The organism is Exiguobacterium sp. SH0S7, from assembly GCF_004337195.1.
Lineage (GTDB): Bacteria > Bacillota > Bacilli > Exiguobacteriales > Exiguobacteriaceae > Exiguobacterium > Exiguobacterium aurantiacum_A.
This window is the reverse complement of record NZ_SJVA01000015.1, coordinates 1-45,001: the sequence shown is the minus strand read 5'-3', so window position 1 is coordinate 45,001 and position 45,001 is coordinate 1. Positions and strand designations below refer to the sequence as shown.

At 52.7% G+C, this 45,001-nt stretch carries 45 protein-coding genes; 22 read left to right on the top strand and 23 right to left on the bottom strand.

Annotated features, from left to right (window positions below):
• Positions 1 to 163 precede the first annotated feature (163 nt).
• The 6 genes from EVJ22_RS14030 to EVJ22_RS14010 all read right to left on the bottom strand — a co-directional run bounded on the left by EVJ22_RS14030 (position 164) and on the right by EVJ22_RS14010 (position 3,609).
• Positions 164 to 673 (bottom strand): hypothetical protein, encoded by a 510-nt coding sequence (locus EVJ22_RS14030; RefSeq protein WP_071398839.1) that lies wholly within the window; start codon positions 671 to 673, stop codon positions 164 to 166.
• Positions 674 to 794: 121 nt separating this feature from the next.
• Positions 795 to 1,724, bottom strand: coding sequence for a manganese-dependent inorganic pyrophosphatase (locus EVJ22_RS14025; RefSeq protein WP_071398838.1), 930 nt, complete (start codon positions 1,722 to 1,724; stop codon positions 795 to 797).
• Between the two features lie 97 nt (positions 1,725 to 1,821).
• Entirely contained in the window at positions 1,822 to 1,956 is a 135-nt protein-coding gene (locus EVJ22_RS15665) for a hypothetical protein (protein ID WP_016507966.1), read from the bottom strand.
• Between the two features lie 96 nt (positions 1,957 to 2,052).
• Positions 2,053 to 2,337 (bottom strand): HesB/YadR/YfhF family protein, encoded by a 285-nt coding sequence (locus EVJ22_RS14020; RefSeq protein WP_016507928.1) that lies wholly within the window; start codon positions 2,335 to 2,337, stop codon positions 2,053 to 2,055.
• 67 nt (positions 2,338 to 2,404) lie between these two features.
• On the bottom strand, positions 2,405 to 3,364 hold the full coding sequence (locus EVJ22_RS14015; RefSeq protein WP_131444159.1) for a LacI family DNA-binding transcriptional regulator: 960 nt from the start codon (positions 3,362 to 3,364) through the stop codon (positions 2,405 to 2,407).
• An 11-nt stretch (positions 3,365 to 3,375) separates the two neighbouring features.
• Positions 3,376 to 3,609, bottom strand: coding sequence for a hypothetical protein (locus EVJ22_RS14010; protein ID WP_131444158.1), 234 nt, complete (start codon positions 3,607 to 3,609; stop codon positions 3,376 to 3,378).
• A gap of 236 nt (positions 3,610 to 3,845) precedes the next feature.
• Between EVJ22_RS14010 and EVJ22_RS14005 the strand changes: the two genes are divergently transcribed.
• The 4 genes from EVJ22_RS14005 (at position 3,846) to EVJ22_RS13990 (ending at position 8,209) form a co-directional block, all read left to right on the top strand.
• Positions 3,846 to 5,135 (top strand): NCS2 family permease, encoded by a 1,290-nt coding sequence (locus EVJ22_RS14005; protein WP_070328344.1) that lies wholly within the window; start codon positions 3,846 to 3,848, stop codon positions 5,133 to 5,135.
• 238 nt (positions 5,136 to 5,373) lie between these two features.
• Positions 5,374 to 6,111 carry a (Fe-S)-binding protein gene (locus tag EVJ22_RS14000; protein WP_071398869.1) on the top strand — a complete coding sequence of 246 codons (738 nt, stop codon included), beginning with the start codon at positions 5,374 to 5,376 and terminating at the stop codon, positions 6,109 to 6,111.
• 2 nt (positions 6,112 to 6,113) lie between these two features.
• Positions 6,114 to 7,517, top strand: a complete 1,404-nt coding sequence (locus EVJ22_RS13995; protein ID WP_070328570.1) for a LutB/LldF family L-lactate oxidation iron-sulfur protein — start codon at positions 6,114 to 6,116, stop codon at positions 7,515 to 7,517.
• Entirely contained in the window at positions 7,514 to 8,209 is a 696-nt protein-coding gene (locus EVJ22_RS13990) for a LutC/YkgG family protein (protein ID WP_131444157.1), read from the top strand. Before EVJ22_RS13995 ends, EVJ22_RS13990 begins: the two co-directional genes overlap by 4 nt.
• A gap of 41 nt (positions 8,210 to 8,250) precedes the next feature.
• On the opposite strand, the gene EVJ22_RS13985 is transcribed toward EVJ22_RS13990, so the two are convergent.
• Together EVJ22_RS13985 and EVJ22_RS13980 are read right to left on the bottom strand one after the other, a co-directional pair.
• Positions 8,251 to 9,279, bottom strand: a complete 1,029-nt coding sequence (locus tag EVJ22_RS13985) for a DUF4097 family beta strand repeat-containing protein (RefSeq protein WP_131444156.1) — start codon at positions 9,277 to 9,279, stop codon at positions 8,251 to 8,253.
• The gene (locus EVJ22_RS13980) at positions 9,276 to 9,596 is read right to left on the bottom strand and encodes a PadR family transcriptional regulator (protein ID WP_071398833.1); all 321 of its coding nucleotides are present in this window, start codon (positions 9,594 to 9,596) and stop codon (positions 9,276 to 9,278) included. Before EVJ22_RS13980 ends, EVJ22_RS13985 begins: the two co-directional genes overlap by 4 nt.
• A gap of 195 nt (positions 9,597 to 9,791) precedes the next feature.
• Here EVJ22_RS13980 and EVJ22_RS13975 point away from each other — a divergent pair, with 195 nt between their 5' ends.
• The gene (locus EVJ22_RS13975; protein WP_131444155.1) at positions 9,792 to 11,747 is read left to right on the top strand and encodes an ATP-binding protein; all 1,956 of its coding nucleotides are present in this window, start codon (positions 9,792 to 9,794) and stop codon (positions 11,745 to 11,747) included.
• A 41-nt stretch (positions 11,748 to 11,788) separates the two neighbouring features.
• On the opposite strand, the gene EVJ22_RS13970 is transcribed toward EVJ22_RS13975, so the two are convergent.
• On the bottom strand, positions 11,789 to 12,586 hold the full coding sequence (locus EVJ22_RS13970; RefSeq protein ID WP_071398831.1) for a glucose 1-dehydrogenase: 798 nt from the start codon (positions 12,584 to 12,586) through the stop codon (positions 11,789 to 11,791).
• 201 nt (positions 12,587 to 12,787) lie between these two features.
• Between EVJ22_RS13970 and EVJ22_RS13965 the strand changes: the two genes are divergently transcribed.
• On the top strand, positions 12,788 to 14,098 hold the full coding sequence (locus EVJ22_RS13965) for a hemolysin family protein (protein WP_071398830.1): 1,311 nt from the start codon (positions 12,788 to 12,790) through the stop codon (positions 14,096 to 14,098).
• Positions 14,099 to 14,291: 193 nt separating this feature from the next.
• Positions 14,292 to 15,284, top strand: a complete 993-nt coding sequence (locus EVJ22_RS13960) for a 5'-3' exonuclease (RefSeq protein WP_070328350.1) — start codon at positions 14,292 to 14,294, stop codon at positions 15,282 to 15,284.
• Positions 15,285 to 15,296: 12 nt separating this feature from the next.
• Here EVJ22_RS13960 and EVJ22_RS13955 read toward each other — a convergent pair whose 3' ends face one another.
• Entirely contained in the window at positions 15,297 to 16,097 is an 801-nt protein-coding gene (locus tag EVJ22_RS13955; protein WP_131444154.1) for a VOC family protein, read from the bottom strand.
• 106 nt (positions 16,098 to 16,203) lie between these two features.
• Between EVJ22_RS13955 and EVJ22_RS13950 the strand changes: the two genes are divergently transcribed.
• Entirely contained in the window at positions 16,204 to 16,530 is a 327-nt protein-coding gene (locus tag EVJ22_RS13950; protein ID WP_131444153.1) for a winged helix-turn-helix transcriptional regulator, read from the top strand.
• Positions 16,531 to 16,594: 64 nt separating this feature from the next.
• On the top strand, positions 16,595 to 17,602 hold the full coding sequence (locus EVJ22_RS13945; protein ID WP_131444152.1) for a S66 family peptidase: 1,008 nt from the start codon (positions 16,595 to 16,597) through the stop codon (positions 17,600 to 17,602).
• A 4-nt stretch (positions 17,603 to 17,606) separates the two neighbouring features.
• Here EVJ22_RS13945 and EVJ22_RS13940 read toward each other — a convergent pair whose 3' ends face one another.
• A complete protein-coding gene (locus EVJ22_RS13940; RefSeq protein WP_131444151.1) occupies positions 17,607 to 18,797 on the bottom strand; it encodes a helix-turn-helix domain-containing protein in 1,191 nt (396 codons plus the stop codon).
• A gap of 110 nt (positions 18,798 to 18,907) precedes the next feature.
• On the opposite strand from EVJ22_RS13940, the gene EVJ22_RS13935 reads away from it, so the two are divergent.
• The gene (locus tag EVJ22_RS13935) at positions 18,908 to 20,173 is read left to right on the top strand and encodes an MFS transporter (protein ID WP_131441689.1); all 1,266 of its coding nucleotides are present in this window, start codon (positions 18,908 to 18,910) and stop codon (positions 20,171 to 20,173) included.
• Positions 20,174 to 20,198: 25 nt separating this feature from the next.
• Here EVJ22_RS13935 and EVJ22_RS13930 read toward each other — a convergent pair whose 3' ends face one another.
• From EVJ22_RS13930 to EVJ22_RS13915, 4 genes are all read right to left on the bottom strand, one after another.
• Positions 20,199 to 20,495: a DUF3817 domain-containing protein gene (locus EVJ22_RS13930; protein WP_021068057.1), complete on the bottom strand. Its 297-nt coding sequence runs from the start codon at positions 20,493 to 20,495 to the stop codon at positions 20,199 to 20,201.
• An 82-nt stretch (positions 20,496 to 20,577) separates the two neighbouring features.
• Positions 20,578 to 21,081 (bottom strand): DoxX family membrane protein, encoded by a 504-nt coding sequence (locus tag EVJ22_RS13925; protein WP_071398824.1) that lies wholly within the window; start codon positions 21,079 to 21,081, stop codon positions 20,578 to 20,580.
• 194 nt (positions 21,082 to 21,275) lie between these two features.
• Entirely contained in the window at positions 21,276 to 21,689 is a 414-nt protein-coding gene (locus EVJ22_RS13920) for a pyridoxamine 5'-phosphate oxidase family protein (RefSeq protein WP_131444150.1), read from the bottom strand.
• 125 nt (positions 21,690 to 21,814) lie between these two features.
• The gene (locus EVJ22_RS13915) at positions 21,815 to 22,015 is read right to left on the bottom strand and encodes a cold-shock protein (protein ID WP_016507985.1); all 201 of its coding nucleotides are present in this window, start codon (positions 22,013 to 22,015) and stop codon (positions 21,815 to 21,817) included.
• Positions 22,016 to 22,280: 265 nt separating this feature from the next.
• Here EVJ22_RS13915 and EVJ22_RS13910 point away from each other — a divergent pair, with 265 nt between their 5' ends.
• Entirely contained in the window at positions 22,281 to 23,879 is a 1,599-nt protein-coding gene (locus EVJ22_RS13910; RefSeq protein WP_131444149.1) for a glycoside hydrolase family 55 protein, read from the top strand.
• Here EVJ22_RS13910 and EVJ22_RS13905 read toward each other — a convergent pair.
• Positions 23,843 to 24,349 (bottom strand): flavodoxin domain-containing protein, encoded by a 507-nt coding sequence (locus EVJ22_RS13905; RefSeq protein WP_071398822.1) that lies wholly within the window; start codon positions 24,347 to 24,349, stop codon positions 23,843 to 23,845. The two genes, EVJ22_RS13910 and EVJ22_RS13905, sit on opposite strands and share 37 nt — an antisense overlap.
• 103 nt (positions 24,350 to 24,452) lie before the next feature.
• Positions 24,453 to 26,102 carry a glycoside hydrolase family 13 protein gene (locus EVJ22_RS13900; protein WP_131441686.1) on the bottom strand — a complete coding sequence of 550 codons (1,650 nt, stop codon included), beginning with the start codon at positions 26,100 to 26,102 and terminating at the stop codon, positions 24,453 to 24,455.
• Positions 26,103 to 26,225: 123 nt separating this feature from the next.
• Here EVJ22_RS13900 and EVJ22_RS13895 point away from each other — a divergent pair, with 123 nt between their 5' ends.
• The 3 genes from EVJ22_RS13895 (at position 26,226) to EVJ22_RS13885 (ending at position 29,332) form a co-directional block, all read left to right on the top strand.
• Positions 26,226 to 27,005 carry a helix-turn-helix domain-containing protein gene (locus tag EVJ22_RS13895; RefSeq protein ID WP_131441685.1) on the top strand — a complete coding sequence of 260 codons (780 nt, stop codon included), beginning with the start codon at positions 26,226 to 26,228 and terminating at the stop codon, positions 27,003 to 27,005.
• Between the two features lie 98 nt (positions 27,006 to 27,103).
• The gene (locus EVJ22_RS13890; protein WP_233589726.1) at positions 27,104 to 28,426 is read left to right on the top strand and encodes a globin family protein; all 1,323 of its coding nucleotides are present in this window, start codon (positions 27,104 to 27,106) and stop codon (positions 28,424 to 28,426) included.
• An 18-nt stretch (positions 28,427 to 28,444) separates the two neighbouring features.
• Positions 28,445 to 29,332 carry a class F sortase gene (locus EVJ22_RS13885; protein ID WP_131444147.1) on the top strand — a complete coding sequence of 296 codons (888 nt, stop codon included), beginning with the start codon at positions 28,445 to 28,447 and terminating at the stop codon, positions 29,330 to 29,332.
• A gap of 51 nt (positions 29,333 to 29,383) precedes the next feature.
• Here the strand turns inward: EVJ22_RS13885 and EVJ22_RS13880 are convergent, their stop codons facing one another.
• The 3 genes from EVJ22_RS13880 to EVJ22_RS13870 form a co-directional block, all read right to left on the bottom strand.
• Positions 29,384 to 30,091, bottom strand: coding sequence for an ABC transporter ATP-binding protein (locus tag EVJ22_RS13880; protein ID WP_131441682.1), 708 nt, complete (start codon positions 30,089 to 30,091; stop codon positions 29,384 to 29,386).
• Complete coding sequence (locus tag EVJ22_RS13875) at positions 30,091 to 31,728, bottom strand: ABC transporter permease (protein ID WP_131441681.1); 1,638 nt, start codon at positions 31,726 to 31,728, stop codon at positions 30,091 to 30,093. Before EVJ22_RS13875 ends, EVJ22_RS13880 begins: the two co-directional genes overlap by 1 nt.
• A gap of 131 nt (positions 31,729 to 31,859) precedes the next feature.
• Positions 31,860 to 32,930: a Fe(3+) ABC transporter substrate-binding protein gene (locus tag EVJ22_RS13870; protein WP_131444146.1), complete on the bottom strand. Its 1,071-nt coding sequence runs from the start codon at positions 32,928 to 32,930 to the stop codon at positions 31,860 to 31,862.
• A gap of 227 nt (positions 32,931 to 33,157) precedes the next feature.
• Here EVJ22_RS13870 and EVJ22_RS13865 point away from each other — a divergent pair, with 227 nt between their 5' ends.
• On the top strand, positions 33,158 to 33,724 hold the full coding sequence (locus EVJ22_RS13865) for a TetR/AcrR family transcriptional regulator (RefSeq protein WP_131441679.1): 567 nt from the start codon (positions 33,158 to 33,160) through the stop codon (positions 33,722 to 33,724).
• Positions 33,725 to 33,753: 29 nt separating this feature from the next.
• Entirely contained in the window at positions 33,754 to 36,897 is a 3,144-nt protein-coding gene (locus tag EVJ22_RS13860) for an efflux RND transporter permease subunit (RefSeq protein ID WP_131444145.1), read from the top strand.
• A gap of 49 nt (positions 36,898 to 36,946) precedes the next feature.
• On the opposite strand, the gene EVJ22_RS13855 is transcribed toward EVJ22_RS13860, so the two are convergent.
• On the bottom strand, positions 36,947 to 37,684 hold the full coding sequence (locus EVJ22_RS13855; RefSeq protein WP_131444144.1) for a YwqG family protein: 738 nt from the start codon (positions 37,682 to 37,684) through the stop codon (positions 36,947 to 36,949).
• 152 nt (positions 37,685 to 37,836) lie between these two features.
• On the opposite strand from EVJ22_RS13855, the gene EVJ22_RS13850 reads away from it, so the two are divergent.
• From EVJ22_RS13850 to EVJ22_RS13830, 5 genes are all read left to right on the top strand, one after another.
• Entirely contained in the window at positions 37,837 to 38,193 is a 357-nt protein-coding gene (locus EVJ22_RS13850; RefSeq protein ID WP_070328372.1) for a CidA/LrgA family protein, read from the top strand.
• A complete protein-coding gene (locus tag EVJ22_RS13845; protein WP_131444143.1) occupies positions 38,190 to 38,864 on the top strand; it encodes an LrgB family protein in 675 nt (224 codons plus the stop codon). Before EVJ22_RS13850 ends, EVJ22_RS13845 begins: the two co-directional genes overlap by 4 nt.
• A gap of 92 nt (positions 38,865 to 38,956) precedes the next feature.
• Positions 38,957 to 39,694 (top strand): glucose 1-dehydrogenase, encoded by a 738-nt coding sequence (locus EVJ22_RS13840; protein ID WP_131444142.1) that lies wholly within the window; start codon positions 38,957 to 38,959, stop codon positions 39,692 to 39,694.
• 115 nt (positions 39,695 to 39,809) lie between these two features.
• Complete coding sequence (pepT, locus tag EVJ22_RS13835; protein ID WP_131444141.1) at positions 39,810 to 41,048, top strand: peptidase T; 1,239 nt, start codon at positions 39,810 to 39,812, stop codon at positions 41,046 to 41,048.
• Positions 41,049 to 41,102: 54 nt separating this feature from the next.
• Positions 41,103 to 41,567 (top strand): SACOL1771 family peroxiredoxin, encoded by a 465-nt coding sequence (locus tag EVJ22_RS13830; RefSeq protein ID WP_131444140.1) that lies wholly within the window; start codon positions 41,103 to 41,105, stop codon positions 41,565 to 41,567.
• On the opposite strand, the gene EVJ22_RS13825 is transcribed toward EVJ22_RS13830, so the two are convergent.
• On the bottom strand, positions 41,559 to 42,170 hold the full coding sequence (locus EVJ22_RS13825; RefSeq protein WP_158625538.1) for a stage II sporulation protein M: 612 nt from the start codon (positions 42,168 to 42,170) through the stop codon (positions 41,559 to 41,561). The two genes, EVJ22_RS13830 and EVJ22_RS13825, sit on opposite strands and share 9 nt — an antisense overlap.
• Positions 42,171 to 42,302: 132 nt before the next feature.
• Here EVJ22_RS13825 and EVJ22_RS13820 point away from each other — a divergent pair, with 132 nt between their 5' ends.
• On the top strand, positions 42,303 to 43,928 hold the full coding sequence (locus tag EVJ22_RS13820) for an ABC-F family ATP-binding cassette domain-containing protein (RefSeq protein ID WP_070328113.1): 1,626 nt from the start codon (positions 42,303 to 42,305) through the stop codon (positions 43,926 to 43,928).
• Here the strand turns inward: EVJ22_RS13820 and EVJ22_RS13815 are convergent.
• On the bottom strand, positions 43,913 to 44,842 hold the full coding sequence (locus EVJ22_RS13815) for a transposase (protein WP_370246374.1): 930 nt from the start codon (positions 44,840 to 44,842) through the stop codon (positions 43,913 to 43,915). The genes EVJ22_RS13820 and EVJ22_RS13815 overlap by 16 nt on opposite strands.
• Positions 44,843 to 45,001 lie beyond the last annotated feature (159 nt).

Below are 45,001 nucleotides of genomic sequence, written 5' to 3'. Positions count from 1 at the left end.
TCCTGCAGGAAAGCAATCCAACGGAGACCCAGCAGCGACATAAGTCGCGATGCGGCTCCGGGATTGCCTGCGGAAAGCGTGGGCGCCGGAAGGACGAGCGATTCTATTGATGTTAGTCAACAAGCTGCGGCCCGAAGCATTCGCTTCGAGCCTTGTTTTTCATTCAATGATTCAGTTTCGGTGGCATGACGTTCGAACGTTTCAGCAAGATCAGGACGATACCAATCCATAACGTTAAACCGATATACATGAAGAACGTGTTCACATTGAACAGTTGATTATTCATGTATATCGAGAAGACGTTGCTCGTGATACTGTCCACATAATTCCAATCCGCGCTACGCCCTTCTTGATTCATGACGACGTGCTTTACATACGCCCGGTACGTATCAAATTCGTTCGCTTGATAGCGGTACGCCGCATAGAGAAACGCTGGGATGGTGATGACTCCGACCGATAATATACGTGTACTCCAATTCATGACCAATCCCATCCAACCCGTCACGATGAGCAGCATCAAAAATAGAAGAATCGGCAGTGCGAGCAAGGCCGGATTCCCATTCCCTGAAATTTGTAACGGATTGACCGTCATCAGATTACCTAAATAAAAGATACCGGCACATGCGCCGAATCCAATTAGCATCATCCATCCGATTCGCTTGTGCTTATACATCAGAGTTCTCCATTTCTTGTTAGGTTGGCTTAACGTTCATCCTCTTTCAGTATAAGTCTATTATTTCCAAATAAAAACAAAAAATGAACACCCAGTTTAAAACCGAGTGTTCATTCATACCTTAGTTCGTCGCCGCTGCTGTCAACACAGGAACGATTTGTTTTTTACGTGATACGACGCCAGGAAGTGTCGCCAGGCCGTCTAACAGTTCGACGTTGAACGCTTGTTCGAACAAATCATGCTTCGCACCGACAACGAGTGCTTCTGAATCGTTCGTCAAGATGTTCGTGATCGCGAAGACGAACAAGTCGAGCTGTTTGTCAGCAATCGTCTTCGCCATCGCCGCCTCGACTTCACTTTTACGGCTCAACACGTCGTTCGCGTCAACCGTGTTCACTTGGGCGATCTCGATGCGGTAGTCGCCCATCGCGAACTCCTTCGCGTCGAGCGAGATGAGTTCAGGCACCGTCTTCTGGCTCAAGTCGGCTCCTGCTTTCAACATTTCGAGACCGTACGCCTCGACGTCAGTTCCGGCGATGTCTGCAAGCTCTTTCGCTGCTTTGACGTCCTCGTCCGTGCATGTCGGTGACTTGAACAAGAGCGAGTCCGAGATGATCGCCGATAGCATCAATCCGGCCATGTCAGACGCGATTTCGACACCGTGTTCTTTGTACAGCTTGAGCAAGATCGTCGCCGTGCAGCCAACCGGCTCCGCCCGGTAATAAAGTGCGTCTGCCGTTTGGAAGTTAGCGATGCGGTGATGGTCGATGACTTCAAGGATCCGCACGTCAGCAATGTCGGGCGCACTTTGTTGGAATTCATTATGGTCGACCAAGATGACCGAGTTCGTTTCGTCCGATACACGTTCGACGAGGCGCGGCGCCTTGACACGGAAGTGGTCGAGCGCGTATTGCGTCTCCCCGTTCACCTCACCGAGACGGACCGCCTCGGCGTCCATGCCTAATTTCTTTTTCAGTTCAGCGTAAGCGAGCGCCGAACAGATTGTATCCGTATCTGGATTTTTATGTCCGAAGACAAGTACTGTACTCATGATGCATTCTCCTCACTGTTGTAGTTTTCCCTTATCCATTATACCGTCAATCCCCATTCTTTCAATTCCAAAACAAAAAGAGCCTAGACTCGGCTCTTCACGATTGTTCGTCTTCGTCTGTCTCTTCGAGGTCCGAATGATCCCCTTTTGAATCTTCTTCGTGCGAGATATCCGGTTGGTCCCGGTTCAACTTCTCTTGTTCTTCTTGTTCACGTTTGTCTTTGTCTGACATCTGTCTCATCCTTTCGGTACTGAGTCTTGTCGTAGACTGTTCCCCAAGGTTGACACGGTCAAACGGATGTCTCACATCCGTAAACAAACTGTCATGTCAGTCAGCTTGGACGAACACGACTTCATCCCCGCGGATCTCGACGTTGACGTCTTGTCCTTGGAACAACCATTCGTCCTGCTCGGCGACGACGAAACGAATTCCATCTGCGTTCGTCTCGACGACGGCGTTATCAATCTCTTCTGTGATGACACCGACCGAGAACCCGTGCGTCAAATCAGTCGAACCCCCGTATTTAGCGAACAGACGAACCGTCTGTCCCGCCTCGACTTCCATTTCGTCTTTAAAAAATTGGAGTGCTTCTTCCGTCACGTTGATTTTCATGTAACATCCTCCTCTCGACTTCTGTCTTCATTCTAATCGTTTCTCAAAAAGCGAGCGAGGAAGTTGCCTAGAGTGTCGTGCCCGAAAGATACGTGACGGTCAGACTTTGCGCCCTAACCGCACCGCCGTCCATCCCATCGAACGTCACGTCGAACAAGGCGCGACCGATTTCTTCATGCGGCGCGTGCATCGTCGATAAACCGAACGCCTGGCTGATTGGGTGGCCGTCAAACCCGAGGATGGCGACGTCTTCCGGGATACCGACGCCACGCCGGTGCATCTCCCCTAAAAAACCGAGCGCGACGTAATCGGACGACAAAAAGAGCGCGCGGGGACGCTCTTTTCGTTGAAGGAACTCTGCCGCTAAGCGGATCCCGTCTTCACTCGTCAAGTAACCGGTCCATACCCATCGCTCACGCGCGGACGCCACTTCATCGAAGTAGGCCCGCTGACGCGCGATTGAGCTCGGGCTAGACTGCCGCGATAAGACGATACCGATATCCTCATAGCCGGCTTGCGTTAACACATGCAATCCGGCGACGAACGCCGCGTAATGGTCGACATGGACCGAGGAAATCGTCTCAGGCGCACCGACCGTCGCGACCGAGACCGGGCCGAAACTACGGTACGTCTCCAATTCTTCGAACAACATCGCATGCGACAACAGAATTGCCCCATCGACTTCACGATGCTTCAGTAAGTCGAGTGCTTGCCGCTCTTGATCAAGCTTGTACTCGGTCTGCCACATGACGAGACGATACCCTTTCACGAGCGCCGCTTTCGCGAGTCCGTTGACGAACAGTCCGTAGTACGGATGGTCCATATACGGCAACACGACGACGAATCGCTGCGTGCGCCCAGTCGACAGCGTCAGCGCCTGCTGATTCCGTAAATAGCCAAGCTCTGCCATCGCCGCATGGACACGCTGTCGCTTTTCTTTTGAAACGTATGGATGTTCATTAATCACCCGCGAGACCGTCGTCACCGACACGTCCGCTTGTTTCGCGATATCTCGAATGTTCGCCATCCCGCCTCACCTCAATCTGTCAGTCTTTCCATATAGTGTACCCATTCTACTGACCGACTGTCATCTCTTGCCATCACTTGTCGCCGAATCGCTTGGGCGAGACGAAACCGTTCTTCGACGGATAAATGAAGAAACTCATCTTGAAACTGGGCGCACAACATGCGTCCGAACGGTGTGTACAATTGATTGATGACCAGTTCATAGACGATCCCGCTACACCAAGCCTTCCACGTCGTCGGATTCATCAGGCTTCCCTCCTTTGACTCTACCGTACATTCTGAAACGCGTTTCAGAGCAAGCACTTTAGTAATAATCTCTAATTCCGAACATTAAACGCTAAAATGAGAAATTTTTTAGTTTTTTAACTCGAAATCATTGACGATGTCGATTCGATTTCGTATAGTCAACAAGTTGATAACGTGTATTCCACTTTACCGGACAGTTAATGTTCGGAAATTACTACTTATAAGGAGTCTTTCTAATGAACTTATTCCGTTTACAGCAACACGGAACGAACGTTAAACAAGAAGTGATGGCCGGCATCACGACGTTCGTCACGATGGCCTACATCTCGGTCGTCAACCCGGCGATTTTATCCGACGCAGGCATTCCGTTCGCCCAGGCGTTCACGGCGACGATCATCGCCATCTTGATCGGAACAGGATTAATGGCGTTCTATGCCAACCTGCCGATCGCGGTCGCACCTGGGATGGGCTTGAACGCCTTCTTCGCCTATACACTCGTCGCGCAACAACAGATCGCACCAGAAGCCGCGCTCGGCGTCGTCTTCGTCTCGTCGGTCTTCTTCCTGATCTTGTCGCTGTCACCGATCCGGACGAAACTGATTCAAGCGATCCCCGCTTCATTGAAGCACGCCATCACGACCGGTATCGGGTTGTTCATCGCTTCACTCGGCTTGAAGCTGTCCGGACTCATCGTCGCGGATGAGGCGAACCTCGTCCGTCTCGGGGAGTTGTCGTCACCGAGCGTCTTGCTCGTCCTCGGTGGGCTGATCGTCTCGGCGCTTCTGTTCTCACGTAACGTCCCGGGTTCCCTTCTTATCGGGATGGTGCTCACAGGTATCGCGGCCTACTTCATGGGTCTATTGAAAATCGAAGGCGTGACGGCGATGCCGACGCTACCGGAAGGGTTGATGGTCAACCCGCTCACCGCTTTCTCTGACGTCATCCAATATGGCTTATTCGGGGCCGTATTGTCGTTCTTCCTCGTCACGTTGTTCGACACGACGGGAACGCTCGTCGGTGTCGGCAAGCAAGCCGGTTTGTTGAAAGAAGACGGGACGATCGAGAACGGGCACCGGGCCTTGTTCGCTGATTCACTCGCAACGATGGGGGGCTCACTCGTCGGAACGAGTCCATCGACGGCCTACATCGAGTCGGCCGCAGGTGTCGCCCAAGGCGGACGGACCGGACTGACGACAGCCGTCGTCGCGGGCTTGTTCGGTCTCACATTGTTCTTCAGCCCGCTCATCGGTGCGATTTCAGGTGTCGCCGCCATTACGGCGCCGGCCCTCATCATCGTCGGCGCACTCATGCTGACGAACGTCCGCTATATCGATTGGACAGATTTCAGTGAATACTTCCCGGCGTTCATGACGATCCTCATCATGCCACTCTCAGGCAGTATCGAACGCGGGATCGCCTTCGGGTTCATCCTCTACCCGATCTTCAAGGCGATGAACAAAGAGACGGTCCACCCGCTCATCTACTTGTTCGCCGGATTGTTTATTTTGGAAATGTTTTTCCTATAATACTTGACTTTAACCCTCGTCCCCGACGAGGGTTTTTCTGTTATTAATCAGGGAATCACTGTCTTATAGCAGTTTCTTCATGAATATGTATTCATTATCATTTAGTTCTCAATTAGACAGTATTTTACATTTTTTTGAGAAAATGATTCCATTTTTCTGTTTTGTGCTCATTTGTTATGGAATAATAACTGTGAGACCGTTTTCGAATTTGACTAAAATCAGGAAAGAAGGAATGGACATGCCAAACGTGGCGTTGTTCGTCACTTGTCTCTCCGATACGTTATTCCCATCGGTAGGACAAGCGACGGTCGAACTATTAGAACATCTCGGTTGTGACGTCAGCTTCCCGTTCGAGCAGACGTGCTGCGGTCAACCGGCCTATAACAGCGGCTACCATGAAGAGACGAAAAAGATTGCCAAACACATGATTGAGACGTTCGAGAAAGCGGACGCCGACTATATCGTCGGACCGTCCGGCTCGTGTGTCATGATGATGCGCGACTATCCGCACTTGTTCAAAGACGATCCCGTCTGGAAAGAGCGGGCTGAAGCCCATGCGGCAAAGGCGTTCGAACTGACGCAGTTCATCGTCGACGTGCTCGAAGTGACAGACGTCGGGGCGAAATTCCCGGCGAAAGCGACGTATCACGCATCGTGCCATATGACGCGCCTGCTCGGGATCGAGGCGGCACCGGGACAGTTGTTGAAAAACGTTGACGGGTTGACGATGGTCCCACTCGAAAACGTACATAACTGTTGCGGCTTCGGCGGGACGTTCTCGGTCAAGATGCCGGACGTGTCGGTACAGATGGTCGACGAGAAAGTCGAGTCGATTTTAAAATCAGGGGCCGACGTGTTGATCGGCGCTGATGCGTCTTGTTTGATGAACATCGGGGGGCGCCTGCATAAACAAGGGCATCCGATCAAAGTGATGCATATCGCGGAAGTGTTGAACGAAGGGGTGAAACAAGCATGAGCATGGGGATTCGGTTAGATGAGAAGTTTCAAGATCGGCGGAAAGACGGGATCGATAACCCGTTCATGCGCCAAGCCGTCAGCTCGGCGCAAAACCGCCTGCGCGACGGACGTTTGAACGCGGCCGGGGAACTCGGGGATTGGGAAGCGTTCCGCGACCATTCGGAAGAGATTCGCCAGCACGTGCTCGAGCATCTCGATTACTACTTACACCAGTTGAGTGAGAATATCTCGAAGCGGGGCGGCAACGTCTTCTTCGCCGAGACGCCGGAAGAAGCGAACCGCTATATCCGCGAAGTCGTGCGCGCAAAAGACGCCAAACACGTCGTCAAATCGAAGTCGATGGTGACCGAGGAGATCGGGTTGAACGAGGCGCTTCACGAAGAAGGGTGTACGGTCGTCGAGTCGGATCTCGGGGAATGGATCCTTCAGCTCGACAACGACCCACCGTCGCACATCGTCGCACCGGCGCTCCACAAAGACCGGAACGATGTCCACAAGACGTTCACGACCCATGGCTACGACGGAACGAACGACCCGACCGAGCTCGGCCGCTACGCGCGCCGTGAGCTGCGCAAAGACTTCTTGAAAGCAGAGGTCGGCATCACCGGTTGTAACTTCGCCATCGCCGAGAGCGGCGCCGTCGGTCTCGTCACGAACGAAGGTAACGGCCGGATGGTCACGTCACTCCCGAACACCGTCATCTCGGTCATGGGGATGGAGCGGGTCGTCCCGTCTTACGAAGAGTTCGAAGTGCTCGTCAACATGTTGTGCCGGAGCGCGGTCGGTCAACGGCTCACGTCATACATCACGACGTTCGCCGGCACGAAAAGCGTCGGTGAAGTCGACGGCCCGGAAGAATTCCATCTCGTCATCGTCGACAACAAGCGGTCCGGCATTCTCGGGACTCAGTTCCAGTCCGTGCTCCAATGTATCCGTTGCGCGGCATGTATTAACGTCTGCCCGGTGTATCGTCATATCGGCGGCCACGCCTATGGTTCGATTTATCCGGGACCGATCGGCGCCGTGCTCGCCCCGCTGCTCGACGGTTACGAGAACTATAAAGAACTGCCGTATGCGTCAAGTCTTTGTGGTGCCTGTACGGAAGCATGTCCGGTCAAAATCCCGCTCCATGAACTGTTGATCGAGCATCGCCGCGTCATCGTCGAAGACAAGAAAAAATCGCCGTTCGTCGAACGCATCGCCATGAAAGGCTTCGCCGTCACATCATCGAGCCCGTTCTTGTTCGAGGCGGCCGAACAGATCGCGCCGTTCGCATCGTCCCCGTTTGCGACAGCGGGGCAAATCGACAAAGGCTTACCGGCTTGGACCGACTCGAAAGACTTGCCGCAGCCGGCCAAACAGACGGTCCGCGACTGGTTTAAGAAACGGGGGAATGCACAATGAATCCAGGAACGATCACCAACCGTGAAGACTTTTTAAAGCGGATCGCGGGACAACTCGGACGCGACGTCGATTTGACGCCTCCGAAACGAATATACAAGCACCGTCCGCAAGACGAGGTGTTGAAAGACGCTTCAACAGAGGAACTCCTCGAGACGTTCCGTATGGTCGCGACGCGCATTCATACCGACGTCGTCGAATGTGAGTCGACTCATCTCGATGACACGCTCCGTCTTCTCCTCGAACGATACGACGGCAAGACGATTATCGCCGAGGACGATGCACGCATTAAGGAATGGGCACCCGAAACGAGCCTGTCGTTCGACTGGTGGGATGCCGCGCGTCCGGATGACAGCCGCGCCCTTGCCGTGAAAGCTGACGTTGGGATCACGATTGCCGATCAAGCACTCGCTGAAAGTGCGACCATCGTCCAATACGCGGCCCCCGGAAAATCGCGGACGATCAGCTTGTTGCCACAAGATCACATCGCCATCATCCCGAAATCGGTGCTCGTGCCCCGAATGACGCAAGCGGCGAAACAACTGGCCGAACTCGATCGCAACGGCGAGCTCGCCTCACCGCAAGGCGTCAACTTCATCTCGGGCCCGTCAAACTCGGCCGATATTGAGATGAACTTGATCGTCGGTGTCCACGGACCGGTCCGTGTCGCCTACGTTCTCGTACATGATCTCTAACGAAAAAACTCGCCGTCGTGGCGAGTTTTTTCGTTTATTCTTTATTCGACGGTGATGCTTCCGTTCGTGCTCGTCAGTTTGACTTCAAGCGCACCGTCCCCGAACGTCCGCTCGTTCGTCCGCTCCCCAAATATGTCGAGTTGGCCGTTTCTCGTCTTGGCGCGGATGACGGTGTCGCTCGGCTCTTGCTTCAGACGCAGTTCGATTTTTCCGTTCGTCGTCTTCAATCGAAGCGGATGTTCAATCGCATCGATCACACAATCGATACGTCCGTTCGACGATTTCGCCTCGATTGCGCCGTCCACGTCGACGATGTCGAGCCGACCGTTTGACGATTGAAGAGTGAGACGTTCAATGACAGAATCTCTCACTTCGACTCGACCGTTCGATGTTTGAACGTCAAAGTCTTGGCCCGCGCTCATCGTCAGGCAGACGTTCCCGTTTGACGAGCGCAACGTCCCGTGACCGGCCCGGACCTCACTCGCGTTGATGCGACCGTTCTCGCTCTCGACCTCGATCAAAGCAGCTCGCACCTCACGGACGTCACTCGAGCCGTGCCGATTGTTCAGACGGACCGATTCATACGTGTGACGCGGCAACTCGACATGCAACACCGGTGTTTTCGTCCCGAACCACGAGAACAAGTCGGACAGTCCGAAGCGGCGTTCCGACTCGATCCGCACCTCGATCGTGTCGTTGACGATGTCCATCTTGACGCCATGTTCGGTCTCATCTTCTAGTGTCGCGTAGGCATAGCCGTCCGCGGACGGTACAACGTTCACGTGCGCATTTTGAACGCGAATCGAGACGTGTTGAAACGCCACGTTCGGGCTCTGGACGATGGCAGGCGGCGCAATCGGCTCCGCCGCGATCGAATCGACCGACACGAGCAGTTCTGAGGCGAGCACTTCTGGTGTCCCGAGCTCCTCGGCCATCGCTTCGTCACTTTTCCCATCGAGTCGCCCGCTCGCAAAGTATTCCGCAACGTCCCGCAAAATATCGACCCGATCGATGATGCTGATCCCCATGAGCAACCGTTCGAGTTCAGTTAAATACTGTTCTTCTGTCATTTGTCGTCTCCCCTTTTAATCAATTCGTTGACTCCTGTCGTGAATGATTCCCATTCCGCTCGCAATTCGTCTAGATGGATCTTCCCTTGCTCCGTGATGGCGTAGTACTTCCGTGGCGGTCCTTCTGCCGACTCCTTCAAATACGTCGTGAAGTAGCCTTCCGACGTGAGTCGCCGAAGGAGCGGATAGACCGCCCCTTCCGAGATGACGACTCTTGCCGAGATTGCTTGAACGAGCTCATAACCGTAACGATCACTCGTCTCGACGAGTGCAAGTACACACAAGTTTAAGACCCCTTTTTTAAATTGAGGGTTCAATCGATTCGCCTCCTCTACTGTTCATTAAACAATAGCATATCGACCACTACTGTTCAATAAATATTAGCTAGCATGTTTATTACATCTCGATAAGTGGTATATCTCTGCCCAAATCTGTACAATAGGGGAACGACACTCGTAGTAAAATAATTGTCACAGCCGGAATGTATGTAGTTCCAGGAAGGAACGGTCCCTATGAAAGCTTGGATTGACGAGCGGATCGGAAGGCAGTTTTTATTCGTCTTCTATTTATTCATTGGACTGATCCTCCTCACCTCACTCGCCGTATACGTATATACGGAAAATCGAATCGAACAGACGACTTCATCGCTCGAGCACGTCAGCGAACGTCGCACGAATGCGACCGAGCTCTTCGAGACATGGCAGTCCATGCAATATGAGATGCGCGGTTACGTCCTCCTCGGCGACGAGGAATTGCTTGCCCGCGTCAAAGAGAAACAAGACTTGATCGAAACACAGACCGCCTGGTTCGAAACGAACGCGGTCACGGCGAAAGAACAGACGTATGCGGGGGATGCCCGTGCGTTATTCTCCGCCTATCAACAACGCGTCATGCCGAGCCTCGAGCGCTACGTCGTCGCGAAACAGGAAGGCACGGTCACCGAGCCGTTCCTGCAAATGCCGACGCTCGGGAAAGTAACGCCTCAAACCGAACCTCAGGCCGATCGGAAATTCCAAATCAACTCGAAGAGCGCGGCTGACATGAGCGCGAGCATCGTCGACATGGAGACGGTGTTCACCGAATACCGCAACGCATTGAATGCGGAAGAAAACCAACTCCGTGAACAGCTCGCCACCCATACGAAATGGGCGCAAGTACTTTGGCTTCTGTCGCTACTCGGGGTACTATTCGTCCTCTTCATCGCGGCTCGGCCTTACGTAAAACGGTTGACCGATCAACTGCAAGAGTTGATCACGAACAGCGAACGGCTCACCGACGACCGAGTCATACCCGTCCCTGTTTTGGCATCGACCCGAAACGAGGTCGGGCAACTGACCGAATCGTTCCGTCAAATGGCGGCCTCACTGTCGTCGCAGCGTTATCAAGTCGAAGAAGAGCGCGAGAAGACCGCGCGGCTCTTGCACTCGATCCGTGACGCCGTCATTTATGTCGAACATACGACGCATGAGAAACTCGCCAACCAGGCGCTCTTCGTCATGTTCAATCAAGCGATCACGAAGCAAAACGAGACGGACCTTTATCGGCTTGACGTCGACCTTGAAGAACTCGGTCTCCAAGTCGATCAAAAAGATTCCTTCTTCTCGTTCATGCGCCGTGCGTTCGACGGCGAAGCGATGGAAGAGAGCGTGACGTTCTCGATGAATCAAGAAGAACGGTTCATCCGAATGTACGCGGAAAAAATCCATTTGCGCGGCACACGCCACGGCACGATGCTCGTCTTCCGGGACGTGACGCAAGAAACCGAGGTCGACCGCTTGAAGACGGAACTCGTCGCGACGGTGTCTCATGAATTGCGCACTCCTTTAACGAGCATCATCGGGTTTACCGAACTTATGCGCTACCGGAAGATGCCGGCTGAACGGACGGATCAATATTTAGGAATGATTCATAAAGAGACGCTCCGTCTCGAGGATTTGATCTCCAACTTACTCGACGTGCAGCGAATGGAGTCGGGAAAACAGACGTATCAAAACGAGCCCGAAAGCTTGTACGATATTTTGGCAGAAACGATTGCCGTCCACCAAGGCGCGAGTCAACACCACGACTTATCGTTTGAATGTGATAACGACATCCTCGTGTACGGGGACCGAAACCGACTCAACCAGCTGTTCACGAACCTGCTTCATAACGCGATCAAATATTCACCGAACGGCGGAAAAGTTGCGGTGTCCGTCACGAATGACCAGTCGGACGGCGTCGAAATTTCCGTCACGGACTCTGGCATCGGGATCCCGACTTCAGCGCTCCCGAAACTGTTCGACAAGTTTTATCGCGTCGACAATTCGGCCAGCCGGAAGATCGGTGGCACCGGCCTCGGTCTTGCCATCTGTAAAGAGATTGTCGAAGGGCATGACGGGACGATCCGGGTCGACTCACGTGTCGGTCTCGGATCGACGTTCACGATCGTCTTGCCGAAATATATCGAGGAAGATCAAATGAGCGGCTAAACAATAAGGGATGACTCGCCTCGGGCGAGTCATCCCTTATGTTATTGGACTTTATTTTCTGGGCCAAATGCCGGATAGAGCGACAAGCCACCGTCAGCAAAGATGGTCGTGCCCGTGACGTAAGACGACTCGTCTGACGCAAGCCACGCTGCCACCGCAGCGATCTGTTCAGGTCGCCCGATCTTATGAGTCGGAATGAGCGCTTCGAGCCCTTTCTTCTCTTCTGGATCTTGCATCGTCTCTTCGTTGATCGGTGTGTCGATCGCACCAGGAGCGATCGCGTTGACACGAATCTGATTCGGCGCATATTCGAGCGCGACCGACTTCGTGAACATCTTGACCCCGCCTTTACTTGCTGCGTAATGCGTATAGCCCGGGCGTGGGATCACCTCGTGTACCGAGGACATGTTGATGATATTCCCTTTCAAGTCATGCTCGACGAAATACTTGAGTGCGGCCCGTACCCCGAGAAACGTCCCGGTCAGGTTCGTATCGATAATTTTCTTCCAGTTGTCGAGCTCCATCTCGTGCGTTTTCGCTTCGACTTGGACACCGGCGTTGTTGACGAAAATGTCCATCTGTCCAAATTCAGATACTGCTTTTTCGATCATCTTCTCAGCGAGCCCTTCTTCGGCGACGTCACCTTGGACAGCGACGGCTTTACCTCCGGCCGCCTCGATGCCGCGGATGACTTCCATCATCTCGTCTTCACTGCTTCTGTAATTTAAGACGACGTTGACGCCTTCTTTCGCGTAGCGCTCGGCCACCGCTCGCCCGAGTCCTTTTGAACTACCTGTGATTACTGCGACTTTCCCTTGAAGTTCTGGATAGTTTGCCATGTCGTTTCCCCTTTCGTCTTCTCGCTTTGTAGTTCCCGTATTCCCCTCTTCATGAAACCTTTCGGGCTGTCTTTTGAATATTTATGGGAAATCTACTATACTGAAACAAACTATTCGTTTTCAGGACTCGCCTGAAAAACGTACAAACTTATTCTTATGGAGGTGAATCCCCGATTTTTTGGGGAATTTTTGGACAGTCCCATGTTACTCAGTTTATTGATCGTCGCCTTTCTCATCTTCATGACCGCCTTTTTCGTGGCGGCCGAATTTTCAATCGTCAAAGTCCGGAGCGCACGGCTCGACCAACTCGTGCTAGAAGGAAACTCACGAGCGTCCGTCGCTAAAAAAGTGATCGAGAACCTCGATGACTCGCTATCCGCCTCGCAGTTCGGCATCACGCTCGCCGCGCTCGGCCTTGGTTGGATCGGTGCCGATCAAATCGAAGGAATGATTCAACCGCTCGTCGACCGCTTAAGCGTCTCGCCGTCGGTTTCAACATTCCTGTCGTTCTTAATCGCCTTTTTGCTCATCGCCTTTTTACACGTCGTCATCGGCGAACTTGTCCCGAAGACGCTCGCCGTACATGAAGCCGAGAAATTGACGCTGCTCGTCGCCCGGCCGCTCTACTTCTTCACGAAGCTGTTGTATCCGTTCATCCGGGTGCTCAACAGTATGGCCCGGCTCACGCTCCGCTTGTTCGGTGTCAAGACGACGGCACAAGAGACGGCGCACTCGGAAGAAGAACTCAAAATTATCATGACGGAGAGTTTTCGAAGTGGCGAAATCAACGAGAACGAACTCGCTTACGTTCAAAATATCTTCTCGTTTGATGAACGTGTCGCAAAAGATGCGATGGTGCCGCGGATGAATATGGTGACGATCGATGAAGAAGACTCGATCGAGACGATTATCGCGACCGTCCAAGAGCATCAATATACGCGCTATCCGGTCACACGAGACGGTGACCGCGATGACGTGCTCGGTTTTATTAACGCCAAACAGGTGTTCACGGCCCAACTCGTCAAGAGTGACGCCCCGCTTGAATCGTTCATTCATCAGTTACCGCTCGTCACGGAGTTCACACCGCTCCAAGAAGCGATGGTGAAAATGCAGAACGCACGGACGATGATGTGTCTCGTCATCGATGAGTACGGCGGCACCGCCGGCCTGCTCACGATCGAAGACATCCTTGAAGAAATCGTCGGTGAGATTCGCGACGAGTTCGACCGGGACGAACAAGCCGAGATCACTGAAGTCAATCCAGGCCATTATCGCTTGTCTGGTCTCGTGCTCACGCAAGAGATCGAAGAGCGCTTCGGCATTGAGATCGAGGATGACGTCGATACGATTGGTGGTTTCGTCCTCTCGCAAAAAGCGAATGCACGCACCGGCGAACGTTTCGTCCTGCCAGGTGAGCACGAACTGATCGTCCGCGAGATCGACAATCACCGCATCGTCTTCGTCGACTTGATTCTTGCGCATAAAGACCAGCTTCGAGCCGAAATGGACTAAGTGTCTTTGACCGCCCTCCCTTGAACATTAGGGAGGGCTTTTCGATTGACGCTCGAACTGTCGCTATATTTTCAAGGCTTGTCGTGATATACTGCACATATGTTGCTAATTTGAGTGCGTGTCACTCATTGACACAACATCACCGAACAGTTCATTAATGTTCGGTCCAACAACTACAGAAAGAAGGTTACGCATGGAACGTAAACTATTTTTAATTGACGGAAACTCCATGCTGGCCAGTGCCTACTACGGTGCCGCCGCGAGCCGAACGAAAAAAGGACGCGAGGTATCTAAAAACGATCGGAGTGCCGTCATCGGTATGACCGGCCTCATCCGGACGATTCTACGCAGACATCGTCCGTCTCATTTTGTCGTCGTATGGGACGTCTCACGTGAAACATTGTGGCGTCGCGAGCTTTATCCTGGCTATAAACGCCGCCGTCGCCAGACACCACCCGAGTTGAAGGCTCAAATGGAACTCATGCGCCAATTGCTTGAAGAGAGCGGAATCCCGCAATATCAAGTCGAAGGCTATGAGGGAGAAGATTTGATTGCCCACATCGCTCGGAAGTTCAGCTGCAGCGCGCCTGTCGTCATCATGACGAAGGATAAAGACTTGCTTCAGCTCGTGAGCCCACGTATCACAGTATGGCTTCAAACACAGGAGCTTCAGCAAATGCAAGCTCGTTGTGATATCCAAGACAACCGCCCGCTCCCACTCAAGCGACATCTCGAGATTCGTCCTGAGGAGATTGCAGCGTTGTACGAAGGATTGAAGCCGAAACAGCTCTCAGCGGTCAAAGCGTTGACGGGAGACCGTTCAGACGGTATCCCACCTGTAGCCGGCCTTGACGAAAGTCAATCGGTACAGTTGATTAAACGCTTCGGTTCGCTCGATAAGCTTTACACGGCGCTTAGCGTCAAAGGCGATAAACGACAACTGATCAATGAAACGATCGCGGCACTGACGTCAGAGGAAGTGCCCCGTAACTTGAGACGTACACGCAAAAAAGCCGAGCGCAACATGGAGCTCGTCCGTCTCGATGTCACGGTGCCAGAACTTGAACATTTGAAACTGGCTCATCTTGAGCTCAGCATCAATTCAAAACGGGTCGAACAAGCGTATCAAAAGCGCGGCATTCGCCTCTCATTTGATTCGAGTCAAAAGAAAATTTCAGCACGTTAAAAAGCGCGGACATTAGTCCACGCTTTTTATATTGACCGTAATCCCATCGTCGTCGGTGAGCGACCATTCCGACGTCGTCCCTCCAAGTTCGTGGTTCGTCGAAGCGTCGACAAAAAGCGTCCATGCTTCAAGTCCCGCCTCGTCGTTCATCGGTTCAGTCGGACGGGCCCAGACGTTCGCACCGATGTGATGATGATACCCGTCGGCCGCGAGGAACAGTGCACCCGGGTATGAATCGGTCGTGACGGTAAACCCGAGTCGATGTTGATAGAATAATTTCGCCGCTTCGAGGGAACATACCTTAAAGTGAACGTGTCCCATCGTCGTCCCGACAGGAAGACCTGTGAACGGACGGTCCGCTGCCGCCTCGAGCATCGATTCGTACTCAACCGGATCGGTCGACATCTTCACGTGACCGTTCGCTTCATATTCCCACTTCTCACGTGGCCGATCAGCATACAGCTCGATGCCGTTCCCTTCCGGATCGTTCAAATAAAACGCCTCACTGACCAAATGGTCGCCTTGACCGACTTCAATCCGTCGCTCGATCAAATGACGGAGAATGCGTCCGAGTTCGACGCGGTCCGGCAGCAAGATTGCCATGTGGAACAAGCCGGCCGCCTTTCGGTTCGGACGCACACCTTTGACTTCATGCAAGATGACGAGCGGCGTATTCGGCGCACCGAGCGTGACGCGGTCGATACCGACTTCGAGTACGTCCATTCCAATGACTTGTTCGTAAAACTGTTTCATGCTTTCTAATTCACTGACCCGGAGCGTGACCGGTCCGAGTTGGATATTGGTTAATTTCATGTTTTCTCACCTCTCTCTTTACTATACATGCCGTGTCCCGTTTGCAGAAGACGGCACAAAAAGGTGGTATAGTTACCGAAAGGATACTTAGAGAGGAGCGAGACTCATGACGATGATCTCAAGCTGTGAAGTCGATACCGCACTCGAACTAATCACCGGTAAATGGAAACCATCGATTTTACTCGCGCTCATCAACGGGGGGACGCTCCGGTTCAGTGAACTGAAACGCTCGCTCCCGAACATTAGCCAAAAGATTTTGACAGCCCAGTTGCGTGACTTAGAAGAGCACGATATCATCATCCGTACCGTCTATCCGGAAGTCCCGCCGCGCGTCGACTATCAGTTGAGCGAGTACGGCAAGACGCTTATCCCGGTACTCGAGACGATGAACGCTTGGGGCATGAAGCACGCTGCGCGCATGCAACAAAAATAAATTGTCCACATGTGGATAACTCATTTCCGTATTACCGCCCATCACTTATCCACAGGAGGATCTCATGATTCGTTATCCACAGCTCACCGGCCGCCACGTCGGCGTCACCGCCCCTTCGTCCGGCGTACCAGCCGCGCGTCATAGTTTACTTCACGAAGCTGAGACGACGTTCGCACGCCACGGCTTCACGCTTCAATTTGAACCGTCTGTTTGGACACAACATAAAGCAAAATCGGCGCCGGCCGCAGTCCGTGCCGAAGAGCTGACGCGACTGTTCTACGATGAGGACGTCGATTTGATCATCCCGCCATGGGGCGGCGTCTTGTTGCTCGAGCTACTCGATAAAATCGCTTGGGACACGCTCCCAGCGAAGTGGATGCTCGGCTACTCTGACGTCAGCTTATTTTTATTCGTCTACACGCTCAAGACCGGCATCGCCTCGGCTCACGGGACGAACCTTGTCGATCTGCGCGGGGAATCGTGGGATGCGACGAGCTCGCGTTGGCTCGACGTCTTATCGACGAAACACGGCGAGACCGTCATTCAACTGTCTTCAGAGCAATTTCAAAAAGAGTGGCAGCACGGTAACCCGAGTCCATGCGTCTACCATTTGACCGAGCCGACCGAATGGAAATCACTCGGTGGGACGGAAGCGACCGGTCGTCTGCTCGGCGGTTGTATCGACGTCCTCTTGCATACGATTGGGACGCCTTACGGTGACGTCGCTCAGTTCCAACAGACTCATTTGAACGATGAACCGATTCTTTGGTATTTCGAGAATGCCGAGATGGATGTACCGGCACTCAAACGGACCCTGCTTCAAATGAAGTGGGCCGGTTGGTTTGATCACACGACAGGCATCTTGTTCGGCCGCAGCGATGCCCAACCACCGGTACAAGGTTATACGGCAGAAGACGTCTACGCTGAACTAAAGGAACTACTCAACGTTCCCATCATTTATGACATCGACTGCGGGCACGTGCCACCACAACTGACACTCATTAACGGTGCCCATGCCTCGATTCAAGTCGAGGACGGGAAAGGCACGCTCATTCAAACGTTCAAGGGCTGAGGATTCAGCCCTTGATTTTTTGTAGCAATTCGGTCAAATGTGTCCGATAAAATCCTTCGGGAAACCTTTGAACAGATCCTTCGATTGAAGGCACTAATTCGAGCCCACACCCGTAACTCGCACCAATCAGCACCCCTTCAAAATAGACGGCCTGATCGATCAAGCTATGTGTCTTCCAACCGTCCATCCCTTCCCATAGCCGCTTGAAAGCCATATCTCCGAGTTCCATCTCACCTTTCATCGCATAATAGACTCCTTGTGACATCTCGATCGCGGCGATGAACGAGTAATCATCACCCAATAGTCGCTCCATTTCCTTAATCTGTTGCCCGAGCTGCTCGACGCGGCCGTAGTGGATGGCATAAAGTGCCTCTGACAAAGCGAGACGCACTTTGGCCACGTGTTCGTCCGTGAACTGAATGTACTGCCTTGCTTTCACAAACGCCTCATTGATCCGTTGTTCGTCTTTCAGGTAAAGAGCACATAATGCAATCGTCCGATTCACATCGTCGGCTCGATAATACGTTCTCGTCTGATGCATGTGTTTAAGGGCAGAATCTAGATGATGGATGGCCCCAGATAGATTCCCTTCATACGTCATTTCTTTCATGACGAGAAGCATCGCATATTCAATCCGAGTTCGTGACGACATGTTTCGCACGTCTAACAATTCCAATCGATCAAACTGTTCGCTCGCTTCCTCAAACTGATTCCACAAAATGTAGTAGTAAGCTTTCCCGATGAGTGCCATCGCCAGCTCATCTTTTTCATCGAGCCGTTCGAACAAATTGATTGCTCGCTCATAATAAGTTAACAGTTCACTGCGCTTATCGCCATGTTTTAAGTTATCTCCCATAATGACGTATGCCTTCCCTTGCCACACCGAGTTCATCTCTGTCGTCAAATATGGGGATAGCGCCTGCTTGGTAGCTTCCTCGTCCCATGGATTAAGGCTCAATTGGGCGTATTCGATGTCTTCGACGAGCGCTTGCAGCTCCACCTCGCGAGGATCGACAAGTAACGACTGAACCGACACGTCCAACCGCTTGGCAATCTCGCGCAGACTGCGCATCGACGTTTCGGCTTTCCCGTTCTCAATCATACTGAGCATCGATTTCGTGATGATGCCGTCTGCGAGTTGACTTTGCGTCAACTTTTTTTCTTTTCGTAACGTCTTAATCCGCTGTCCAATCATAGAGCACCTCTTAAAAGTTAAATTTAATTGAACTTATTGTTTACAAATCTCTCTTTGTCGTCTATTATAATGTTAAATCACATTGAACTTAATTGCAAAGGAGACTATGTATGACTACTTCTACCTCGAACTTGCACGTGTTGTTGCTCGGGAAATTCATGTCGTTATTCGCTTCCAGTCTATTCACGTTCGTCGCCGGATTGACGGTGCTGACAACTTCCGGTTCCGGGCTCCAGTTCGCCCTCGTCTTACTGGCCGGGACGTTGCCTCGTGTTCTATTATCACCGTTTGCCGGTGCATATGCTGACAAATTGAACCGAAAACGCGTCATCATCACGATGGAATCGGTCAACGGGCTATTGTTCTTCTTGGCCGGGGCCGCGAGCCTCATTTGGACGTTCGGCGTTCCTGCTTTCTTGATTATTACATGTCTGCTTTCTATCGTCTCCACTTTCTTGTCTGTCACGTTGACGAGTTCGATTCCACTCCTGTTCGACGAAGACGGGCTTCAACGCGCCAATTCGCTCATCCAAAGTATCATTTCCGTCTCAAGTATTGGTACGCCACTTTTAGCCGGGGCGCTGTTCAAGCTATTACCGATTTCAGCGTTCTTGTTCAGCTCATCCCTCTTGTTCCTCATTGCCGCCCTGTTCGCCTCACGTCTCACATTCCAAGCGTATGAACATGCTTCCACCGATCAATCGACGTGGGACGACGTCCGCTCCGGTTTCCGCTATTTGAAACGCCAACGCGTGCTATGGACGCTGACGATTCTTGCGGCGTTCCTCAACTTCTTCTTCGTGGCTTCGGAAGTACTGTTCCCGATTGCCGCCTTGCAACAGATCGGGGTCAGCCCGCTCCAGTTCGGCTTTTTAGAAAGTATGTTCGCAGTCGGATTTTTAGTCGCCTCTCTTGCCCACGCGCTGCCGTTCTTTAAGATCAAGTATCGTCTAGCGACGGTCCGCACATCGCTTATCGTCATGAGTTGCCTCTTTATCGGCCCGGCCGTTCCGCTCTATTTTGACTTCTCGGTCACACCCGCCATCGTCTTCCTCACCGGATTCGCTTTGTTGAGCGGTTTCTTCATCATCCGCGTCAATATTCCCATCCAACTGTTTTTGCAGACGAACACGGAACCAAGCTACCTCGGTCGTGTCATGGGTGTCCTCGAATCACTCGCCATGGGGATCACCCCGCTCGGTTTCGTGTCGTTCGGGTTATTGAGCGAATGGATGTCGGTCACGTCACTTTATACAATTTGCATGGTATGCCTGCTTTCGATCACGCTGTTCGCGATGCATCGCATCCGTCACGATATCGCGGTTGAAAAAGCGACGGTACTGGCTGAAGTCGAAAGCGCGCCGACGCGTCAATGAACGAAAAAAAGACATCGAACGTTTTTCAGTTCGATGTCTTCTCTGTTGATGGAAGGACTCGTTTCTCTAACAAGAACGGTCCGAACGGGATGACCGAAGCCATGACCGCGAGGACTAACACTTTGAAGCCCCAGTTGAAGCGCCACGCCATGTAAACCGCTGCCGCCACGTAAGCGACGAACAGGAAACCATGGGCCGCACCGACGATGCTGACGGCTAGCGGCATGCCAGCCAAATACTTGAGCGGCATTGCGATCAACAATAAGAGCAGGAATGACATCCCCTCTGTATAACCGAGCCATTTGAATCGAGTTGCGTTCATATCCGTTCTCCTTTTTAATCGATGCTACGTTCATCGTAGCCGATAGAGGTGAAGTTTGTCACAGGAGAACGTTAGAAAGTCGTTAGGCTATTTGACGATTTGGTGAACGATGCGAAATTTTTGTTTCGACGAAGCGGCGAAGGAACAAACCGTCGACGCCGATTTTGCCTGCGTTGTAGCCCGCGACGAGAATCAAGACCGATACGATCAACATCGTCGGGTTCGTGCTGACCGTTCCTGACAATAAGAATGCCATGTTCATGACGAGTCCGAAGAAAGCCGCACTGCGTGTGAGGGCACCAAGCAAGAGACCGAGACCAACCAAGAATTCACCGTATGGAATTAAGATATCGAAAAGTGCTGCGTTTGGGATCGCGAAGTTTTCAAGGAATGTTGCCCACCAGCCGGCGACCGCCGGGTGATCTCCCGTCGCAAGCGTGAGCGCATTATTCAGAAAGCCTTCTGATCCGAACCCGCCTGTGATTTTACCCCATCCGGCTGTGAGCCATTGATAGCCGAGCCAGATCCGTAACACCGTCAAGATGCCGGTTGCGATATTGTGGTTTTGCCAAAACTTTGTGAACATGATAATTCCTCCTTTTGAATGGGTGAATGATTGCTTATATGTGATTACATTCACAATATATCACCCATGTTCATGTTTTCACATAGCTTGAGACAATAGTTCACGTTTCGTTCATATGTGTGTCACAGGTCAGTCACTTTTTGGAAATTGCACCAAAAAAAGCAACGTCTGCTCGAGACATTGCTTCCACTGATTTAAAGATCAACTTGTTGTGGCGGTTGGCCTTTTTTATTCATCACACGCATCGATTGCGGTGAGATTTTTAAAATGACGAGTTTTGGATCGTCCGGGCCGTCGAACCAGCCCTCAAGTTTTTCGTTCCACACTTTTTCTTTCATCGACTCGTCATCAGACACCGACGTCTCTCCTAAAATCTCTAGATACGTGTCGCCGACCCCGTCCCCGTCGTAGCCGATCAAGACGTGCGTATACGGATTGTTCTTCAACTCATCGACTTTATCCGTATCTTTCGAGGTTGCCGTATAGAGTGTCAGACCGTCATGGAAAAACGTCATGTATCGGCTGTGCGGCTTCCCTTTATATACCGTGGCCATCGTTCCCACGTTGCTTGCATCTAGAATTTGTTGTGCCATTGTTTTAGCATCCATTTAAAAAGCCCCCTTATCATAGTCACTCGTATAATCATTCCCTTGCGGCATTTGATTAAACACGAAGACACGAAAAAACCTGCTCGCCGAAGCGAGCAGGTTATAAAATTCCTTGGAAAGGAAGATTAGATTTTTTCAACGTTAGAAGCTTGTGGGCCACGAGCTCCGTCAGTGATTTCGAAAGTTACTGCTTGGCCTTCTTCAAGTGTCTTGAAGCCGTCGCCTTGGATTGCTGAGAAGTGTACGAATACGTCGTCTCCGCCTTCCATTTCGATGAAGCCGTAACCTTTTTCTGAGTTAAACCATTTTACTTTACCTGTGTTCATAATGAACCCTCCTGAAATAAACGCTGTGCGTTCTAGTAGTGCCTTACTAGAAAAAACTGACCAAAAAAAAGCACAAAACTTGTTGGATTATCTTTCATGAAAAATAATCCCAAGCGATTGTGAATTATGTTTCCAGCTATTCTTAATTAAGCACATATGTAATATACCATGGATAAATGCTTCTGTCTACTAAATACTTCGGTTTGCTAAAAATAATTTCAAAACGGGTACATCACATGTAGTGAACGTTAGGAGGACGACTCATATGATGAATCAAATTGACCGCACGCATATCGCTGCCACCATCGCCCGTCACGCGGCCTGGTCGACAGATGAGCTATTGACGGAGACGCTCGCTTGGCATCAAGCGACGCGACACGACCATTATCCTGACCAATCGAAGTCGTACCGCTCCCACTTGCCGATGACGGAACGAATCACACCGGTGACGAGTGCACTCCCGCTCGAGGTCGTCGACGATCTCATCCGGCCCGTCTGGATGCGTCGTCTCGACGCGGAACATTTGAATTTACTGCAGACGACACGCTATCACGTCGACGTGACCGATTACGGGGCCGTCGGGGACGGCAAGACGGACTGCACGCTCGCATTCCGGCTCGCGCTTCGGTCGAACCGCCACGTCCACGTGCCGGCCGGTGTCTATATCGTCCGTGGCGTCCGGATCCCCTCGAACTGCGTGCTTGAAGGTGCGGGACAACAGGACACGGTATTACGCTTGGCCGACGGTACACCGAAGCATCGCCGTCTGCTGCGAAATGCGACACCGTTTTATGGGAATCATCACATTGAGGTCGCCCATCTGACGCTCGACTGGAACGTCGAGCGCCTTGGCGACGTCGATCGGACGTCGAGTGGAGACACGGCTTCGAGCGCGTTGACGTTCGCCCACGTCAAATTCGCCTGGGTCCATCACGTCACCGCCAAAGGTGCCGGGCTGCACGCGTTCGATATCACCGCCCCTCACTATCATTACCTCGGGGACGGGTTGCGTGCCAAAAAAGGCAGCCGCTACATCTGGCTCGACCGCTGCGAGGCGACGAACTATGGGGACGACGGCATCACGACGCATCATAGCGACGCCATCTACATCACGAACTGCTATTGTCATCACCCGCACGGACGTACGCACGCCCACGGCTTCTCCAATTCAAACGGCATCGAGATCGATGACGGTTCGCGTCACGTCGTGCTCGTCAACAATATGACGGAAGGTTGTTTTGGAGGCGTCGAGGTGAAAGCCCACGGTACGTCCTCGGCCGCCCATGACGTTCATATTTTTGGGCACGTCTCGTATCGTGATAACCGGTCCTTCAACTTTCGCCACATCGGGCACCACTTGGCCGACGATCCCGAGTCGAAGACGGCGCGGTTCATCTCAGGGACGAATTTACTATCGATTGAACCGGTACGCTCGAAGCTATACGCCAAGTCGTCGCCCCGTAGCCTCGTCATATCGGCGTACCAAGACGTATTGATCCATGGCTTTACGGCTATCGGTGACCCGTCCTATGATTATACAGGACATCCAGCGCTCGCCGTCCAGTATAAGTCTCGGAACGTTCAATTAAAACGAATTGCCACAAGCGGGTTCGTTTCTAGCCGTGCCGACATCGAACTTTTCGGCGGCGACAATCGGACCGATCACGTCACAATCGAAGATGTCACGTGCCGGAATTCGGCCCCGATCTCAGTTAAGATCGGCGGACAGCTCGCTAACGTCGTGCTAAAACACATCGAAGGCGAACAAAAAAGTGGAGATGTCCTCATCTCCACGAGTAGCCCGGTCGAAGCGCACGACTTATTCGCTTATGGTTTCTCAAATCGGGTGCGAAGTGACGCTTGAGCCGACTCGACGAGCTCATTCAACCGGGCTTCGTCCAAATTGAGCGAACTGACCGTCTGTTTGGCCATCATCCGGACGATGGCTTTGTCGAGGAAGCCCATCCGCTCAAAGTCATAGCCGCTGCCGACAACTTCGACGAAGTAGGCGTGTGCTCGTAAATGTTCCCCGTACGCGCCTTCGAGCTCACGTTGCCGCTCCGCAACGGTCGGCGTGCCGGCGCACAAGTACAATCCGAGCGGACGTTCGAGCAATTGGACTTCGTTTTGCTTCAACCAGTCGGTCAGCTCGTCTTGAACTTTCCCCATCCGGATCGATCCCCCGACGATGACGTGGTCGACCGTTGCCCAATCGACGTCTGGCTCATCGACCAAGTTTTGAACGTGGACGTTTCCGGACAACCGTGCGGCCAAAAGATGGGCGACTTTCTCGCTCGTACCATATCGTGACGTATACGCAATCAACGTCTTCATCTCGTTTCCCCCTTATTAAGTCAGAGTCTACTCTTCCTATTCCCGAATGGTTTGGAGAATACTATACGCTTGAAAAAAACTCGCCGCTTGGGCGAGTTTTTTGTCATAGTTTGTACACTTGTGCCTCGTACGGACGAAGCGTGAACGGTTCGATCGGCTCCATATTGCCGATGACACGGTCTTTGACGTCATACGGCAACGTCCGTTCTTGTGTTTCAGCAGAGAAGTTGCACATCACGAGCCACGTCTCTCCTTCGAGCGTCCGCGTGAACGCGTAGACGGCTTCGTCTTCCGGGAGCAACAGCTCATACTTCCCGTAGACGACGACCGGATTCTGTTTCCGCAGCGCGATCAACTGACGGTAGTAATGGAAGAGTGAATTCGGATCAAGACGTGCCGCTTCCGCGTTCACGTCGACATAGTTCGGATTGACATCGATCCACGGCGTACCGGTCGTGAACCCACCTTGCGCGTCAGCCGACCACTGGACCGGCGTCCGCGAATTGTCGCGTCCTCGGGCGTGGATGCCGCGGAAGATCTCCTCGTGCGTCAACAAATCGTTCGATGTGTAATCGCGATACGCGTTGAGCGTCTCGATGTCACGGTACTTGTCGATCGAGTCGAACGCGACGTTCGTCATGCCGAACTCTTCGCCTTGATAAATGTACGGCGTCCCTTTCAACATGTGCAGGAGTGTCGCAAGCATCTTGCCAGAGACGACCCGGTACTCGTCCGAATCGTTGCCGAATCGCGAGATCGCCCGCGGTTGGTCGTGGTTGCTCCAATATAGGCTGTTCCAGCCCTCTTCCTCGAGTCCTTCTTGCCAACGCGAGAAGATAGTCTTCAACTCCGTCAGCTTCCAGTCAGTCGGATTCCACTTCCCAAAGCTGCCGTTGCCGACGTCGACGTGCTCGAAATGGAACACCATGTTGAGCTCGTCACGGTCTTCACCGGTGTAAAGCTTCGCCTCGTCGACGCTGACACCCGGCATCTCCCCGACCGTGATCGTATCGTACTTCGACAACACTTCACGATTCATCTCTTGCATGAACTCATGGATGCGCGGCCCGTTGAAGAAGAACGGCGTTCCGTCTCCGTAGCCCGTCCCGCGCGTCTCCCCGTTTGGATAGCTTTGGTCTTTCGAGATCATGTTGATGACGTCCATCCGGAAACCGTCGACGCCTTTGTCGAGCCAGTAGGCCATCAAATCGTACACTTCGCGGCGCAGCGCCTCCGACTCCCAGTTCAAGTCGGGCTGTTTCTTACTGAACAAGTGCAGATAATATTCGTCGCTCGCTTCATCGTACGCCCACGCGCTGCCGCCAAAGAACGCGCCCCAGTTCGTCGGCGGCTGACCGTTCTCGCCTTTTTTCCAAATGTAGTAGTCACGGTACGGGCTGTCTTTCGAAGACCGAGACTCCATGAACCATTGGTGCTCATCGGAAGAATGGTTGACGACGAGGTCCATCATGATCTTGATGCCGTGACGGTGCGCCTCTTCGAGCATCGCATCGAAATCGTCCATCGTCCCGAACTCATCCATAATCGCACGGTAGTCGCGGATGTCATAGCCGTTGTCATCGTTCGGCGAATCGTACACCGGTGACAACCAGATGACGTCGATCCCGAGTTCAGCCAAATAGGACATCTTTTCCGTGATGCCCGGGATGTCCCCGATTCCGTCCCCGTTCGAGTCGTTAAAGCTGCGCGGATAAATCTGATAGACGACCGCTTCTTTCCACCATTGTTTCATAAAAGTCTCCTCCTCATCATCGGTTCAGATCTGACGTCATCATCGTACCTTGTCCCGCCGCCTGTGCCTATCCATGATATGATTAAGATATGCACAATCTTGCTATTATAAAGGAGTAATTCGATGGAAATCGGCTTTTGTGGCTATTCGTATCACACAGCAGCATATACTTTTCCGTTCGCCAACCGGTTGGACACGTACTTGATCCGCTTGCAGACTGAAGGGTCGGCCCGAATCCTCGTCAACGGGGAGACGTACGTCGCGCACCCCGGCGATCTGTTGCTCGTCAAACCGGGTGACTACTATGAGTTGAATATCGATACCCCGGCGAGTGGCGACTATCATTTGTTCTGCACTGGTCCGACGCTCGACGCGTGGTGGTCGGCAGGCAACCGCTCACGGCTCACTACGATCTCGATTGACCCTCGCCTCCTGTCGCTTTGGCAACACGTCACGGAAGAGGCACGACGACCGACCGATGAACAGAGCACTGCGTTGATCGAGAAGTTGATTGAGGCGCTTCTGCTCATGCTCGACCGATCGATGCGAGACGTCCGGACGAATGTACGTCCCCCGGTCGTGTCTCGCATGATGCGTTATATAGAAGGAAACGTCACCGCCGACTTCAAAATTGCCGACGTCGCTGATACTGTCGGTTTGAGCGTATCGCGGACCGTGCACCTCTTTAAGGAAGTGACCGGGATGACGATCATCGAGTACGCGCACACGATCCGACTTCAGCTCGCCGAAGAGCAAATGCGGTATACGCAACATTCGCTCGAACGGATTGCCGAGCTGTCCGGGTTTCGAACGTATCCTTATTTCCACCGGATTTTTAAACGGAAATATGGCGTCGCACCAGGGGTTTACCGCACACTTCAACAAAAAAACGAAAAAAAATAATCAAAAAGTGATCCATTTTTTGAACCGCTCCGTTAGATGGGTGTAAACAACGACAACCATTCACAAAAAAGGAGCGATTGAACATGAAGAAAAAAACAATGAACAAATTTGTAGCACCGGCACTGGCACTGGGGTTACTCGTACCATTGAACGCCCAAGCAGCAGAGGCGCCAACGGTGAGCACGCCAGCTGGAGACCTTCGTGCCACGCTCGACCAATTACTATCTGAGCATTATGTCTTAGCCGTCACATCGATGATGAAAGCTTACGACGGGGCACCGGATGCCGAAGTCGCAATGAAAGCACTCGATCAAAATGCGCTCGACATGACGCCAGCCATCGCCTCAATCTACGGTGACGAAGGCGCGGCTCAGTTCGAAGACATCTTCGCCGGCCATAACAGCTACTCGGCTGACTTCGTCGAAGCTGCCAAGTCAGACGACAAAGAACTTCGTGCCGAGGCTGAAGCCGAAGTCGATGAGTTCGTCGAAGAATTCTCGACATTCCTCGATGCTGCGACAGAAGGCAACTTACCGAAAGAAGCAGCCGCTGACGTCCTTGAACTTCACGAAGATCAAGTTCTCTCGGTGTTTGATAACTACGTCGCCGGTGACTACGAGTCGGCTTACATGACATACCGTGAAGGCTACAAGCTCATGTTCGACATCAGTAAAGCCCTCTCAGGAGCGGTCGTCACACAAATGCCTGACAAATTCCCGACACCTGCTGACACGCCAGCTGTAGAACTTCGTTCGACATTGAACAGCCTCGCCGGTGAACACTTCGCTCTCGCTGCGATCGGCATGCAAAAAGGCTACGACAAAGCGGAAGATTTCGACTACGTCAGCTGGGCTGAAGATCAAAACACGCTCGACTTTAAAGCAGCCATCGGTTCGGTCTACGGTGACGAAGGTGCGGCTCAGTTTGAAAAAGTATGGAACGGAAACCACATCACAGCACAAGGTGACATCGTCGCAGCAACACTTGAAGGCGACGAAGCTAAAATCGAAGAAGCACGCATGAAACTCGATCAGTTCGCTGTCGACTTCAGTACGTTCCTCGATGCAGCGACAGAAGGCAACTTGCCACAAGCGGCCGGTCAAGAAGCGATCATGCAACATGAAGCACTCGTGCTCCAAACGTTCGATCAATATGTAGCCGGTGACGCAGATGCAGCTTGGATGTCATTCCGTGAAGGATACGCGTTCATGTTCGGTGTTGGTGAAACACTCGGTAACGCGATCGTGACACAAATGCCTGACAAGTTCGCTGAAACGACAATGCCTGCAGAGATGCCTGAAACAGGTCTCGGTGGTGCACAAGCACAATCAATGAATACTCTTTACGCTGGCCTTGCTATACTTGGCGGAATCATGCTCGCCTTTGTCACGCTTCGCAACCGTAAAGTATCAGAACAATAAACTAAAGGAGAGAGCCCAATGAACAAGCGCCATTTGTTTTTGGCGCTCTCTCTATTTTGTTTTGGCTTCTGGTCGTGGACGAGCGCTCAAGAATCGTCATCACCACCTGTAGAAGAAAAACAAATAGAGGAGAGCCCAGATTTATCGGCTGAATTCTCACTTCTACAGGAAGAGGTGAAGAAACTTCGTTTAGCCGAGGAAGAGGAAAGCACTAAAGCCGTTACACCTGTCCAGATTCAAATTCCGAGCATCAATGTCGACACCGCGATCGAACAGGTCGGCGTGCTCGATAACGGACAGATGGGCGTACCCGTTGACGAGAATCAAGTCGGCTGGTTCGAACCCGGTGTCAAACCAGGCAGTAAAGGCAACGCCGTCGTCGCCGGACACGTTGATAGTAAGACGGGGCCCGCCGTCTTTTATGAACTCGATCAACTGAAGACAGGCGATGACGTGACGATTATCGACGAGAACGGCAACACGCTGCTATTTCGTGTCACAAAAACAGAGAATTATGACACGAAAAATGCCCCGATCGACGAGATCTTCGGCGCCACGTCGAATCGCAACTTGAACTTGATCACGTGTTCCGGTACGTTCGGGAACGGCGGTTATGACCAACGTTTCGTCGTTTACACGGAGCTTGTCGATAGCGAGATCAAGTCGACAGTGGAACTCGACGTCCCGACGAACGTCACGTTAAGCGGTAACTTGCTCACATGGCACGCGGTCCGTGACGATGCCGTCATCGGCTACCGTGTCTATGAAGTCATCGACGGAAGCGCGACACGTATCGAGAGCGTCCCGTCACACGCCCGGAAGAGTGTTGAGGTAACGAACGAACAAGCGTCGTATTACGTGACGGCGATCGACCGGCTCGGGAACGAGTCGGCTCCTTCGGAATAGACGAAGGAAGCAAAAAAGAGCCCGCAGACAACTGTCTGTGGGCTCTTTCGATTAGACGAAACATGGGATTTGCGGGTTGAACGTCTTGTTGTTCTCCGTCATGATCTGCTTTTTAATTTTGCCTTCTCCGAGATAGACGATGCGGTCAGCGAGCGCTTCCGCGTCTTCTTCGTCGTGCGTGACAAAGATCGTCGTCGTCCCCGTCTGTTTGAGGAGACGGCGCAGATCGTCGCGGATCCGGTGTTGGAGCGACGTGTCCAAGTTACTGAACGGCTCGTCTAAGATCAAGAGGGACGGCTTCGGTGCGAGCGCACGCGCGAGCGCGACACGCTGTTGCTGACCACCGCTCAGCTCATACGGATAGCGATGCCGGAACTCAGATAAGTTCACGAGCGTGAGCATCTCCTCGACCCGTTCGTTCCGCTCCTTCCGGCTGAGCTTATGGAGGCCGAAGCGGATGTTCTTCTCAACGGTCATGTGCGGGAAGAGCGCATAGTCTTGAAACACCATACCGACGCCGCGTTGTTCGGGCGGCATGAACTGGCAGTCGTCACAACAGACGCAATCGTTGACGACGACGACGCCTTGATTTGGCATCTCGAGACCGGCGATGAGGCGCAAGATCGTACTTTTCCCCGAACCGCTGTCGCCGAGGAGGGATACGATCTCGCCTTTCGTGATCGAGAGCGAGAATCCTTTGATCGTCTCTGCTTGCGCACCTTTATAGCTGAAGTGTAAATCGTTGATTTGAACAAACATTAGTCGGCCTCCTTATCAAGCACCTTATGGAACACAAAGATTAACAATCCGCTCATGAGAACGATGACGATCGACGCGAGCGCCGCTTCGTGAATCTTCTCATCACTGACATATTTGAACGCCTGCGTCGCAAGCGTCGAGAAGTTGAACGGCTGCAAGAACAGCGTCAGCGGCAACTCTTTCATAATATCGATGAAGACGAGGATGAACGCGCTCATGATCGCCCCTTTGATCATCGGGATATCGACCCGGAAGAACGTCTGCACCGTGCCCCAACCGAGCATGCGTGACGCTTCCGTGAACGACTTCCCGACTTTCTCAAATCCGCTCTCGATCGAGTTGTAACCGATGGCGAGGAAACGGATGACGTAGGCGAAGATGAGCATGATGAGCGTCGTCCGGAACACGAACGTCTGTCCGAGATCAAGCGCGAGCGCTGCTTTTAGCACCCATTCGTCTAATAGTAAAAATAACGTGATGACAGCGATGGCGATGGCCGCTCCTGGAATCGAGTAGCCGAGCGTCGTCACTTTCGAGATGACGCGCGTCATGTTCGATGGGAACAACCGCGTATAGTTGGCGATGATGAGTGCGAATACGAGAATGATGATCGTCGCGATAAAGGCGACGCTCACCGTGTTCCAGACGAGGCGGAAAAATTCAGCCGTGAACACTTGCTCGAACGTCAAGAACGTCCAAGCGACGAGTTGGATGAACGGGATCGCGAAAGCGATGCCGAAGATCGTCGCCACGTAACCGAACACGGCGTAACGATGCCAGCCGTTCAATGGTCTTGGCTTGAGCGGCTTCACTTTTGTCGTCGCATAGCTGAACTGCTTGCGGCCCCGGACGAGTCGTTCCCCCATCAAGATGGCGATGACGATGATCATGAGCGTGCCGGCAAGTTTTAGCGCTGAAGACGTGTCCTTCATACCGAACCACGTGCTGAAGATGGCCGTACTGAACGTCTGGATCCCAAAGTATTTGACGACGCCGTAGTCGTTCAACACTTCCATCAAGACGAGACTGACGCCACCGATGATGGCGACGCGCGAGATCGGGATGACGACGGTGAAGAAGATATCCCACGACCCGCGTCCGAGGATGCGGGCGTTCTCGATCATCGACGACGACTGATTGTGTAGGAACGCTCGTGTGATCGTATAAATGTACGGATACAAGAACAACGTGAAGATGAAGATCGTCCCTTGGATCGTCATGATGTTGAAGTACGTCTGATCCACGGTGATGCCAAACTCGTTGCGCAGCGTCGTCTGGATGACGCCGGTGTAGTTCAAGATGCCATGATACGTGTAAGCACCGATATACGGCGGGATTGCGAGCGGCAAGATGAGCGCCCATTTGAAGAACCGCCGTAACGGGAAGTCATACACCGTGACGAACCAAGCGAGGCTCGTTCCGATGATGGTCGTCAAGAAACCGGTCACGAGCATGATGAACAACGTGTTCCTCACATACGTCGGCAGCAGATATTCGCGAATGTGTTGCCAATTGTCATTGACCGGTGCGAACAGTTCTACTAAGACGACGATTCCTGGCAAGACGATAAACGACAACGCGATAAAGCTCAGGATGGACCATCCATTCAGTTGTCGTTTGATTGCATACCAGTTCATGTCTTACAGCTCCCGTTTCTTTCATTTACTTCCTGTCCCATCATATCAGTTTCATCGTCCCGGTCATACCTTTAGACTGTCAGGAAACGCAAAAACCTTCGGCCTGAACATGCGTTCAAGCCGAAGTCGTCTTATTTCCAACCGGCTTCGTTGAAGATGCGGATGGCTTCTTGCTGATTTTCACCGAGAACAGATAGGTTGATATCTTGCTCTTTGAACTCACCCCATGATTTGAGGAGCTCGTTCGGCTCGACCGATTCGTTGACCGGGTACTCGTAGTTGGCGCTTGCGAACTGCTCTTGTGCTGACGGGTCAGACATGAACTCCATGAGTTTCTTCGCGTTGTCAGAGTTCTTCGCCGCTTTCGTCATCGCGATTCCAGAGATGTTGACGTGCGTACCTGTCGTGTCTTGGTTCGGGAAGAAGACACCGAGCGCTTCAGCGACTTTCTTCTCTTCCGCGTCTTCTGAGTTCAGCATGAGACCCATGTAGTACGTGTTCATGATGGCCACATCACCTTCACCGGCGACGACGGCTTTCGCTTGGTCACGGTCGTTCCCTTGTGGGTCACGCGCCATGTTTTTGACCATGCCTTCTGCCCATTCTTTCGCTTGGTCGACGCCGTTCACTTCGATGAATGACGAGAGGAGTGAGATGTTGTACATGTTTTCAGATGGACGAACGAGCACTTTCCCATTCCACTGTTCTTCCGTGAGCGCTTCGTACGTCGACAAGTCTTCCGGCTTCACGCGATCTTTCGCGTAGACGATGACACGTGCACGCTTCGTGAGACCGAACCATTCTTTGTCCGTGTCACGGTATTTTTCTGGGATGTTCGACTCAAGCACATCGCTATCGACCGCTTGAAGATGCCCTGCTTCTTTTGCCTGGTGCAAGTTCCCGGCGTCAGCAGTAATGAAGAGATCCGCTTCTGTGTTTTCACCTTCTGTGTTCAAACGTTCAAGAAGTTCATCACCTTTTCCTTCAACGACGTTGACTTTCACGCCCGTCTCTTCTTCGAACTGTTTGTAGAGCTCTTTGTCGACATCGTAATGACGGCTCGAGTAGACGTTGACGACTTTTGATTCTTCTGCCGTCTCATTGTCCCCCGTAGTAGTCGTCTCTTCCGTGCTCGCGCAAGCCGCGAGCAGTGATGTCGTAAGTGCTGCCGAAAGTCCAAGTGCCATGTACTTTTTGTTCATTTATATTTCCCCCACGTTTTAGTCTCTTTGTTGGTAATGATAATTACTCTCAATCACTATAATCGATGATAATCATTCTCATGTCAACCTTTTTTTGAAAACGTTACCAGTAGTTATGTATTTATAACTTAACAGTTTTGACGATATCATTTCTTGACTTCAAAATGATGAGGCGCCTATAGTTGAAATGAAAAGACCGTCTGGTCGGTACAGAAAGGAGTGACGAAATGACAAACCGATCAACTATCACGAAACAAAAACTGTTAGATGCCGCGACCGAGATCATCATGGAGCACGGAGTGCACCAACTGACATTAGATGAAGTCGCAAAGACCGCTGGTGTCTCAAAAGGCGGCCTGTTGTATCATTATCCGTCGAAAGAAGCGCTTTTGACCGCCATCGTCGAACGGCTTCAAACCGAACAAAACGATTTATACGAATCACTTCAGGCTGACGGCCACGGTCCGGTCGAGGCGTTCGTCCGCTTATTTGATGAGACGAAACTCTATCCGGAACGCTCACCGATTCATATTGATGCCGAGAAGATGATTGCCTTCTTGACGTTATTCGCCGTCGATCAAGCGTACGCCGACCGTTGGAAGCATGACCTCGACACGTTCTTCGCCGAATTTCAACAGACGAGCGATCCCGTCGAGACGATGATCATCCGCTACGCCCTTGAAGGGATGATGATGTCCGAACACTTCAATGTCGGCGTCCCCCCTACCGCTTTAAAACAAGCCATTATTGCTCGACTCATCGAGCGCGCCCGACATATCGATTCGGGAAACTAGACTAATTTATTAGAGGAGAAATGAACCCCATGCAAAAGATCACGACCTTCTCCGTCAACAACAAGTTCGCCGTTTGGTTGATGACGATCATCTTAACGGCCGCCGGAATCTTTGCCGGCCTGACGATGAAACTAGAGACACTGCCTGACATCACGACACCGACCGTCTCGGTAACGACGATTTATCCCGGTGCTTCCCCTGAACAAGTGCTCGACGAAGTGAGCACCGTTCTCGAAGATCGCTTGAAGAGTTTGAACGGTGTCGAACAAGTTCGTTCGTCTTCGTTCCAAAACGCTTCGAACATTCAAATCGATTATGATTTCAGCACGGATATGGAAGCAGCCGAACAACAGGTCAAAGATGCACTCAGCAACGTCGAGCTGCCAGAGTCCGTCCAAGACCCGCAAGTGTCACGCCTCAGCTTCGACGCGTTCCCGGTCGTCGGTGCAGCCGTTTCAGATGAAAGCCTCGATTTAGCTGAGTTGACAAAACTTGTCGAAGACGAGCTCCAACCGGCCCTTGAAGGTGTCGAAGGTGCCCAGCTCGTCCAAATCGCCGGTCAAGAAGTCCGTCGCGTCGAGCTTCGCTTCGACGAGGCCGCACTTGCCGAATACAACTTGACAGAAGATGCGGTCAAACAGTTGATTCAAGCAAACGATGCCCGTATCGCGCTCGGTTTGTACGAGCTCGGGGATACGGAACAGGCCGTCGTCATCGACGGGAAGTCGGAGACGCTCGAAGCGTTCCGTGACCTGCAAATCCCGTACTCACCAGCACAAGCCGAACCGGCTGTCCCAGGTGCTCCTAGCGAGCTCCCAACCGGTGAGACACCTGAGTTGCCAAGCGAAGTCCCTGGCACAGTCCCACCTGCGAATGTGCCGACAACAGTCCCGACCGTCGCTTTAAGCGAACTCGCGACAATCGAAGACCGCGGCATCGAAGAATCAATCTCGCGGTCGAACGGAGAACGTTCGATCGGAATTCAAGTGACGAAGACACAAGACGCGAACACTGTCGACGTCGTCAACGCCGTCAAAACGATTTTAGACGACTTTGAGGCTGAATATGATACGGCGAACGTCTCAATCACACTCGACCAAGGTCAGCCGATTGAAGAATCGGTCGAGACGATGGTGTCGAAGGCGTTACTCGGCGGACTATTCGCCATTTTGATCATCTTAGTGTTCCTTCGTAACTTCCGTTCGACGATCATTGCTGTCATCTCGATCCCGCTATCGCTCTTGATGGCGCTTATCGTCTTGAAGCAACTCGATATCACGCTCAACATCATGACGCTCGGGGCGATGACCGTCGCGATTGGACGCGTCGTCGATGACTCGATTGTCGTCATCGAAAACATTTATCGTCGACTCACTCGTCCGAACGAACCGTTACGCGGCAAAGCGTTGATCATCGCCGCGACGAAAGAAGTGTTCGTCCCGATCGCGTCATCGACAATCGTGACGATCGCCGTCTTCTTACCGCTCGGTTTCGTGACCGGCTTCGTCGGCGAACTGTTCTTGCCGTTCGCCTTGACCGTCGTCTTCGCCTTGCTCGCTTCGCTCCTCGTCGCGATCACGGTCGTACCGATGATGGCCGATTCGTTCTTTAAAAACCGTGACAAGCTGAAGCCGGAAGAAGGACCCGGTAAACTTGCCGAATGGTACCGCGGTGTGCTCAACTGGTCGCTCAATCATAAGCTCGTCGTCTTCGGACTCGCGACACTTCTCTTAATCGGCAGTTTTGCCCTCGTACCAGCCATCGGGATCAACTTCTTGAACCAAGATTCTGAGAAAACGCTGTTCGTCACGTTCGACCCAGAACCAGGACAGACGCTTGACGACTCAATCGAGGCTGCTGAGATCGCCGAGACGTACTTTATGGAAGACCAGCCGAACGCGACCGACGTCCAGTTCACGGTCGGTGGCGAAAACCCGCTCAACCCGGGGAATAACAAGCAAGGGATCTTCATCGTCCAGTACGACCCGGACACAGAAGACTTTGCCGACGTCAAATTGGCAGACATCGAACAATTGAACGAACTTGCCTCAGGCGGAGAATGGAAAGAACAAAACTTCGCCGGCGGTGCCGGAACGAGCGGTGTGACGTATAACGTCTACGCCAACTCGCTCGAAGATCTTGAAGCGATTGTCCCGACATTCATCGAGACGATCGAAGAAGAGACGGACTACGTCCGCCAAGCGACGTCTGATCTTCGTGAGTCATACGTCCAGTACACGTTCAACGTCGATCAACAAGCAGCAGCTGAAGCTGGCGTCTCGGCCGCTCAACTCGCTCAAACGATCGGTCAGTTCCAAGCACAGGCCAGTCCGCTCGCCAGTGTGACGATCGATGACAAACAGCTAGACGTCATCATCCCAACGGAACAAGTCACGTATGACAGCATTGAAGACTTGCAAGCGCAAGAAGTGACGACGCCGTTCGGGCCGCGCCCAATCTCAGACTTCATCAAAGTCGAAGAAGGTACGACGCCGGACACACTCGTCCAGCGCGACGGCAAGCTCCTTGCTACCGTCAGCGTCGAACTTAGCACGGACAAGGCGACGGAAGCGTCGGCCGCCATCGAGGAACGTGTCTCTGACATCGATCTCCCGACGGGCGTCTCGTATGATGTCGGCGGCGTGACAGAACAGATTCAAGAATCGTTCACGCAGCTCGGCCTCGCGATGCTCGCAGCCATCGCCATCGTCTACTTGGTGCTCGTCGTCACGTTCGGCGGTGCCGTCACCCCGTTCGTCGTATTGTTCTCGCTCCCTTATGCGATCATCGGCGGACTCGTCGCCCTCTTGATCACGGGAGAAACGATTTCCGTATCTGCTTTGATTGGTGCGCTCATGTTGATCGGGATCGTCGTCACAAATGCGATCGTCTTGATCGACCGCGTCATTCATAAAGAAGAAGCCGGTCTATCGACGCGTGAAGCGTTGCTCGAAGCAGCCGGTACGCGACTCCGTCCGATCCTTATGACGGCGCTCGCGACGATCGGTGCCTTATCACCACTCGCCCTCGGACTCGAAGGCGGCGCACTCATCTCGAAAGGTCTCGGTGTCACCGTCATCGGCGGACTCACAAGTTCGACGTTACTGACGTTACTCATCGTCCCAATCGTCTATGAGTTCTTCGCTCGATTCCGCAAGAAACAACAAGCATAATTCAAAAAGAGATTTGACCGAGAGCCGGTCAAATCTCTTTTTGTTGTGTTCAGTAACATTGCATGATCATTTCGGTCTCCTCGAATCGTTTGGCCTGAAGCGCCTCTGTCGGAATCAAAAAGTAAAGAATCCCGACATCGCCGAACATGATATCGAGCTCTTCTGACGAATCCATTTGGAAGAGCAGGAACGGCCGCTTGAAGCGGTCACCATATGTGTCCTGAACCTCTTCGAACACATCATTTTGAATTGCGTTCGGATGACCGCCGATTGCGTGAAATTCCTCATCGTCAATCAGCTCTTCGAACGCCTCGAACTGATCGTCATTCAATAGATGGGCGAGCACATCAACGTTCGGTGCGTATGATTCATCAAACGAGACCGCCCGTTCGTTCAGCGCCTCCCCGACTTTGACACGTTCAAGGTCTGTGTCTTCCGTGTACACAACACGCCAAAGATGACGTTCGTCCTTGTCGCCCCACGGTTGTTCTTCGAGATTATAAAAGAAAGACAGCAGCCCGTCCTTCGGTAAAGCGGTAACAGATTCGTACCCCGCGAAGTCGCTGAGACGGAACTGGGCCAAAAAAGTCAAGTCCTCACCCGGATGGTCGACCGCGTTCGACAAGTCAGGATACCCACCAAATTTCGAATGGCCAATCGCCACCTCTTCTCGTGTCGTTCGAGGCACCATACTCAAATTGATTCGTTGTTGGAACGCATTCAAGACGTCTGCCTCATTTTTGATTTGATGTTCTTGAATGAACCGTTCGACTGCCGTTTGTTCCATAAATACACCTCATTTATTAGTAGTGAGCTCATTATACCACCCCCGAACATATGTACCCATTATCTTTTTTGCCATAGCCTCCATCTTGACCTAGATGATAAAGTTTGAGAGAATCCATACGTTTTGAACGTATATGCGAAAGGATGAATCACATGCAACGTCTTATCAAATGGATCATCGGCCTTTCGCTCTTATTTGGCTTGAGCGCGCTCGGGAATTGGATCGTCGCCGTGCTCGCTTTAAAAGTGCCAGGGAGCGTCATCGGCATGGTCCTGTTACTGCTCTTATTGATGACCAAGATCATCCGCGTCGAATGGATCGAAGATAGCGCCGGTTTCTTGACGAAGCACCTCGCCTTTTTCTTCATCCCGATTGCCGTCGGGCTCATGTCGTATAGCTCGCTCTTAAAGGCAGAAGGCGTTCCGCTCTTCCTCGCCTTGATCATCAGCATGACGATTGGCCTCGTCGTGACGGCGCTCGTTTCCGGAAAACACGGTGAGGCGTCATGACCGTCTTCTGGATATTGATTACCATTGCCGTCTATATGTTGAGCCGGAAGCTGTCATTCAAATGGGCGTCCCCGTTCACGAACGTCGTCTTTTTGAGCACGCTCACGCTCATCTTGTTGTTGCTCGTCTTTGGACAGACCTACGACACGTATGCGCCGGCGAAAGATGCGATCACGACACTGCTCGGGCCGGCAACGGTGGCGCTCGGCTTGCCGCTCTATCGCAACTTACCGATCCTGCTCGCTCGGGCTAAACGAGCGCTTGGTGCCATCGTGCTCGGGACGTTATCGACGATTTTCGTCGCTGTCGGTCTCGGGACCGCGCTCAAGTTGACGGATCACGTCTTGCTCGCCTTGTCCGTCAAATCGGTGACGTCACCGATCGCGCTCGAACTGGCACGACAGTTGCAAGGTGACGCCGCACTCGCCGCTTCGGTCGCCGTCGCCTGCGGCATCCTTGGCGCCATGCTCGGCCCAGTGATTCTCTCTATGTTCAACGTGACCGACCCGTTCACGCGCGGACTCGCTCTCGGGACGATCAGCCACGGCATCGGGACGGCCCAAGCCGCGACCGAACATCCGCTCTCAGGCGCGACAGGTGGTGCCGCAATGGGACTGACCGCCATTCTTACGTCGTTTTTGTTGCCGTTGTTGCTCCCTATCCTTTTCTAATTCTAGCTATTCAAAATATTTTATAATATGTAACATCTCATATTATAATTAGAGAAGAAGGTTGCTTTCTTTTTTGAAAAGGAGGAAGGACAATGGGACGTGTACAAGGTGGAGTCGCGCTTGTGACCGGCGGTGCCCGGGGGATGGGTGCGTCACATGTGCGGAAGTTAGTGGAAGAAGGGGCACACGTGTTGTTCACAGACATTTTGGCAGATGAAGGTGAGGCGCTCGCACAAGAACTCGGTGACACCGTCATCTTTTTGAAGCATGATGTGACAAAACTTGAAGATTGGGAAGACGCGGTCAAGACCGCCGAATCGAAGTTCGGTCCGATTTCAATTCTTGTCAACAATGCTGGAATCGCCCTGACGCATACGATCGACGAACTATCTGAGGCGGATTATCGAAAAGTCATCGATATTAACCAAGTCGGCGTCTTTCTCGGCATGAAAGCCGTCATCCCATCAATGCGCAAAGCCGGCCACGGATCAATTATCAAGATCTCATCGATTTCAGGCATGCTCGGTCTTGGCGGTGCCGCGTACGTCGCCTCGAAATTCGCGGTCCGCGGGATGACGAAAGCAGTCGCCCTCGAAGTCGCAGCCGACGGGATTCGCGTCAACTCGATTCATCCGGGATTGATTGAGACGCCAATGATCATGCAACCTGGCGTTGAAGAAGTCGTCAGACAAATGGCGGAAACAGTGCCGCTTAAACGAATCGGAAAGCCGGCCGACGTCTCGAACCTCGTCTTGTTCCTCGCCTCGGATGAGTCGAGTTACTTCACGGGCGCCGAGTTCGTCATCGACGGCGGGGTCATCATCCAGTAAACGATGGACAGGCGCTTCGGTCGCCTGTCCATTTTTCAAACAATTTTGATACTTCTCCAAACGGTTCCCGTGCTACACTAAAACGGATGAGAAACGATATGGGGAGGTATTTTTTATGCAAGCAAAATTGATTGAACGATTAATGACCTACGCAAAGATTGATACCCAATCCGACTTCACGAGTGAGACGACGCCATCGACGGCGAAACAATGGGACTTGATCCGCCATCTCGAGGCCGAACTGAAGGCGATTGGGCTCGAGGACGTCGAGACCGACGAGTATGGCTACTTGTTCGCGACGTTGCCGAGTAACGTCGACCATGACGTGCCGACGATCGGGCTGCTCGCTCACGTCGATACGGCGACCGATTTTACGGGCACCAACGTCAATCCGCAACTCGTTGAACATTATGCGGGTGGCGATATCGTCTTGAACGAGGCACCCAATGTTATCTTGTCACCGCGTGACTTCCCCGAACTTGATGATTACGTCGGCCATACGCTCATGACGACGGACGGAACGACGCTGCTCGGTGCCGATGATAAGGCCGGCATGGCGGAAATCGTCACGGCGGTCGAATACTTACTGGCCCATCCGGAAATCCCACACGGACCGGTCCGAATCGCGTTCACACCGGACGAAGAGATCGGTCGCGGGCCACATAAGTTCGACGTCGCCCGCTTCAACGCTGACTTCGCCTACACGATGGACGGCGGTCCGCTCGGCGAACTTCAATATGAGAGTTTCAACGCCGCCGGGGCGACGGTCACCTTCCACGGCACGAACGTCCACCCGGGCAGCGCCAAGAACAAGATGGTCAACTCGATGAAACTGGCGATGGCGTTCCATAACCGCCTTCCGGCCGACGAGGCACCGGAGCATACGAGCCATTACGAAGGATTCTTCCACTTGAACGGATTCTCGGGTGATGTCGAGACGACGACGCTCCAATACATCATCCGCGACCACGACCGGACGAAGTTCGAAGCCCGGAAAGTCTTGCTCGAGAAACTTGTCGCCGAATGGAAACAAAAATACGGCGAGGCACGCGTCGACTTGAAGATGGACGACCAGTACTACAACATGGCCGAGAAGATCGAGCCGGTCAAACACATCGTCGACACCGTCGCCGACGTCATGCGCGAGCTCGGGATCGAACCGGTAATCGAACCGATCCGCGGCGGGACCGATGGCTCGCAACTGTCGTATATGGGTCTCCCGACGCCAAACATCTTCACTGGCGGCGAGAACTATCACGGCAAGTTCGAGTACGTCTCCGTCAACAATATGGAAAAAGCGACACACGTCATCATCCAGACGCTCCGCACGTTCGCCGAACGCGCGCGAGCATAATCTATGCGCCTCCAATCATTCTCTTCTACACTAGAGACATTGGAGGCGATTTTTATGAAGCATACGTTTCACATGAACCTTGACTGGACTGGCGGACGTAACGACGTCGGCACGATCGAGGCCGAACGGTTGAAGACGCAAATTTCGATCCCCCCGGAAATGGACGGCCCTGGTATCGGGACGAATCCCGATGAGATGCTCCTCGGAGCTGCGGCGACGTGCTATATCATCACGCTCGCGGCCATGCTTGGACGGAGCGATCTTTCCCATCAAGGCATCACGATCGACGCCGAAGGTATCGTCGACGTGACGAACGGCGTGTTCACATACGAGACGATCCGTTATAAAACCGTGATCAACGTCCTCGCTGCGGCGACCGACCGGGATATCACGCTCGTCGAACGGATTGCTAAGAAAGCTAAAGACGGCTGTATGATTTCACGCGCCTTGGCCGGCAACGTGACGTTCGAGCTCGACACGACGGTCAAGCGGTCTGATACGGCAGTAAGTTCACTGTAGCAAGAGCGGCGTGACGTACGCCTCGATGACAGCGGAGACAGCGAGGAGCGGTACCGCGATAAATAAGAACGTCTTGAACCCTGCGAGCAATAGCGCTTTGAACGTGACGTCCGTCTCTTTTCCTCGTAACTTCTTCCATACATGACGGTTGAGCGACAGTCCCATCGCCGCCCCGAGCAGGATCGCCGAGATCTCGGTGACGCCGTGCGGTAAAATCCCGAGAATGAGCACTTTGATGACCGACTCGCCCGTGAAACCAACGAGCATGGCGACGAGGCCGATAACGGCGGCGTTGATGACGACGAACACGTACGGGATGAAGAGCGGGATTATCCCGAGCAAGAAGGCGAGCAACGTGACACGTGTATTGTTCACGAACAAGGCGATCATCGTGTCGCGTGCGCTCGAGTCGAACGTCAGCCCGCTCGCTTCAAACGATTCGCCGAGTTGGGCTAAAATCTCGTCGACTTGTTCGGCCGCGACGAACGTGCGGAATAACCAATAAGAGACGACGCCTGTCACGAAGAACACGAGCAACAGTCGGACGAAATCTTTGCGGTAGTAGTCGTTCCACGCCTCGCGGATCGATAGTGATGTTTTCATGAACGATTCCCCCTTATCCATTCATACGAATCCGTTCCACATTTGTTTCATATTTACCCGCGACTGCGCGTTTTTAAAAAACGTGATACAATACACGTCGTAAACAAATCAGAAAAACGAGGTATTCTATACATGATTACAGTAAATAACGTAAGTCTTCAATTCGGTGGTCGTAAGTTGTTCGAAGACGTGAACATCAAGTTCACACCAGGCAACTGTTACGGCTTGATCGGCGCGAACGGTGCCGGTAAATCAACATTCTTGAAAATTCTTGCCGGTGAGCAAGAGACGTCAACGGGTGACGTCAGCTTCTCACCTGGCGAACGTCTCGCCGTCCTCAAACAGGACCATTATGCGTACGAAGACCAGGCTGTGCTTGAAACAGTCATCAAAGGCCATGAGCGCTTGTATCAAGTCATGAAAGAAAAAGATGCAATCTATATGAAAGAAGATTTCTCTGACGAAGACGGCATGCGTGCCGCTGAACTCGAAGGTGAATTCGCTGAGATGAACGGTTGGGAAGCCGAGTCGGAAGCCGCAACGGTGCTCCAAGGTCTTGGAATCACTGACGCGTCGCACCATAAACTCATGAGCGAGCTCACGGGTGGCGAGAAGGTCAAGGTACTCCTTGCCCAAGCGTTGTTCGGTAAGCCAGACATCTTGCTCCTCGATGAGCCGACGAACGGACTTGACATCAAAGCGATTCAATGGCTCGAAGAGTTCTTGATCAACTTCGAGAACACTGTCATCGTCGTTTCCCACGACCGTCACTTCTTGAACAAAGTTTGTACACATATGGCTGACCTCGACTTCGGTAAAATTCAACTGTACGTCGGGAACTACGACTTCTGGTACGAGTCGAGCCAACTCGCATCGCGCATGGCCAACGACCAGAACAAGAAAAAAGAAGAGAAGATCAAAGAGCTCCAAAACTTTATCGCTCGTTTCAGCTCGAACGCCTCGAAGGCGCGTCAAGCGACGTCGCGTAAAAAGTTGCTCGATAAGATCACACTGGACGACATCCGTCCGTCATCACGCCGTTATCCGTTCGTCGGTTTCTCGATGGAACGTGAAATCGGAAATGACGTCTTGTACGTCGACAACGTCTCGAAGACGATCGACGGCGTCAAAGTACTCGACAACGTCACGTTCTCATTGAACAAAATGGACAAAGTCGCTTTCGTCGGTCGCAACGACGTCGCCATCACGACACTCTTCAAGATCCTCATGGGTGAGATGGAGCCAGACACGGGTACGGTCAAATGGGGCGTGACGACGATCCAATCGTACTTCCCGAAAGACAACTCGGAATACTTCGAAGGCTCAGATAAGAGCATCTTGGACTGGTTACGCCAGTTCTCGCCAGCTGACGAGTCAGATACGTTCCTCCGTGGTTTCCTCGGCCGTATGCTCTTCTCTGGCGAAGAAGTCATGAAGAAAGCGTCTGTCCTCTCAGGGGGAGAGAAAGTTCGTTGCATGCTCTCGAAGATGATGCTCTCGAACTCGAACGTGCTCGTCCTTGACGATCCGACGAACCACTTGGACCTCGAATCGATCACAGCTCTCAACAACGGACTCGAGACGTTCAAAGGCGTACTCCTCTTCAGTTCACATGACCATCAGCTCATCTCGACGATTGCGACACGCATCATCGAAGTGACGCCGAACGGGATTGTCGACAAAGAAGCGACGTACGACCAGTTCCTCGAGAACGAATCGCTTCAACAACAAGTCGAATCACTTTACCAAAACGCATAATAAAAATCGATCGGCGCACGCGCCGATCGATTTTTCAGGCTGTTGACGAACCAAATCGCCCATCGCGATTTGGTTCGTCTCTTTTTGTGTTCATCGAGCTCGAGGCGCTCTGCCGGGCATAAAATTGAAGAAATGCTATGTAGACGGTCTTTTTCGGCCAACAGGTTGGCCAATTTCTTCATGTTTTGTGCGGTGGCTGCCACCAGGTTGGCGCACTGGACCTTCTCGGTCCCCCGGTAGAACGTGAAGCGGAGCCCGTGAAGCTCTTTCGCATCGGCGAACGAGCGCTCCACGGTCTGCGGCCGGAGACGATAGAGGTATCGTCCGGATTCGGACAGACGGTTCCGGTTCACCAATTCGCGATAGGTTTCATCAAGATGACGGGTGATGACGCGCCGGTGGGCACGATTGGACGTACACTTCTCGAGAAGCGGGCAGTTCTTACAGACGGCGGGGTCGGAGGCGTAGTGGTGATACCCGTGTCGGTCTGTCGTTCGATAGGTGAGACGCTGTTTCGCCGGGCAGACATAGACGTCTTCTTCTGATACATATTTGAAGCTCGTCCTCCGAAACATCCCCTTCTTCCCGCCGAAGCGGCGCCAGGCGATGACGCCGAAGCGGCGCCAGGCGATGACGCCGAAGACGCCGCGCTCGATGAGCGCCTTCGCAATCTCTGTCGTGAAGTACCCCGCATCGAGGGCGACTGCCTCTAGCGGATAGCCGAATCGGCCGAGGATATGCTCGAGACGGGCGAGGTAGACGGTGCTGTCTGACACGTTCCCGGGCGTGACGTGCACATCGACGATGAAGTTGTGTTTGGCGTCGACCGTCCGGTGCGCCAGCCAGAAAAAGCCTTCCGGCTTCTGGTCACGATACATATAGCCCGCATCCGGGTCGGTCCGGCTCACCTTGATGAACCGGCTCTCCCTTTTCGGTGAGGCGGGCTTCAGCGCTTTTTTCCACGGTCCGACCGTTCTTCGTTCACCCGGTCTAGGAGCTCGCCCTCAATCGCGTTCACAACGCGCTCGACCTCGACCTTGTCGAACTTCTTCTTGTTCGCGTTGGCACGGATG

Coding starts and splice junctions, on each gene's coding strand:
- EVJ22_RS13960 (WP_070328350.1), top strand. CDS start 14,292: ATGGAACGTAAACTATTTTTAATTGACGGAAACTCCATGCTGGCCAGT.
- pepT (WP_131444141.1), top strand. CDS start 39,810: ATGCAAGCAAAATTGATTGAACGATTAATGACCTACGCAAAGATTGAT.
- EVJ22_RS13825 (WP_158625538.1), bottom strand. CDS start 42,170: ATGAAAACATCACTATCGATCCGCGAGGCGTGGAACGACTACTACCGC.
- EVJ22_RS13880 (WP_131441682.1), bottom strand. CDS start 30,091: ATGTTTGTTCAAATCAACGATTTACACTTCAGCTATAAAGGTGCGCAA.
- EVJ22_RS13875 (WP_131441681.1), bottom strand. CDS start 31,728: ATGAACTGGTATGCAATCAAACGACAACTGAATGGATGGTCCATCCTG.
- EVJ22_RS13845 (WP_131444143.1), top strand. CDS start 38,190: ATGACCGTCTTCTGGATATTGATTACCATTGCCGTCTATATGTTGAGC.
- EVJ22_RS13865 (WP_131441679.1), top strand. CDS start 33,158: ATGACAAACCGATCAACTATCACGAAACAAAAACTGTTAGATGCCGCG.
- EVJ22_RS15665 (WP_016507966.1), bottom strand. CDS start 1,956: ATGTCAGACAAAGACAAACGTGAACAAGAAGAACAAGAGAAGTTGAAC.
- EVJ22_RS13870 (WP_131444146.1), bottom strand. CDS start 32,930: ATGAACAAAAAGTACATGGCACTTGGACTTTCGGCAGCACTTACGACA.
- EVJ22_RS14000 (WP_071398869.1), top strand. CDS start 5,374: ATGCCAAACGTGGCGTTGTTCGTCACTTGTCTCTCCGATACGTTATTC.
- EVJ22_RS13995 (WP_070328570.1), top strand. CDS start 6,114: ATGGGGATTCGGTTAGATGAGAAGTTTCAAGATCGGCGGAAAGACGGG.
- EVJ22_RS13855 (WP_131444144.1), bottom strand. CDS start 37,684: ATGGAACAAACGGCAGTCGAACGGTTCATTCAAGAACATCAAATCAAA.
- EVJ22_RS13915 (WP_016507985.1), bottom strand. CDS start 22,015: ATGAACACAGGTAAAGTAAAATGGTTTAACTCAGAAAAAGGTTACGGC.
- EVJ22_RS13985 (WP_131444156.1), bottom strand. CDS start 9,279: ATGACAGAAGAACAGTATTTAACTGAACTCGAACGGTTGCTCATGGGG.
- EVJ22_RS13990 (WP_131444157.1), top strand. CDS start 7,514: ATGAATCCAGGAACGATCACCAACCGTGAAGACTTTTTAAAGCGGATC.
- EVJ22_RS14005 (WP_070328344.1), top strand. CDS start 3,846: ATGAACTTATTCCGTTTACAGCAACACGGAACGAACGTTAAACAAGAA.
- EVJ22_RS13820 (WP_070328113.1), top strand. CDS start 42,303: ATGATTACAGTAAATAACGTAAGTCTTCAATTCGGTGGTCGTAAGTTG.
- EVJ22_RS13920 (WP_131444150.1), bottom strand. CDS start 21,689: ATGGATGCTAAAACAATGGCACAACAAATTCTAGATGCAAGCAACGTG.
- EVJ22_RS14030 (WP_071398839.1), bottom strand. CDS start 673: ATGTATAAGCACAAGCGAATCGGATGGATGATGCTAATTGGATTCGGC.
- EVJ22_RS13860 (WP_131444145.1), top strand. CDS start 33,754: ATGCAAAAGATCACGACCTTCTCCGTCAACAACAAGTTCGCCGTTTGG.
- EVJ22_RS13945 (WP_131444152.1), top strand. CDS start 16,595: ATGATTCGTTATCCACAGCTCACCGGCCGCCACGTCGGCGTCACCGCC.
- EVJ22_RS13885 (WP_131444147.1), top strand. CDS start 28,445: ATGAACAAGCGCCATTTGTTTTTGGCGCTCTCTCTATTTTGTTTTGGC.
- EVJ22_RS13935 (WP_131441689.1), top strand. CDS start 18,908: ATGACTACTTCTACCTCGAACTTGCACGTGTTGTTGCTCGGGAAATTC.
- EVJ22_RS13925 (WP_071398824.1), bottom strand. CDS start 21,081: ATGTTCACAAAGTTTTGGCAAAACCACAATATCGCAACCGGCATCTTG.
- EVJ22_RS14025 (WP_071398838.1), bottom strand. CDS start 1,724: ATGAGTACAGTACTTGTCTTCGGACATAAAAATCCAGATACGGATACA.
- EVJ22_RS13930 (WP_021068057.1), bottom strand. CDS start 20,495: ATGAACGCAACTCGATTCAAATGGCTCGGTTATACAGAGGGGATGTCA.
- EVJ22_RS14015 (WP_131444159.1), bottom strand. CDS start 3,364: ATGGCGAACATTCGAGATATCGCGAAACAAGCGGACGTGTCGGTGACG.
- EVJ22_RS13895 (WP_131441685.1), top strand. CDS start 26,226: ATGGAAATCGGCTTTTGTGGCTATTCGTATCACACAGCAGCATATACT.
- EVJ22_RS13910 (WP_131444149.1), top strand. CDS start 22,281: ATGATGAATCAAATTGACCGCACGCATATCGCTGCCACCATCGCCCGT.
- EVJ22_RS13965 (WP_071398830.1), top strand. CDS start 12,788: ATGTTACTCAGTTTATTGATCGTCGCCTTTCTCATCTTCATGACCGCC.
- EVJ22_RS14020 (WP_016507928.1), bottom strand. CDS start 2,337: ATGAAAATCAACGTGACGGAAGAAGCACTCCAATTTTTTAAAGACGAA.
- EVJ22_RS13950 (WP_131444153.1), top strand. CDS start 16,204: ATGACGATGATCTCAAGCTGTGAAGTCGATACCGCACTCGAACTAATC.
- EVJ22_RS13900 (WP_131441686.1), bottom strand. CDS start 26,102: ATGAAACAATGGTGGAAAGAAGCGGTCGTCTATCAGATTTATCCGCGC.
- EVJ22_RS13940 (WP_131444151.1), bottom strand. CDS start 18,797: ATGATTGGACAGCGGATTAAGACGTTACGAAAAGAAAAAAAGTTGACG.
- EVJ22_RS14010 (WP_131444158.1), bottom strand. CDS start 3,609: ATGAATCCGACGACGTGGAAGGCTTGGTGTAGCGGGATCGTCTATGAA.
- EVJ22_RS13905 (WP_071398822.1), bottom strand. CDS start 24,349: ATGAAGACGTTGATTGCGTATACGTCACGATATGGTACGAGCGAGAAA.
- EVJ22_RS13955 (WP_131444154.1), bottom strand. CDS start 16,097: ATGAAATTAACCAATATCCAACTCGGACCGGTCACGCTCCGGGTCAGT.
- EVJ22_RS13850 (WP_070328372.1), top strand. CDS start 37,837: ATGCAACGTCTTATCAAATGGATCATCGGCCTTTCGCTCTTATTTGGC.
- EVJ22_RS13890 (WP_233589726.1), top strand. CDS start 27,104: ATGAACAAATTTGTAGCACCGGCACTGGCACTGGGGTTACTCGTACCA.
- EVJ22_RS13970 (WP_071398831.1), bottom strand. CDS start 12,586: ATGGCAAACTATCCAGAACTTCAAGGGAAAGTCGCAGTAATCACAGGT.
- EVJ22_RS13840 (WP_131444142.1), top strand. CDS start 38,957: ATGGGACGTGTACAAGGTGGAGTCGCGCTTGTGACCGGCGGTGCCCGG.
- EVJ22_RS13830 (WP_131444140.1), top strand. CDS start 41,103: ATGAAGCATACGTTTCACATGAACCTTGACTGGACTGGCGGACGTAAC.
- EVJ22_RS13975 (WP_131444155.1), top strand. CDS start 9,792: ATGAAAGCTTGGATTGACGAGCGGATCGGAAGGCAGTTTTTATTCGTC.